We start from the raw sequence: 57,671 nt of genomic DNA, 5'->3' as shown, positions 1-57,671 counted from the left end.
GTTCAATGGATCATATTCACTGTTCAAATCAAATATTGGTGTAGGAAACAAAACTTTTGTAGATATCTCAGTGATTGATTGAGAGGTAGGATTTTCAGCTCTAAATGCAGATTGTGGTACTGGTCCCGTTGGACCAGTACATAGGACCTGTTATTCTTGTGGCTCCGGTTGGACCACTTGGTAACGTGAATGGTGGGATAGGTGGCAGTGTAGGGCCTATCGAATTCGAGTCTAATGCAGCACTATTTAGAATTCCATGTGAGTCAAATTCATTTTCCTCTGACATGTGTCACCTCCAAAAAGTACTTATCATACTAAATAAATGCGTTTCGGAAGCATTTATGACATTAATTTGGAAAGCTTATTTGGATTAAAGATCCTGAAGGTCGACTGGTCGAGCTTTGGGAGAAATAGCGGGTTGTAATCTTTTGTTAATAAGCCAACGGGTACTTTAGTTCAATAATGGTTTCAAAAATAATCAAATTTTTTTATAAATAATTTAATCTGCAATATCAAATAAGAGCATGTTTTGATCAATCTTTTTTCAAAACACGCTCTTTTGATATCGTTAATTTAATCAAACTTTATTACAAATCTACAATTGTGCCCCAGATACATGAGCCCTTGGTGCTAGCCCTTAGCTATAGCGTTATGAATGTTTCTAAAACCGAAAAAACATTACAAAGACTGTGCAAGCTTCGTCGATGGATTCTTAAAGGTATCAGCCATTATGTATTGAGATTCTTTAATAGGAAGTGGCGTAGCGCTATGTTAGAAATGGAAGTAGTTTTGGAAATGAGTACATTCATCAATGGGTGTACTCTGAATTTTAAGTTGAATTATGAATACAAATAAGATGGAAACCACTTTGATTAATCTTTTTATTAAATGGTTTCATCTTAATTTATCAATAATTCGCTACACCATCTAAGGTTTCAGGACTAACCGTTTTGGATATAGCCCTACATGTGGTACTTTTGTTGCATGGAAGTTTCACTTTATTATGGACAAGGTGACATAGTAGTTACTTCTCCGAAAAAAGGAACCCCATTTACTGTACCTGCAGCTATAAGAGTTATGTTTCCAGGTCCAAAAGCAGTAACATTAGTGTGGAAGAATCCACCCGCTTCTGTAAATACTGTAGTTGGTGAAACAGTTGCTGCACCTTCTATTGTGAACGTAACTGGTATTCCTGCAAATCCTGCTCCATTTACTAACAAACTACCGGATGCTACAACAGGAACATTACAATCTGCACTTGTAAATCCTAGTCCAATCCCCACTTCTGTACCAGTGACCGGCAATCTCCTAACACAGACTTTAATGATTTCTTTTTCTTTGAATTTAAAAGCAACTCGTAATCCGTCTATAAATCCAAAATTTTGTTCTTGGGCAGAAACTTGTCCAAGAATTGCTGCACCTGTGACCTCGAAAAGGTCTCCTTCATTGGCATCTTCACGGTCAATTACACATTGAAAAGGGATATCATCAAAAACTTGAAAGCCCGGTACTAGGGTGCCATTTTCTAAAACAGCAGTGTAAGTTATCGTTTTATGAACTACCCCGCAAATTACAACTTTTTCTGGGACTACGTTTTCAATATCCGCTTCAACAGTTTGTGTAAAGGTAACGGTACCTGCAAGTGCTGGGGGGACAAGCTGCGTTGTTCGCTCAACAACAACTTGGCAACAAGTTGTTGGATTAATAATTGGGCAAACCATTTAGTATTCCTCCTTAGTTCTATAAATATATTCTCTTAGTACATTTCGAAGTCAAATAGAACGCTACTATTGCTTCTACTATAGATTATGAAGTAGATAGAGAGCTTGTATAGGAGGATATCTTGGACAAGTTTTCTAATTTTCAACAAATAATTAAGTTGTTTCATGTTAGAAAGATCTGTAACTACAAATCTAGTCTCTAAAATAATCCAATTTAATATTTATGATAAACAGATATAGATTTACTTAGTAATCATTTTTATAGAAATTTTTATTACATCTTTCTCTATAAAATTGAAAGCAAGGGGTTGTCTATACGATCGAAAATCATTTGAACTTCCAAAGTTAGCTTCACGTGCAAAAACTTCACCGAGTATCTTTTTCTCGACGATGCTAAATTGATGATTTTCTTTAATGTCCGTTGATTCTATAAGACACTGGAAGGGAACATCATCTTGAATGCTATGATTTGGAATCTCTCTGTTATGGGTTACTGCTGTATAAGTAACAGTTTTTCGGATATATCCAATAATGACGACTACTTCTGAACACACATTTTCAATCGTAGTGAATATCTGTTTATCAACCTTGACAGTTCCTTTTTTTGCGGGAGGAGCTAACTGGATTTTATGATCAACAATTTGTCTGCAACACATCGTTTGAGATTTTGGAGCTTGTAATGATTTTTTTGTTTTTTGAGCTTTCGAAAATACCGATAAATCGATATGTGGGAGATAAGGTGAGCTTATATTAATGAAATCTTTCTTATGATGTGAATTCATATACGTTCCTCACTTTTTGATAACATATAGTGTAGAATATGTTTTCTACACTATATATGCTTGTTTTTGACAAGGAATTAAAAAAATGAGCTGTTGTCATATATTTCACGTTTAAATTACATAGCGAATTCGTATGGATCTTGAGCGAATAAATGGATATCCGTAATGTCCATAAAAAATTCGTCAGTGCTGTATTGGTGAAAATCCTCAATAGGAGCGTATTGTAAAGTTAATTTTTATAAGTCGCATATATACAATTTTCTTCTAGTGTAAATACCATTAGGGAGGAACTGTGGTAGTAAAATATATGTTACCTATATCTGTAATATAGTATTTCGAATTGGTTATGTTACTATCGTATATTCCGACAAAAGAAAGCAAAGACCGAACGAGTTTCGTCGATGGATTCCCAAAGGTATTTCGCTTGCTATATGGAATTATCCTTATAGGAGGTGGCGTAGCGCTATGGCAGAAATGGAAGTCGTATATACCAGCAATGAGGTTTATAGTCGATTGGGAGTAAGTGGTAGTACACTTAGAAAGTATTCGGATGTTTTTGAACGTGAAGGCTATGATGTGAAAAAGAATAGTCGAGGGAGAAGGGAATATACAGAGTTTGATGTTTTACTTATTGAAAAGTTAGTAGAGTTGAGTAAGCAAGATGGTATGACCTTAGAAAAAGCTGCGAAAATGATTGCAAAGCAGTTTGGAATCGATAATAAGAAAGAGGAATCCCATGGATCAGATCCAGTTCCTTATCAAATGCAATATCAATTCCAACAGCAATATAGCGCTATGATAGAAGAAATTAATAAGGTGCAGCAAGCAAACCTATTAGAAATGGAAAAGAGACTCGGTGATCGTATAGATCAAAGAAACAAATTGATCGAGGAAGATATTAAAGAAAGAAATAAATTAATAAAGGAAGATATGAAAGATCGGAAGGAACGTGAAGAAAGGATAGCAAAAAGGTTAGAGCTAAGAGATGATAACCTTATGAAGATGGTCAGAGAGATTCAAGATGCTAAACGTACTATTGTATCAGCCCAGGAAGAAATAGCGGCAGCAAAAAGGAAATCCTGGTGGAAGTTTTGGAAATGAGTACATTCATTGCTGGGTGTACTCATTTTTTTTGGGACTGGACTAACAGTTTTTAGTGTTATAGGTATATTTGGAAAGAGGGAAATGTATTAAACTACATATATAATTTCATGTACCGTATTTTGAATTTAAAATAACGCATACAACAAAGGGGCTATAAAGATGGATCTATTATCACTTATGAAAAAGGCGATCATGGAGGTGGGTGGAAAAGAGACTGCATTGTGCGATGGATTTCAGTTCACAATAGAGCAATGGAATGAATGTAAAAAAAGGAAAAACTACTAAGAACGGTGTTATTTATGGATTTGCTATTAAGTTAAATGAAAGTAAAAAGTTAGAGCTCTTAAGTGAAGCGGGTAGATTAAAAACAATTAATAAAAAATCGTTAAAGATTGAAGAGACTTTTGATAATTATTACTTGTTGTATTGGGGAAAAAGTATTGATGCTAATGGAAGGGGGCAAGCACATGTAAAAGGTCATAAAAATGGTAATTTGCATTTAGAAAGGTATGAGTGTTAAAAAAAATATCCGATTGAATACGCGTTTGTCTATGTGGAGAATTTAACTATAAGTGGGCAGAGGTCAAAAGAGAAGTGGGTAGATTTGAAATATGATGAAGAAAAGGAATAGGTAAAAAAAGGAGTCGATATCCGACTCCCTTTAGTTATAAATAATGTGGAGTTAGAGTATAATTTTATATGGGTATATTGTATTAGATGAACTCTTTATCCTTTAATGGTGATTAATGATGGATTGTAAGAGGAGAGGCTTACAGTCCTTTTTTATGGTGTTTTATAAGCTTTCTTATATAATTAAATGCAGTTTGTATCAAGCAGATTGTTAAATATTGATCTAAGTAATTATAAATTTGAAGCAAAACTCAAAGTACTTTATCATTCTAATCAATGAACAGAATGTAGATTAGTAAACGGGCTGTCTCTGTTTTTAAGCATAGAATATGATGAATTCTATTATTATTTTAAATTAACTAAAATGTACATTAATAAAAGATATTGCTCTAGTTCCTATTGGTTTGCTATGAATAAGTACCGGGATATTGTTCTTGAAATGATAGCTGAACTACGAGCTATAGAACCAATTCGAGAACCACAACGTGAACTACTTACAGCCCGACCTATTGAGATTCGTTTAGGTACTACGTTTTAGGTGGAAAATCTAAATTTAAATAAAATAAAGATATCTATAACAGAGGTGCTCAGATGATTACAATTAGTTTATGTATGATTGTAAAAAATGAAGTAGAAACACTTAATAGATGTTTAGAATCAGTTAAAGACATCCCTGATGAGATTATTATTGTAGATACAGGCTCAACAGATCAAACAAAACAAATAGCTAGTAAATGGACGAAACAAATTTTAGATTTTAAATGGATAGATGATTTCTCAGCAGCTCGAAATTATTCTTTCCATCAAGCTTCAATGGACTACATTTTATGGTTAGACGCTGATGATATACTTTTACCAGAAGAACGTAAAAAGCTACTTGATTTAAAACAATCACTCACTCAAAAAATTGATGCGGTTTCCATGATTTATCATGCGGAAATTGATAAATTTAATAATGTTTTAACCAGCATTCGCCGCAATAGATTAGTTAAAAGAAGTAAAAACTTTCAATGGCACGGCGTTGTTCATGAAGATCTAAGTATTCATGATCAGTATAATTCTCTCGAAAGTGACATCATAGTCACCCATAAAAAAAATTATGCCGATAATGAATCAGATCGAAATCTCAAACTATATGAACAATTTTTGAAAAAAAATAAAGGCAAAATGACAGTTCACGATATATTTCATTATGCCAGAGAATTACATAAACATAAAAAATATAAACAAGCCATTGAATTTTATAACAAGTTCTTAGACTACGAAGATATCCGATTAGAACACAGGATTTTTGTTATGCATAAATTAGCTAGTTGTTATCATCTAATCGGAAATTTTAAAAAAGAAATAGAAATCACATTTCAGTCTTTAGAATACGATGTTCCTCAACCGGAATTTAGCTGTCGCCTAGGTGAATTCTTTCTTAAGAACAATCAGTTTTCTCAAGCTGTCTATTGGTATAATCAAGCTATAGAAGCACCTTCAGCTAACTCTACTCATTTCATTGAACGACAACCCTTTAAAACTTGGTTACCGCATAAACAATTAGCGTTTTGCTACTTTCAGCTAAAAGACTATAAACAGACTAATTATCATAATAAAATGGTTCTTCGTTTCTTACCAGCTGATGAGGAGACCCTTAATAATATTAAAGTAATTGAAGAGTTAATGATGACTGATTACCACTCATTCGAGTAGTAGTTGATACACAGTGGGGAGTTGTTAATCCTACTATTACGACTTTTTTTATTTTCTTTCAAATGTTCTTCAAGTCCAGTTCCTATAAATGCACTGTTTACTTTTTTCTTAAAAATCTTTTCATCTTTGATTGGAACTACAATATCTTTAAAATCTGAACTTTTTTTACTAGGATGGAAAATAGATTGATCGTTATCAGATAAGTGCTGAATATGTATAATTGGATATTCTTTTTCTCTCCACATATTCAAAAGAATTTGAATATTCCCTTCAGCATTAGGGTTATTTCTAGTACCCCATTTCTCTTCTTCAAAAGCTTTTTGAACATCAATTATAATTAATACTGTATTGCTGAAATCTTCTCTTATATGTATTTCTCCTTAAATCTTTTTTGTATATTTTAACATTTTTGTTAGGTGGGTGTATTAAAAGTAGGAATTTTATTTAAACTTCCTAGAAAACATTTTATTTCGCCAATCCTTATGATAAGGCTGATTTTTACGTTTTTAACTTAGGTAGACATCGTAATCAAAATAAGAAATTCATTGTTTCCTAAAACAAAAAAAGATTGGACCCTTATGAATAACTAATTATAGAAATTACACATTAAACTAGTGAACATTCTAATAAGACCAACATATGATAAAACCGTGGGACAAGTTATCATATGAGGTGAGACTTGGAGCTCCATACTCATTTGTTGAAGGGTACCTAATGACGGGTGCTCTTTTTATATAAGGACAAGCATATATTGGAGTATGGGGTAGCCCCCTTCATATATTTGAGGGTTCTGGTGCGAAAACTTTGAAGTATATGAAAATGGTCTATCAAACTTGGAAATACTGATAGTACTACTCTATAAAAGGTGTGTGATCAGTATGGAAAAGGAGAATTTATTTAAGTGGAAACATTATCAACCAGACATCATCTTGTTAACTGTACGTTGGTACCTACGGTACAACTTAAGCTTTCGTGATTTGGTGGAAATGATGAAGGAACGAGGGTTATTCCTGGCTCATACAACTATTATGCGATGGGTACATCAATATGGGCCGGAGTTTGATAAACGAATTCGACGTCATCTCAAACAAACGAATAACTCATGGAGAGTGGACGAAACATATATCAAAGTAAAAGGACAATGGATGTATTTATATCGTGCCGTTGATTCTGAAGGAAACACGATTGACTTTTATTTGAGTGAATCTAGAAATCATAAGGCTGCAAAGCGATTCTTCAAGAAAGCCTTGCGGTCTTTTCATGTCTCAAAACCTCGTACACGGTTGATAAGAACCCTGCTTATCCAATCGCTATCGAACTGTTGAAGAAAGAAAAAAGGATACCAATAGGCACCAAAATCCGAAGGATAAAATATTTAAATAACATAGTAGAACAAGATCATCGTTTTATTAAAAATCGTATACGCTCTATGTTAGGATTTAAATCATACAAAACAGCAGCCTCTATATTGAGTGATGTTGAGGCCATGCATATGGTCAAAAAAGAACAAATTGATTTGCAGGACCAGTCTGTCCAAAATCAGAATGTTTTTATCAACCAGCTGTTTGGATTAACTGCTTAACAGGTGATTCCGTTAGGAATCCTTGATTCTTTTTTATTTATCATCTTTTTGCACCAGAACCGTATTACTTTTATATTTGTAATTAAATCCCAGAGTGATCCCTCATTCCCCGAATCGTTTCCATACCCTTAATTGAGGGGCAAAAATCATCTCCGAATTGGGGAGCTGTAGCGCTAGATATTTACAATAAAAACGGTAAAAAAACAAATGGACATTCGGAAATTTACAAAAGATCCTTCAGAATATGAAGAGGAAAAGCCAGATAAAGATACGTCTATCAAACTGGCATACACCATTTTTACCGACCAAAGAAAAACAAAAGAAAATGATGAATTATTGGCAAAAGATAAGCAATCGCATGAGAAAGATTTTATTGAAAGGGATAAAAAAGATTGGAAAGAAAAGATCACAAATTACGGAAAAGCAATCAAGTTAGAAGAAGAAAATGCGAAACAAGTAGATCAAAAAATGAAAGAACTACAAGAAGAACTGAAGTATCAAACGAAAGCTGAAAAAATGGAAACACAATCTAAAATTTCAGCTTTAGGATCGAAAATAAAAGAGTCTGGGAAGAACATAAAACTGTTTAAAACGAAACAAAAAAATGCACAAGATAAGATTAAAAAATTGGAGAAAAAGGAACAAGAAATTCATAAAAACTGAAAAAAGTCTTAGGGACATGATGGAGACATTGAGGAAAAACAAGGGGACACGATAGGGACATTTAGAAAAAATGACGGGACGTGATGGTGACATCAATAAGAAATAAGGGGACATTAACGGGACATTCAACGAGTTTTCTTGCCCCCATCGTTTTGCTAGGCTCCGCCTAGCTTCACACCCTCGGTGGGAACAAAAACCCCTTATGCTCTTCTCACTATTTTTCGTTCTCTAACCAGATTTGCAAAAATGAGCTGGAATTGTGCATCTGAAAATAAGAGATATAGATCCAGTTGCAATCAAAAAGTTTGATGAAACGGCGGTAGGATCATTTTATATTGACATAAGGGACAATTTATCAGGTATGTATATATGGTCAAAGATCAGCTATTCCAGTCGGTAATTAAATGAAGTAGAGTAAGTAGTTATTTTAAATTTGAACTTGCCATCCTTTTGGGTGGTTTTTTTTGCATAAATATAGCCTCGTTTGTTACGAAGTTACATCCAAAAATCATTTTCATTTATGTTTTTACCTAATTTTTTCAAGCCCCTTATTATTTGAGATATGGTTGAAAATTTAGGTGTGTATTCTTTATCATTACATACTTTAGAAATAGTACCTCTACTCAACTTAGCTGCTTTCTCTAATTCCCCTTGTGTTATCCCTTGCTTATCTAACCATCTACCGAATTTACTCCGTTTTTTACCTAATCCGAACACCTTTACCACCTCATGAATAGCTTGCCCTTTCCGTCATTTTTTTAAACACGAGAAAAAAAATGACATAAAGACCAAACAGTACACAATACCTTTTACCATACCAAACTGATTACGATATACCGTTCCAAATGGATAGCCTTTTAAAACTTCGTTTCACTTATTCGAAATAGAATTCGCTCACAGAATAAAACTCCAGACATCGAAAGATTACTATGTTCAACGATTCATAACTGATTTTATCTCTTCTAATCTTCAGGGACTATTCTTGCAGAATACGAAAAGAAGGGTGGTGTTCGGCTTTGATATTTGAGTTAGTTAGTTCAGCTGCAGTCGGTGGCGCTATGTTTCTAGTTAAAATGCATCAAAAAGGAGCGACAAACGATGCCTCTAAGATTCAAAGGATTTGTGCTAATTGCGGTTTGAAAGTGAAAGAAGGGAAAGAGACCAGAACTATACAGCTACTCCGTAAGACAAGAAATGAATGGGGAGTAGAGTATGCTTACAGAATCCCTCTTGGTCTTAGCTTCTCCGATTTTGAGCAAAAGATACAGCATTTAGAGGACGGATTAAATCACAAGAGCAAAGTTTATAATTTTAAGCTACAGGACTTTAAATCTCTTCGTCTGCGGAAAGATATTTTAAAACAAATACAAAACATAAACAAGAAAAAACTCGTTAGAAAGGAAATCGAGCTGTCTTATGACGGGTTACTAAAAATAAGAGTTTACGAGAAGGGGATTCCTGATTTTGTGAAATTTGAAGAAGATATGATGAAGCAATGTAGAGGATGGGAAGTACCTATTGGTTATACAAGAGACGGATTGGTAAAACACGACTTTGACCAGTTATCACATATGATATCGGCCGGCATGACGGATATGGGTAAATCGAATGTACTAAAGCTCATAATCACATCCCTTGTACGCAATCAGTCGGAGAATACAAAGTTATTTCTTATCGATTTGAAGGGTGGTCTATCTTTTAACCGATACCGATTCCTAAACCAAGTCGAATCAATTGCGAAGAACCCAGAAGAAGCCCTAGAGACTCTAAGGGAGCTGCAAACCAAACTGAATGATAGAAACGAATACTTACTAGAAAAAGGATACGAAGATATAAAAGAAGCCGGGGATCTCACGAGGTACTTTGTAATTGTAGATGAAGCAGCCGACATGACGCCATATCAGGAGTGCAAAGACATCATTGTTGATATAGGCCGTCGCGGCAGGGCAGCTGGATTCCGCTTAGTATATGCGACTCAATACCCCACTAATGAAGCGTTACCATCGCAGTTAAGACAAAATATAGGCGCCCGTGTTTGTTTCAGGTTACAAACAGAAGCAGGGAGCCGCGCTGTGCTAGACGAAGGCGGCGCGGAGAGTCTTCCTAACATAAAGGGAAGGGCTATATATCAAACGAATGAGAAGAAGGTTCTACAGACTGTTTATATCGATAATAAGCAGATTGATAACATCATAAAGCCACATATCAACATAAGAGCGAGGAAGGAGCATGAAGATGCAAAAACTAGCCATAAAGGAAGCGAGAACCGAATCCATACTCTTGAGCTTGAAGAAGTTGGGATTTTTAAGTAGAAAGCAAATTCAGGTACTTCATGATCTTGGTGGCGACAGGAATGCTTCTCGTGTAATGAAGGGGATTGAAGAATATGTGTCCAGCTTTAGAGATGGAGAAAAGGTTTATTATCTCAACAAGGAAGGGCGAGAACGCATCGGGAGCAAGAAAATACTCAAGCGCTCGAATCAATTTCGCCACTACATTATGAGAAATGACATTTACATTGCTTATGAATGCCCGAAATCGTGGAAACAAGAAGTGAAGATGAATGTAAAAGGAGTTGTATCCATAATTGCGGATGCCCTTTTCACGGATAATGGCCGATATCACATTGTAGAAGTGGATCACGAGCAGAAGATGAGCGCGAACCGTATCAAGATGCAGAAATATCGCAAATTGATGGAATGTAATGTATTTGAAAAGACACCTAAGTTCATTTGGTACACCACGACGGAATACCGCAGAAAACAACTCCAGAAGCTTTGCGAGGGATTAGATTGCAATATATTTACGGTTACTGATTTCCATTAAAAACAGGGAGATGGTCCATATGGCAACTGAGACAATGAGCATCAAAGATTTTATGGATGGTAACTATGGAACGAAGAAAAAGTGGAGCTTGTTCAAAAAGAAAGCAAAAAAATACGCACCTGTCGCAGTGCGCGTTTCATTAGTAATCGGTAGTGCTATTATATTCAACAACATTATTGATATTCCTTATGTATTTGCTGATGGAAATAATCCAGATGTGAATGAAGTGTTTAAAGATGTGCAGGCCAATGATGGGGCCATTAAAAACTATATAGATGGCCAATTATATAACCGTATTGTAAACGCGTTTGAACCTGTTATCTTTTTGATTAAAGCAGTGTCATATCCAATTGCTAGTGTAGTTGCTTTGTGTGGTGGTTTGTTCATCATGGTCGGTAGCCAAGAACGAGGATTCTCATTAATTTCAAGAGCTGGCATCGGCTATATTGTAGTGCAAATGATACCGCTGTTTATGCGCCTTCTTGTTGAAATTGCTAAAGCGATATAATAGCAACTCTTCCCTAACTAAACAACACACCCAATTGTACGGTAGAAGCTGGGAAGAGTTACAGGGGTAACAGACAATATCTATGTTATGCCTAAGAATCGTAATATAGAATACTAAGCCCTAACCGGGGCTTTTTTATTTGCAGGAATTTCTCGCTTATCATGGAATACTGTCACTAGGAGGTGTCGTGACGTTATGACGGACGAAATTGTTTATTCTGCTAGTGAAGTATACAAGCGACTAGGAATATCCGATAGCACCCTTAGAAAGTACATGGAAGTATTACAACGAGAGAAATTCGTCGTAAAGAAAGATAATCGCGGTAGACGCCAATACACGGAGCATGACGTTATGTTGATTGAGAAGTTAATTGAACTCAGCAAGCATGACGGTATGACGCTAGAGAGGGCAGCGATTAGAAATCGCCAATCCAAATGCGGAGACAGAGGAATCCCAAGAAACTGATTTAATCCCATTCCACATTAAACAGCAACTCCAACAACAGTACAGCGTTATGGTGAAGGAGATGAACCAAAGTATGTTAGAGATGGAAAAAAGATTAAGCGAACAAGCAGAGAAAAGAAGTGAACGGATCGAAAAAATGTTAGAAAGACGGGATGATAATCTCATGAAAACCATACGTGAGATGCAGGAAACGAAGAGATTAATGCAGGAGTATCGGGATGATGTTGCTGCTGCGAAAGAGAAGAAGCCTTGGTGGAAGTTCTGGTGAGAACAAGGAGGTTCCCTTGTGAGAGTAGGGTTCCTCTTTGTCCTTGCTACCAATAATGATGCGCTTTGTTAAACCCACTTTAAATAAAACATTAGGAGGAATGTACTTATGTCTAATGAAGTTTTTCCTTTTACAGTAAGACTAGCTGCTCCAGAAGATTTTTGGGATATATCAAATATAAACAAGCAAGTTCAACAGTTACATATAGAGGGAAGACCAGATATTTATTCTGATACTTCAGTTTCTTTGGATCACAATGCATACGAAGCATGGCTTATTGATACAACCATAGAGATATTTGTAGTAGAAGACAATAATAAAGAGATTCTTGCTTACATAATCTTAGATATTAAAGAACCATCCGAAAATCCAAAGTTAATTGAGCGAAAGGTACTCTTTATCCGCAATATTGGTGTAAGTGAAACATGTCAAGGAACAGGAATAGGAAAAATATTAGTACAAAAAGCATTTGAGTATGCTAAAGAAATACAAGCAATAAGTGTAGAATTAAATGTTTTAGAATTTAACAAGAAGGCTATACGATTCTACGAAAAACTTGGATTTAAAACACAGAGTCGGCAAATGGAATTTGTATTACCTGATGCTTAAAAATACTTCCTATATCGATAATCGTGTAAATGAGCTAGTGGTGGTGGTGAATATAGTAATTTGAAAATAAGCCCTACATATGTAGGGCTTATTTTCGTATAGACATTATGTCATTTAGGTTATTTTGTTCATTTGAATTTAACTTATTAGCGATATAGTAATTTAACATTTCATCAATAAGTTCATAATTTTTTATGTCTTTCATTGTGCAAATGGCTTTTACTTTATTAAGTGTTTCAGGCGATACTTTTATATTTTTTCTGTCTGCTGCTGACAATGAATTCTTTTTCTGTGGTTTAGAATCTTCTTGAATAGGTGTCACAGTCACCAAGTATTTTTTATCCAAATGGACCACTCCTATTTAGTTTTTTTAAAAACTGTTGAAGCTATTTTGTGTGTTATATAGAGGTAAAGGTGGAAATATAGAAATATCCCTATTTCTAAATAGGGATATTTCTATATTTTTTTTACAGCTCTGTTAAGAGCTTGAATTTCCTTTTTTGCTCAGGTGTTAGTTCGTTTTCTACATAACGATCTATAAGTAAATCGATGATTTCATAATTGAATTTTGTGTTTGTAAGTTTCATTAATACTTCAAGTTCTTCTTTTGACTGATTAGAAATTTTAATGCTACCTTGCTGATTCTTAAATTTCTTTGTTGGTTCAGTTTTTTCGTTTCTTTTCTCTTTTCGACTCACTTGTTTTTCTTCTGTCTTAGGTTGAGAAGGAACAGCTGCTACCTCGTTATTTTCAACTGTAGCTTGTCCTTGTTCTGGTACATAAGGTTCAGTAGGTTCAAAGTTACTTTTCTTTCTACCTAACAAACCAGGAGTTTTCGCCATATTACACACCAACCTTCATTTTTTCAAACATATCAATACGAGATAACAATTCATCACTAATTGTTTCGTATAATTCAATTACATTCATATCATGTCGATCTTTTTCAGTAATACCATTCACATCAAATCTTTTAATACGTTCCATTTGAGGGACGATGTTTTTAAATAGGTTTTCTTCCCCGAAAATTTCACGAGCATTTTCCATGATATATTCGTCAACCTTACCGTTGTTTTTGAGTAGGACAGGAAGAACGCCAACTACTTCAATATCAAGATCATATAGTTCCTTTAACTTGATAAGTTCATTAATATAATTCTCTGCACCAGTAAGAGAACGTTCTTGTGTTTGTAGAGCAATGAGAACATAATCGGAAGCTACAACTGCGTTCTTCGTAACTTCTAGTGACATTGGAGGAACGTCGATAAATATGTAGTCATATTTATGTTTTATTTTTTCTAACAATCCTTTAAAGTAATGATCTTCTTCAGCTTCCGAAGAACAATTTTTATAAAGGAATTTTGCGAAGTCCTGAAAATCAACATAAGAAGGAAGTAAATGTAAATTATCCATAATTTCCACTTCTAAGCCGTCCAGGTTCCCCTCTTGTATTCCTTTCATTAATGTTTTTTCAACAGTAACAATCTCATCAGGATTAAGGATTGATTTTGTTAACATTAAAGACTTTGTTGCGTTACTTTGTGGATCAAGGTCAACAAGTAATGTACGCTTCCCTTTTTTAGCAAATTCATAAGAGTTCAATACAGCATTTGTGGTTTTACCGACTCCACCTTTGTAATTACCTACCGTAATTGTAATAGCCATTTTTAACACTCCAGTTATAGTTTTTTAAATTTCCCTATATCCCTTTATAGAAATAGGGAAAAATAGAAATAGGGAAATAGGGATATTTCTAACTATAGAAATAGGGATATTTCTATATCTTTAAAGAAATTATAACAATGATATTTTGGTTATGCAATAGAATCATAGAGTTAGTAATTAATAACATAAACGTTGATTTAAAAAGGTTTTGTTTGTTTGCAAGTTAGGGAGATTGGAGAAAGATACAGGAAATTTAGTAGAACAGAAATGAGGTAGGAAAACAACAAAATAGGGAAATAGGGAAATTTAGAAAAAGGGAAATATCCCTATATCTATAAGTGGAAATAGGGAAATAGGGAAATAGGGATATTATTAAAGGAGTGCATAAAATCGCTGTTTACAAAGGGTAAGGCTTGTTGTAACGTAGTACACAACAAGCATCATTCTACAAAACAAAACATAATTTGATATTTTACATAAACGAAGACCATGAAGATCGAACGAGATAAATTAAAAACAATTGAATATGAACATAAAACAAAAAGCCACTCCCATATGCTATTGGCGCCAACCGATAGCGGGAATGACTTTTCTAGCTAGTGTACCACCACTTGGCTAGAAATTAACTGTATTCAACCACAGTGTTAACGTTTAAGTAGTGCACCAACACTATCCTTAAACAACTATGCCTTTTCACGAGGCTTCTTTGATATACCCATTTTATCTATTGTTTGGATAAATATCAACTAGTAAATACTAGTTTTGATTATTTTGTAGTCCAAAAGATATATACCGGGCATCTCTAAACCTAGAAGTCTTGTGAATGTACAGGTCATTTAGGAATTGGAGATGCCTTTTTTTGTTTTTTGTTCGCGTGGAATTGCCTGATACCACGTTAATAAAAACTGATAAGCCGTGATTCCGTGCTGCTATATAGAGGGAACGTGTTACGGCGTGGCTTGCTGTTAGTCGTGCAGGGGGTACAGAGTATACGCCTACAAAAACAGCACCCCTCACTGGAATCCTGTTCTTTTGGTGAGGGAGGGCGAGAACTTGCCCAGGGACGATTCTCTAAAAGGTTCGGGTGGTTATCGTTAGCATTACGGTGCTAGGGAGTACATTCAGTTTGTCGTGTAGGGACGATATTACAAGGACAAGCCATAGAGAAAGGATGTATGCGGTGAAGATCGCTGAGTGAACAGGGTCTATACATACGGATACCTTATAAGTGACCGCATGGCGAAAACAAAGACGCTTATCCATCTATTTTGACTGATTACTTTTTTTGTAGTCTTTCAAAGTAGGGGATAAATCTGCCTTCCAGCCGTATTCCATAATCGTTCCCACATGATAAAAACCCTCAAGACCTTCAGTCAAGATTAAATTCGAAGAAAAGATGAAAAATATGAGATTGTATAAGACCAGGAGGAACTACTCACTAAGATAGATGAATAAATAAGGGAATTATACTTTACTTGGCTAGAGGGTAAGGGGATGTATGGTTAGAATAGGCCTTATTGCGGAATTAGGTTCTATCAATCAGATATAGTACGTGAAATTATTACAGTAGTAATAGTTTTAATAGCTAATATCATTATGTAACGGTTTCTTGTTATACTTGAATTAAAGGGGATGAATTATATGCACATGTTTTTTGATAGTATTTTAATGTATCTAGAGCATTATGAAATACCATGTACGTTTGTATTCAGTAATGGCAAGTCTTTGAAGGGGAAGGTAGTTGGTAGAGATCAGTATATGATTTATGTAGAAACAGAAGAAAAGCAACATTTCTTGTTTAAATCAAATGTCATGGATGTTATTCCGAATGAGAAAATAGATTTAAAGAAAGCTAAAGAATCTGTGAAAAATCATTTATCTAAAAAGCGAGAAGCAGTATCTAAGTAATATATAATTTAATAATGCACAAGTGCAAAATCACATATAACCCACCTACGGAAATAGGTGGGTTTTTTATTAGGTATTACTATCTCAGTGCACAAAAGGGAATTTGTATTTAAATAATAGCATATTCTTAAAGTTCTTATATTGAGAAATAAAGAAAAGACACCCTAAGGTTACTTCCTCCGACTTGAACCACTTTAATTTTAATAATATGGGGTACCGCAAGTATAAAAAAATGTTTCTGTTCCCTTATATTAATCTATTTTTCCTAGATATTCTTTTAACTCTTTTATCAATTGTTTCACTTTCTTGGGATGTACTTTAATCTGTCCATTTGCCAATGAAATATTACGTCTGGATATTTTTCCAGTTATGGCACAAGATTCTCTATACCGTTGTAGAACGAGCATTTCGTCTACTAGGGGTCACCATACATGCCCATCAACTTAAGGATGGATACAAAATTAACTTTTGTTCAATTGAACTAAAATCTCCCAAAATGGGGACAAGTTATTAAAAATAAGCACACGAAATAAACCCTAACGGGTTTCATTTTTTTCTTATGCAGCTTTCTTTTGCTTGCTACATCCACTATACTCATAGATAACACCCATGATATCAAAGACAGTTTTCTTCTCATATCGATGAGATTTCCGCCCGTTTTTCTCTAGAAGGTGGAACAGGCGGATCAGAAGCTTTGTTATCTTTTGGGTGCTTTTCCCTATGGCTTGATAGAGGAGAAACAGATGATCTTGGATCATTCCAATCGCTTTATATTCACTTAATTCTTTTTGCTTCTTTTGTAACACAAGTTGGCGCATTTTAAACATCGTAGAAGAACATAAAAAAATAGCGATGAGTTTCCCGTATAAATGGCACTCTATTCTTTCTTGTTTGACGGTACGACAATGATTAATATCAAACAATGATTTCCACGTTTTAAAAACAATTTCTATCTGCCAACGCAATGTATATAATTCATGTACTTGTTCCATCGGAACCCATTCCCAAGGTGCATTTGTCACATATACATTTAATCCCGCTGCTAATTTACTTTTATCTGAATAGGTTTTGTGTTTTGACTTTTCTTTTTCTGCAATTTTCTCTAGACGTTTTTTTAATTGTGCCTCTGTTAAACGATGAAAAATGAGACGTGAAAATAGCTGCTGTTTATCCCCAATATAAGCTTGCTGATATTCTATCGTTTCGCCTGGTTGGAGTTGATTCAAAATCTGTATGACATTGATTTGTATGTATTCTGATTGTTTTTTAATGGAACCATTTTTAAAATATTCCGGATTTGGATTTTTTACATATACGTTCGTATTTAACTTTAACCTCGAAATATAATACGTACCACGTTGATCCATTTGATCTAAATCCTCTAATGAAAAATACCCTAAATCACGAATACATAAATCGCCTGGCCGTAACGTATCTAAACATTCTGTTCCGAATGTTTTATCATTATTTTTTCCAGGTCCCACTTGAAAATTAAGAAATTGCCCACTATGTAAATCATATTCTAATTGAATTTTGATCCCAGCTGTTTGAGCGCAGCCACCTGAACCAGGATATATATGTTCCAAAGTATGGGGTACTTGAAACATAGTGGCATCCATGATGCGAATGCGTTTAAAATGAGCAAAAAGTTGGTTAGAAATGTGAGTCTGCTCACAGATTTTTTGTTGTAACAATAACGAAAAGACATGCTTTAAAAATAACACTGATTTTGCAGTAAATCGTTTATTTAAGCCCTCTGGGCTGAGTAAAGTACCTGTAGCTGCATGAAGTCTACTACATAATCGGACTAAAGGATCACTGGCCACCCGTTGGCTAATCCAAATACAAATGGTAGCTAAATCTGATCCTGAAAACTTGCGTTTTCGCTTTATAAACTTAATCTCTCTTGCTAGTTCTTCCAAAAATCCAGGTGTGATATAGCGCTGTAATTCTTCTGCAAATGGTTGTAACTCCTCTTGAATCGAGAGATTCATAAAAAACGTCACCCTTTCTCATAGATTATTAAGAAAGAATAACGTTTTTTTGTACTTGGGGGTAGTAAAAAGTCTTAAGTTGATGGGCATGGGGTCACCATATCAAAAAAAGAAAATTGTACGTTTAGACATATTTTGGACACAAATTAACCGGTACCTTGTACGTTAAGGAACCGGTTAATAATGCTGCAAATCTATTACTGATTTTTTCATAATGAACAGAATTTATTTACATCGGCATCCCAGGTAAAAATTTCGCTATTAATACCAAAATTGCCGCTAAGAATACCGCTTTAATTATGAATAGAACAATAATTGGAATTGATGCTTTCACCTTACTTAATCCAGCTGTAATGTGTAATCCGAGCCAAATTAAAACTAAATTCCATACATAGAATATTTCAATTGTATTACCAATTCCGTATGCGAATGTACCTTCCTTAAATAATAACCCTAAACTAGTATACTGAGTCGTTCCACTACCAAAGATTAGACTTAAAATTGTATTAATAAGTCCACCAATAATAAGGACAATGTTTGTATAAATTACAATGTTCAATAACGTTTTGTAAGGCGTATCATTACCAAAGAACATCATAAATATTTTATAAATAGCTGCTATGAAGAGTGTTCCAATCATTGCACCAGCAAAGCTTGATCCAATTCCAGAAATAACTTCTGATGTAAGTGAACTTTGTCCAGCCAGTTCACCTAATTCTTTTTTCATTTTAAGCATCTCGGGTGAGGTATGTATAACATACGCACTTAAACCACCTAGTAGTCCTTGTAACAGTGCTACAAAGAGGAACATACCCCAAACTTTCTTGTTTGTTTTCATTCTTTCAAATTGTACTCCAGGAGATGTAATCATTCCAAATAATGATGGCTTTTTCACACTTACATCTTGTGTATTCATATTCGCTTCCATTATAGCGCCTCCTTCTATTTATATAATCCTCTTAAAGGATGTTACAAACAATTCACTCGAACAATATGTATGTGTAGTAGAGATATTTATCTCTACTACACTAGTAAACTATTCGTAGCGAAGTGCTTCAATTGGATCTAATTTTGCAGCTTTATTCGCTGGAATTAATCCGAAAATAATACCAAGTGTCATTGAGAACAGTAAGCCCCCTACAACAACTTCCCATGAAACAAGCGGTGGCCATTTCGCAAATGTGGAAACGATATATGCCCCGCCATATCCAAGACCAATACCAATTAAACCGCCAAGAAGCGTTAACATAACTGCTTCAATTAAGAATTGTAATAAAATTTTACTACGGGTTGCGCCAAGTGCTTTACGTACACCAATTTCACGTGTACGCTCTGTTACAGATACAAGCATGATGTTCATAACACCAATACCACCAACAATTAACGAAATACCAGCGATACCACTGATAATCATTGTCATAATATTTGTCATTGTCGAAATACCTTCTTGAATCTCTTTTAAATTCATTACTTCGTATTTACCAGTTGCATCACTCGGTTTACGACTGTTTAAAACATCTGCGGCTTTTTTACCTGCCTTCTCTAAATTATCTACATTTTTTGCTTGAACAGAAATATTTTGAATTTCATCTTTTCCATACAGTGTCGGCCATAATGAGATTGGAATGAGTGCTTCTGAGGATCCCATTCCCATAAACTCATTATCTGATTGATAGACACCAATAATTTGCATCGGTTGACCTTTCATTTCAATGATTTTACCGACTGGATTCACATCTTTAAACACCTTATCTTCCATTTGTTTACTAATCATGACAACATTATTACCTTGATCCACATCTGATTCTTGCAGCGAACGTCCTTTGAGTACTTTCACTTTATTCACCGTGAAATACTCATTGTCTAATCCTGTAATATTCACCATCTCTTTTTTATCTTCAATATCAAGAGATTCCATACTTGAATTTGTTGTTACGATATGTGAAATCTCTGGAATCTTCTTGAGTTCAAAAATATCTTCTTCTGTTATTTTTGGTGCTTCAGGCATATCCATACCAAAAGAATCATTTATATCAGGACTATAATGAATGGGAACTGTTTGATTCCCTGATCCAACAAATTGTGATTTTAAGGCGGCTTCTCCGCCTTGGCCAATCGCTACTACAGTAATAATTGAACCTACACCGATAATAATACCGAGCATCGTAAGAGCTGAACGCAGTTTATGAGCTAATATAGAAGATAGAGCAATTTTCATACTATCTAGTAAACTCATACTGCACACCTTCTATCTTCTGTAATTTTCCCATCTCGCAAAACAATCCGACGAGACGAATAAGCTGCTACTTCCTCTTCATGCGTAACCATAACAATTGTCGTACCTTCTGCATTAAGCTTCGTGAAAATATCCATAACTTGCTCACCAGACTTTGTATCAAGTGCACCAGTTGGCTCATCGGCCATAATGAACGTTGGGTTATTCGCAATCGCCCTAGCAATCGCTACACGCTGCTTCTGTCCACCTGATAATTCATTCGGTAAATGATGCACACGATCAGCTAATCCGACCTTACCTAACGCCTCTAAAGCACGCTTGCGACGCTCTGCCTTCTTCACACCACCATATACGAGCGGAAGTTCAACGTTTTCCACTGCCGAAAGACGCGGTAATAAATTAAAGTGCTGGAATACGAAACCGATATATTCATTACGAATTAAAGCTAGTTTTGACTCGTCTGCTGTTAAGATATTCACATCATCCAACATATATTCACCTTCTGTTGGACGATCCAAACAACCGATAATATTCATAAGCGTTGATTTACCAGAACCAGACGGTCCCATAATAGAAACAAATTCACCGCTTTGAATCGTTAAACTAATACCATGTAAAATCGGCACTGCCAATTTCCCTTGATAATATGTTTTAGCAATATTATTTAGCGTAATCATCTCTCTTTCACTTCCATTCCGTCATACACGTTATCGGAAGGATTTTTAACCACCTTTTGCCCCACTGTTACGCCTTCAACAATCTCTGTCCAGTCTCCATCAGTAGAACTTTTTTTCACATTTTGCTTACGAAGCTTTCCTTTCTCTTCGATATAAACAAATGTGTCATCATCTTTTTCTACAATGCTCTTAGTCGGAACAGTAATCATCTTCTTATTCTCTAAATTTACTTGCAATGAAACGTGATAACCTGGAGATAAACCATCTTGACTATCAAGACTTGCTTTATATGTATATTGAGACATATTTTGTGTTCCTTCAGCCATACCACCCGCTTGAGCCATTTCTGCACTCGTTGGGAACTCACTTACTTCTGTAATCTTACCTGTCCACTTCTTCTTATTGTTTGCTTTCGCAGTTACAGTGAATGTTTGATCCTTTTGAATTTGTGACTTCTGAAGCTCAGTTAACGTCCCTTGTATTTGGAACGGATCTTTAGAAGCAACTTGTAAAAACGCCTTTCCTTGACCACCTAGCGCTTGAGATGAACTTTGCGCCGCATCTTTATCTAACTTTTGAACAACACCAGCAAAATTACTATAAATCGTAAGCTCTTTCTGCTTTTTACTTAACTCTTCTTTTTGTAACTTCCCTTTTTCTTTCTCAAGGTCAGTTGTCTTTTGCGCCATTTCTAACTCACTGACTTGCTCTTCCATCGGATCTGTTACTTCTTTCCCAGCTCCGCTATCTTTTGCTTTCTTAATTTCTTTCTTCAATGAATCAATCTTCTTTTTCCCTTGATCATAACGCATATCAGCCATCTTCTGATCAAGCTCAACTTGCTTCATCTGTAAATTAATTTCTTCATTATTATAAGAGAATAATTTCGCTCCTTTTTCTACCTCTTGTCCTTCTTTCACTTCAATATCCTTCACTTTTCCTTTTGCTTGATCTGCGTAGAAGCTTTCGATATTTCCTGGTTTTACTTGTCCCGAAATTAACTTCGTATTATTTAATTTGCGTTCTGTTACTTCCTCAAACCTAACAACATCTGATTTCTCATCACCCTTTTCCTTACCTTTCATCAAAGAAATATTGATGGCCGCCACGATGATGAGTAGTGCAATAACTCCAATACTAATCCACTTCTTTTTGTTTCTTTTACTATGAATCTCTTTCACTAACATAAATGTCCTCTTTTCTAAAATTCACTAAAAATACTGGTTATTTTTTATGACTAATTGAATAAAAAGGGGCAACCTTAAAAAATAAGTCACCCCTTTTTCCTATTAAATTGCCTAGTACCATTGTAAACTGCTTATATTAAGAATGAGAAAATACTATACTTACCAGTAATGTGAAAATTATATTTGTACATACAATTATAACTACTGCTTTCTTTCTTTTATTGTAATTACTTTCTTTTACAGCTAAAAATACTCCTAAGGCATAAATAAACAAGCTCCAAACCCCACAAATACTAAAGCTATTCGCTATCATAGAAAATAATGAATTATGGTTCGACGATAAGATTGCAATAGAGGTTGGTGAATAGGGAAATATTTTACCTATATTTATTGAAACAATTAATTTTAGCAATGAGTCCACTAATACAGGCATATATGCATAAAAACCAATAATCATTAATTTCCTAAATTCAACATAGGAATCAACAATTGTTAACAAAATATAATTAATAAGGGAGTTTATAACTACACCTAGTAATGGTGAAATTACCCCTAAAAATACTGCGAAAATTAACATTATCGTTTTTAAATATTGTAACTCACCCTCAGTATTAATATTAGGTAATGTTAATACTGATAAAACCGCTAGAATTGCTGAACATAATCCTATTACAATAACAGGTAATATCAAATCATATTTTTTTATATTCTCTTCCAATACCTTTTTGGGAGAGAAGAAAATATGAATAAAACTATAAATTTTCATAAATATATTCTCCTTTAAGCATATCTAATAGTTGGAATGAAAGCGGATAAAGTTAATTTCATTTTCCACAAAATCCAAAAAAAACCTTATAAATACACGATTAACTTACCAAATTAATAATTATTGGGGAAACATATGCTTCTAAGACAGCTGCAATTATAAATAAGCTAATAGACATAACAGCCATAAAAACACAATTTCTTAAGTGTACCCTAATATTTATTTTTTTGTTTCTTAATAAATAATAGATAATACATACAGGATATAAGCCTATACCACCTACTAGAATAATAGCTGGGAGTTCAAAGATACCATGTACTAAAATGCTTGCAATCGCTACACCATATGAGTGAAAATCACCGACTGCAACAAGTGTTGCGCCAAGGAAAAATCCATTTAAAAACAAATAATATATTGTACTTAATGATACAGTGATTAATCCACTAGCCACAAAAACGGCACTTTTCAAATTATGAGTTATATAATCAATTGCACTACTTTGTGCACCTACAGTTTTCCCTGCTTCGACTCCAATATATTTTGATAATATTAGCCCTAAAATAAATGCGGACACATAAATACATGCTGAAGAAAAAAATAATTTCCAAAAATGCTGTTTAGAGATCCACTTTTTACTACATTTAATATCAACATTGCTTTTTTTATTATTTCTCTTCATTTATCTCTTCACCTTGAACTATACCTATTAAAGCATCTTCAAAAGAACGGTCATTCTTTAAAGTCGATACTAGTCCTTCAAAAATTACATTCCCTTGATTAATTACATAAACACGATCACAAATATCTTCTACAATGTCTAATCGGTGAGAGGATAACAAAACACCTGCTGAATTTCGTTTAGAAAAATTCACCAAAAAATCCTTTGTAGTTTTAGTGGACAAGGCATCGTAACCATTCATTGGCTCATCTAGTAACAAATATTTAGGGGAATCAAGTATACCTAATATAAGAGCTACTTTTTGTTTCATACCATAAGATAAATTTTTTATATATTCATTTTGTTTGTTCTCCAATGAAAATAATTTTAACAAGGGCTCCACTTTTTCAACTATTTCTTTAGTACTCATCGAATAAAGTCGTCCCATAAAGATTAATGTTTCCTGAATGGTTAACATATTATATAAGTACAAATCATTAGGTATGTAACTTACATTTTTATATTTGTTATTATCTGTATTATCAATATTTATGTCTCCACTTGTAACTTGTCGAATACCACTTAAACACTCTAATAAAGTGGTTTTCCCTGCGCCATTATGTCCTAATAACCCAATAATTTCTCCCTCCTTTAGAGATAATGAAATAGATTTCAACGTATCTGTCTCTGTATTTTCATATTTGCATATTAAGTCTTTCACAACTATCATTTGATTTTCCATCCTTTCCATAAAGGGGCTTTTAAAATAATTAGAATAATAAAGCTCCAAATTAATGTAGTAACTAAAATGACTTGTATATAACTGAATAGAAAATCTTGCAGCGATATCTTTTCAGCATATAAAAATGCTGCTTTTGTTCCTATAAAAGCAACATTTATTACTTCATATGAACGTATAAATAAATTTTCTATTAAATGTCCGAGAACCGAAGTATTAACTTTATCTTTACTTTCCCAACTAAAATTAGGAAAACAAGCACTTCCTAAAATAAAACTTAGAGTTAATGTTATACAAATACATAAAGCACTTAACAAGAAGCATAATATTAAGAAGAATGATACTTTTATAAAGAATAATAAAATACAAGTAGAAAAAAGAATGATCGGGAATATCGTTAGAAAATGCAAATAAAATTTAGCCACATAAATAAAATATGGATTTTTTAGCCGAGACTGATACAGAATGATCCAACTTTTTTCTAGATCAATACTAGATAATTTTCCAACCTTTGCTGATAATAAACCAGATAAAACTATCTGATGAAATAAAACTATTATTATAAAAATACCTTGATGATGATCTTGTGAAAAATTCATAGAGAAGGCAATTATCACCCCTAAAGAACAAGCTGAGGCAATAAGTCCTCCCTTGATAAAGCCTAAAGATAAATTTTCCCCTCTAATTAATAAAAGTAAGTCTTTAAAAAAGACATTAAAAATTTTGGAATGAATTTTTTCAGACATAAATATATTAATAAGTATTGAACCTTTTTCTTTATTCTCAATTTGTGCATCTTTTATTTTATATATATTAAAACGATTTTGATATTTACGTAATATAAATATATTTAAAAGAAATAGGATTATAGTTAATAAAGGTAACCATAGATACCAGTAATCAAAAACATTCATAAAATAATCCGAATGATTTAATACATTAATCCAAACATTGAGTAGATGTTTATCAAAGAAATACCTTACTACTATAAAAGTTATAAACCCAGCAATTAATAACTTAAAGACAAAAATTAAACTATGAGTAACTAATGAAGAATTAGAATTTCCTTTTCCAAAAATGTATGTCACTAATAATAGTGTCATTCTACAAAGAAGTGCAAAAATTAATACGCCAAAAATAGTACAAAAACTATAAAAAGGTATTTTTAAGCCTGAAACCTTTATCATTGAGTAAAAAATACCAATCTGTAAAGGTAGTACAAACATTATTATATTTAAAAAATAGGTATCTACTAGCTTAGCAAATTGGATATTAAAAGTATTCAGATTTCTTAGTCTTAAGAGTTGAATATCATGAGAAAAAAATGCACGAAGATACACATCATTAAAAGAACCTCTTACTAAAGAAATAAATAACAAAATATAAAAAATAGCATACATCTTTTTAATTAAACTTAGTGATAGTGTAATGCCACTCATTTGAATAAAATGAAAGACGGATAAAAATGTAAAATAAAAAACAAGAGATAGCGAGATTGAAAGTGTAATGATGACTTGAAGAACCATCCTTTTATTTAAAATTAAATACGGATTATAACGAGATACAAGCCAACGAAAATGTAAAATATGTTGCATAAATATAAGTGTAAATATATTACTTATTTTCCCCATTTAAGAACTCCTTTTAAAAATATAATATAGAAAAAGGCAATTCTACCACAATTGCCCAAATTATGAATTTCAACAAAAAATAAGACCATCTCAAGAAAGGAGACAGTCTTATTTTTTAAAAGTTAATTACCAAGCAATAGCAACTGAAGCAGCAGTTTTCTTCATTTGATTCTTAATTAACATATAAACTGCACCTACTCCAATTGAGAAAGGCCCTGTTGCAGCAATGATGATAGAAGCTACTGCCCATGCATCTGCTCCATTATTTACTGCATTGTACACCTTAGTTGCTGTACTTTCAGGAAGATTAAAATTTTTCGCAATCTCAAATAAAACATCAAATTCCATTTTCGTTACCTCTTTCCATTTATGTTTTTACAATCCAATTTATAATTGCATTTGAATTGTACGATTTATATAAATGAAAAACAATACATTATGCATATTTGCATATATTTTTATATCGGGATTTTTTGGAATTATTCCCCTTTATTACTATATAAAGAATACAAAGTGTATAAACTGTATACTATGGCAAATGCAACTACAACGATCCATATATAATCATACATTCCTGTTTTTCCATTTATAACATCACCTATGCCACTTATAAATAAATATAAAAGGAGAAATATTATAATAATTGTGCTATTCTTTTTCATTAGATCCAACCTTTCGAGTGATTTTTAAATGTTTTAATATACCTTCCTGTAGATAATTTTAATACTCCTAGTCTTAGATAAACAATATTTAAAATGATGTTTATTTTATATTTGAAAAATATTTATATGTAAATAGGAATTTTAACAGTATAATATTTTGATTTACAATTAGAAAACTTCGCGACGGAACATTCAATAATCAATATACCTTAGTATTTTTAGATGAAGGAGTGGAACTCAATCGTGAGTTTGTAGTTTTATTTAAGCGAAGCAAACCAGGATCAGGTACTATTATTATTGGAACGGATAAAGGTAGTGTAACAATATCAGTTGTCCCAAATACTACAGAAAGTGAAAATTAATAGAAGCATATCTACTAAAGGCTTATATTGCAACGGCAGTATATATGATAAAAACGATCGCACTTTCAGAATAGATGCTAGAAAATGGAAACTAGCAGACACAACTATGGACATTAAGCTGATGAACTTTGTGTGCCTTATATTGATATTGCCAACCTTTTTTAAGGACATGAGGTAAAAAAATATACTAAGGCTTACATTCGATTTTATCATTATCTGAAAATAATTTTTAGACAATACTACAAGGGGAGCCCTTACGCATCCATCAATTTAAGATTTCATAAAAGGGGCACCATATCAAAAAAGAAAATTGTACGTTTAGACATATTTCAGCCGATTTCCTGTAAGTTAGAGGATTCGTTTTTATATTGAAAGGGTTCTAGGAGCTTAACTACCTATTGGAATAAAAAATAACCAGCTTATAGCTGGTCTTGATTTAGTGTACTTTCATATTCCTTGATTATTTTGTAAAAAGTATTTTTCTTTAGTTCTAATATTGACATAAATTGAACTCCAGTTATTTCTCTATTTTTCCATTTAGGATACGTTTCTTCTATTATAAGTATTTGCTTTTGATTTAATGTTGAAAGGTTACATTGAGGACGACCTAAATGTTTTCCTTGAGATTTGGCTACCGCAATCCCTTCCGCTTGTCGCTGATGAATTTTTTTACGCTCTTGATCTGCAACATAGGAAAGCAAAGATAAAAATTGATCTTCCATCAACCGACCCATGTCACCCATTTCACGGAACTTACGGCTATCGAATAAAGTTTCATTTTCTAAAACAATAATATCAGCTTGTAATTCTCTTGTTATGTATTTCCACTCTGAAATTACTTCATCATAATTACGCCCCATACGATCTAAAGCATCTATGTAAAGAATTTCATTAGTACTCAATATTTTTCGTAATAATTGATACTGAGGACGATCAAAATGTCTTCCACTTGCTTTATCGACAAAAATACGTCGAGCTTCTACTCCTCGTTCCATCATCTTATGTAATTGACGTTGTTCATTTTGATCTTTTGTACTTACACGTATATATCCATAAATATTTGCCACGTTTGAGACACTCCTTACATTTGTTACCATAATTATACCATTTTGTTTATAAAGATGTTCATTAAAAACAAACGTTTATAAAATTCTTTATATCACCTTTATAAACTTGATGTTTCAATGTTTCATAGATCTGGACCTAATGTTTAAAAAGGTATACCTTTTTAAACGGGTTTGTATTTTTGTAGTAATTGCTAAATTTGATTATTATTATAGGAGTAATTTTAATTTTAAAAATATTTAAATCACTTCTATAATAAATACTATAACTATACGAAGGGAAATGGGACGTTGAAAACGAGGGAGCTTCTTACTACAGAACAAAGAGAATACTTTTATGGAATTCCTGAGCATATGGATGAGAGAGAAATTCTGCGCTACTACACAATATCTGATGAAGAATTGCAAGTCATAAATAAACAACGCGGTGCTGCCAATCGATTAGGTTTTGCCATACAAATTGCTTACTTACGCTTTCCTGGGAGACCATTATCTGCAAATGAAAAAGTTCCATATTTTATTGTACATACGATTGCTAAACAATTACAAATTTTACCTTCAGCTATACAGAACTATGCACGTGGGCGTGATGCAACTCGACGAGCACATTTGAGTAAAATCAGAAATACATTAGGATTTCGGACATTTACTTTAAAAGAATATCGAGAGTTAGCACGTTGGCTTCTCCCTATGGCCATGAAAACAGATCAAGGACATCTTTTAGTAGAAGCTCTTATTATAGAAATGAGGAAAAGAAAAATTATTCTACCAGCCATATATGCAGTTGAACATGTAGCATGGGCTGTACGTGAACGAGCACATAGAAAGATTTTCAAACAATTAACAAGAAACCTTACTCCTTCTCAATGTAAGCAACTAGACAAGTTATTAAGTGTAGGAAAAGGATACAAGTTTTCGTATTTATCATGGCTTCGACAACCTTCAGGTGTTGTTTCCGTTAAAAATTTTCACAAGATTATGGATCGAATAGAGTTTATCCAACAATTAAATTTACCTTTAGATAACGGCAGAGAAGTGCATCAGAATCGATTGCTACAGATGGCACGTGAAGGATCACGTTATTCCAATCAACATTTATCTAGGTTTCATGAGCTCAAACGACATGCAACTCTTATGGCCTTTCTCATTCATATATATGCTTTTTTAACAGATCAGGGAATAGAGATGCTTGAGAAACTAATGGGTAGAATGTTTAATCGGGGAGAAAAGAAACATAAGGAACATTTTCAAAAGGATGGAAAATCCATTAATGAAAAGGTCCGTTTATACGCAAAAGTTGGAAAGGCTTTAATTGAAGCAAAAGAATTAGAACAAGACCCCTTTGAATCCTTACAATCTATTATTTCATGGGAACAATTTGTACAATCAGTGGAACAAGCTGAAGAACTATCCAGACCAGCAGAATTTGACTATTTAGATCTATTAGACAATCATTATGGCCATTTTCGGAAGTTTGCACCTAGATTATTAAGCACGTATGTATTTAAAGCCTCTAAAGCGAGCCATACTTTATTTGAGGCCCTAGAGATGTTGAAAGAAATAAATCAAACAGGAAAAAGAAAAATCCCTGAAACAGCTCCGATGGATTTTCTCAAATCGAAATGGTTCAAGCATGTAATTAAAGAAAATGGTATTGATCGTCATTACTATGAGTTCGGTATCTTTTCAGAATTATGTAATCATCTTCGTTCTGGGGACATGTGGGTTGTAGGAAGTAGACAATATAAGGATTTTGAAGAATATCTTTTACCTCAAGAAAAATGGAAAGAATTAAAGGAGAAACATCAAGTTCCACTAACAATTCCAACCAACATAGATCAGTATTTGCAGGAACGATTTGAGTTCATGGAAGAGCAACTTTCTAAGGTAAATCATTTAATTCAAAATCAGTTATTGCCAGATGTTGAAATCTATGCAGATAAAATACAAATTGCATCTTTAAAGAAAATGATTCCAGATGAGGTTGAAAATCTAACTAGACTTATTTATAGTGTATTACCACGTATTAAATTAACAGATCTATTGGTAGAAGTCGATAGCTGGACACATTTCAGCAAACATTTTGTTCATCTTCATACCCAAACTGAGCCAAAGGACAAATCTGTATTATTCGCAGCTATTTTGGCTGATGGAATTAATCTCGGTCTTTCAAAAATGGCAGATGCATGTCCGAATATATCTTATACACAATTAGCTTGGATATCAGATTGGTATATAAGGGATGAAAATTACTCCAAAGCTCTTGGAGCAATCACTGATTTTCAGCATAAATATCCGTTCTCTTCTCATTGGGGAGATGGTTCGACTTCATCTTCTGATGGACAATTCTTTAGAGCTGGTGGTCAGTCTAGTCCGTTAGCACAAGTAAATGCTAAACATGGTAGGGATCCAGGATTAAGTTTTTATACCCATATCTCAGATCAATACGCTCCATTTTATGTACAAGTTATTAGTTCTTCAGAAGAAGCGCCACATATTATTGATGGCCTATTGTATCATGAAACAGATTTGGAAATCGAAGAACATTATACGGATGCAGCAGGATTTGTAGATCATGTCTTTGCCATGTGTCATATATTAGGGTTTCGATTTGCTCCTAGAATTAAAACGTTTAGCAAAAATAAAATTTATACGTTTGAAAAGCCCTTAAATCAACCGCATCTAGAATTTATGATTGGTGGAACAATTCATACAAAGAAAATAAGGGGAAATTGGGATGATTTATTACGACTAACTAGTTCTGTTCGTAATGGAACAGTCACAGCGTCTCTAATTCTTAAAAAACTTGCGGCCTACCCAAGGCAGAATAGCTTATCCGTAACATTGCGTGAGATAGGTAGGATTGAAAGAGCTTTATATACATTAGAATGGTTGCAGAGTCCGGAGCTTAGAAGACGTGTTCAGGTTGGTTTAAATAAAGGTGAAGCAAAACACGCACTTGCTCGAGCTGTATTTTTCAATCGATTAGGAGAAATTCGTGATCGTTCTTATGAAGACCAATTACATAGAGCAAGCGGCTTGCAACTGCTTATTTCAGCGATTGTATTATGGAATACGGTATATATATCACGTGCAGTAGATGCTTTACGTGCAAAAGGCGTGGACATTCCAGAAGAATATTTAAAACATATATCTCCACTTGGATGGGAACATATTACGTTGACAGGTGATTATGTTTGGAACTTGAATGAAAAAACAAATTTTAATAATCTAAGACTATTACGCGAAAAAAATTATATCAAAAAATAGCAAACTAAGTAGCCGGTTCCTTAACGTACAGGGAACCGGTTAATTTGTGTCCAAATTGTGTCTAAACGTACAATTTTCTTTTTTTGATATGGTGACCCCATGCCCATCAACTTAAGACTTTTTACTACCCCCAAGTACAAAAAAACGTTATTCTTTCTTAATAATCTATGAGAAAGGGTGACGTTTTTTATGAATCTCTCGATTCAAGAGGAGTTACAACCATTTGCAGAAGAATTACAGCGCTATATCACACCTGGATTTTTGGAAGAACTAGCAAGAGAGATTAAGTTTATAAAGCGAAAACGCAAGTTTTCAGGATCAGATTTAGCTACCATTTGTATTTGGATTAGCCAACGGGTGGCCAGTGATCCTTTAGTCCGATTATGTAGTAGACTTCATGCAGCTACAGGTACTTTACTCAGCCCAGAGGGCTTAAATAAACGATTTACTGCAAAATCAGTGTTATTTTTAAAGCATGTCTTTTCGTTATTGTTACAACAAAAAATCTGTGAGCAGACTCGCATTTCTAACCAACTTTTTGCTCATTTTAAACGCATTCGCATCATGGATGCCACTATGTTTCAAGTACCCCATACTTTGGAACATATATATCCTGGTTCAGGTGGCTGCGCTCAAACAGCTGGGATCAAAATTCAATTAGAATATGATTTACATAGTGGGCAATTTCTTAATTTTCAAGTGGGACCTGGAAAAAATAATGATAAAACATTCGGAACAGAATGTTTAGATACGTTACGGCCAGGCGATTTATGTATTCGTGATTTAGGGTATTTTTCATTAGAGGATTTAGATCAAATGGATCAACGTGGTACGTATTATATTTCGAGGTTAAAGTTAAATACGAACGTATATGTAAAAAATCCAAATCCGGAATATTTTAAAAATGGTTCCATTAAAAAACAATCAGAATACATACAAATCAATGTCATACAGATTTTGAATCAACTCCAACCAGGCGAAACGATAGAATATCAGCAAGCTTATATTGGGGATAAACAGCAGCTATTTTCACGTCTCATTTTTCATCGTTTAACAGAGGCACAATTAAAAAAACGTCTAGAGAAAATTGCAGAAAAAGAAAAGTCAAAACACAAAACCTATTCAGATAAAAGTAAATTAGCAGCGGGATTAAATGTATATGTGACAAATGCACCTTGGGAATGGGTTCCGATGGAACAAGTACATGAATTATATACATTGCGTTGGCAGATAGAAATTGTTTTTAAAACGTGGAAATCATTGTTTGATATTAATCATTGTCGTACCGTCAAACAAGAAAGAATAGAGTGCCATTTATACGGGAAACTCATCGCTATTTTTTTATGTTCTTCTACGATGTTTAAAATGCGCCAACTTGTGTTACAAAAGAAGCAAAAAGAATTAAGTGAATATAAAGCGATTGGAATGATCCAAGATCATCTGTTTCTCCTCTATCAAGCCATAGGGAAAAGCACCCAAGAGATAACAAAGCTTCTGATCCGCCTGTTCCACCTTCTAGAGAAAAACGGGCGGAAATCTCATCGATATGAGAAGAAAACTGTCTTTGATATCATGGGTGTTATCTATGAGTATAGTGGATGTAGCAAGCAAAAGAAAGCTGCATAAGAAAAAAATGAAACCCGTTAGGGTTTATTTCGTGTGCTTATTTTTAATAACTTGTCCCCATTTTGGGAGATTTTAGTTCAATTGAACAAAAGTTAATTTTGTATCCATCCTTAAGTTGATGGGCATGTATGGTGACCCCTACTACAAAAAATTCTAAAGGCACTGCGTCTTCTTGCATGCCTATAATGTTTCTTAGTTCCGTAGGGATACCTATACGCCCTTTCTCGTCTACATGTCGAATAATGCCCGTGAATTTCATAGATTCCTCCTGTTTTATTATGTTGTTCAATACATTCATCCGAATGACAATCATAGTATCACCTAAAAGTAAGTAGTCCTTCTTACCTTTATTTATAATGAATTTTAATATAAAGAATAAACGATTATATATCAAACTATCTTCAAAAAAATCGTTTACTCGTATGATAACTAATTTCAAAGAATATCCCTTTTACACATTAATGTTATGTTCGCGCCCATTTATTGTCACATTAATTCAAAATATAGTAAATTGATAATGTTTAGTTCAACTATTACCAATGTTTAGTTAAGATGCTTTACACTATCTATATAGAACAAACCACTGGGTGCTTCTATATAAAATACGGCTTTGATTTTTGACAGGGTACCGCCAGCATTTCGGAAAAAAACACGCTAAGCAAAAAATAAAATAAGCCGTCCATATGAACAGCTCATTTACATAATTCTCGTTATTGGAAGTTGTATGGACTGTTATTCATTTACAGGCTTTGATACTGTTTGTTAAAACAGGTAATTTTAATTTTTCAGTTTTGTGGATGGGCGTACTTGAATCTGTACCCCTTTCATTTCTGCCGTAATAATGTCAATTTTCCCCGCCCAAGTAGGATCATCATCCTCTTCAGAAGGATACAGTTTGAATCGCCAACTAATTTCGTCTGGAATGAAGGCAAAACCTTCATATGTATCGTAATTACCTAAAGTGCTTGGGTCAGGTAGATGTACACCCAGAATGCTTATGTTTGTTCGTGGAAAACTCAGTGTTAACTTCACCTTATAGACCAAAGCAACCCCTTTGGTCTTCTTGTCTGATTTGTTGAGTGGATTTATTATAACACTACATGGTAGGGATGCTGATGCACTTGCCTGTGCTTGATATGGACTTACAACAATGGTCATACACATTACTAATGTCACGATAAATTGTCTCATAAATTCCTCCAAAGGCTTTTTAGGTTAGTTTGTCTTTACAGGATTTTAATTATGAAACAGCACAGCAAACGTGACGAGTAGGCTGTATAGAATATTCAGGATAGGTTAACATAACGTCCTATTATTGGTAATAAACAAAAAACTCATTCTTTTTCACAAAGAATGAGTTTTTTATAAAATTTCTTATTAAAAACTAAAAATCCTGAACTTTTCACCAATGGTTGCGACGACAACAAATAACACATTTACAACAACGGTTATGATGTTTATGTTCGCAACAACGGTTATGATGTTTGTGTTCACAACAACGGTTATGATGTTTATGTTCACAACAATGGTTATGATGTTTATGTTCACAACAATCGTTATGGTGTCTATGCTTACAACAATCATTATTCCAACTCATCTTTTATACCTCCTTTCAAACAAGAGTTATATTATTCTATGTTTTAATAGGAAGTATGCTTGTTTGCTAACCTATATTGAATTTATAAAAAAAATTCTATGAATAGATATTCATAGAATTTAACATAACGCAACATTATCGGCAGCAAGGACAAGACAGCTTGCTTGTGAGAGTGGAGATCCGCCTTTTCCTTTTTCTATGACTCTATTCATTTTTTTTACATTCCTATCCTGGTGCGTGTTTTAAGGTTTTTGTTTGTTACTGGATTAGCCGAAAAACTGTATAAAATTTTGCAGGCTCTTAGCGTGGTTTTTTTCCGAAATGCTGGCGGTACCTCAGGTAGAACTTTTTTCTATTCCCTCTCTTTTCTGCATTTATTTCATCGCAAGCCTGGTTACATCCATTAACTTTTTTTCATCTAGAGTCTTTGTCTTTGAATCATAAATGCCTTGTTCCTCTAGCCAAGGATTATGAAAAGAAATGACATCTTGCCACATGATACTTCCATTTTCATGGGCGGTTTTAAACATTTCCTTTAAGGATTTTTTCTCACTTTCTGATAAACGATTTGCGTGTTCCGTAAACAATGCCGATGTCTTTTCTGGATTCCCCATATAGTCTTGATACGTTTCAAACATTTTCGGATTCAGCTTCACTTCACTTTTTGCTTCTTCCCGATCTACATACTCAATATAGTTCTGAAATGCATCGGAACCCGGTAACACAAATTTTGTTTTTAAAACAACACCTGGTGTGACTGAAGATTGAATAGGAACGGTATTACTCATTTTCAACATCCTGCATCATCATTTGAATAAAATCATTCATTTTTTTCATTTCGCTATAACAATCACTCATCGTATGGATGTTCTTTTGAATTAGATTTTCTAATTCCATTTCTCCTTTATTTTGTTGCTGAAAAAATGCCAGCATTTCAATTTGGTCTTTCAAAAATTTCTGCCTGGATAATTCTTTCCTCTTTGCAATTTCATCTATTTTTTTTACTGCAATTGGATCTACTTCTCTAATTCTGATTTCCACTTTTCCCTCTCCTTTCTGCAAATCTGGGTAGAGATCAAAAAATAGTGAGAAGAGCATAAGGGGTTTTTGCCCCCACCGAGGGTGTGGGGCTAGGCGGAGCCTAGCAAAACGATGGGGGCAAGGAAAGAGGTTGAATGTCCCCATTACGTCCCCATATTTTTCGTTTATGTCTCCATCACGTCCCTATATTTTTCCTCAATGTCCCTTCCGTGTCCCCTTGTTTCCCCTCAATGTCCCCATCATGTCCCTATGTCTTTTTTCAATTTTTATTAATTTCTAGTGCCTTTTGCTCTAATTTTTTGATCTTATCTCGTGCAATTTTTTGTTCCCCTTTAAACAATTCAACGTTCTTTTCTGATGATTTTATTTTGGATTCTAAAGATGCTATTTTCGATTGAGTTTCCGTTTTTTCTGCTTCGGTTTGGTACTTCATTTCATCTTTCAGTTCTTTCACTTTCTCAAAAACTGTCTTCCCATTTTCTTCTTCAAGCTTGATTGCTTTCCCAAAATTTTCGATCTTTGTTTCAATATCTTTTTTGTCTCTTTCTATAAAATCTAACTCATATATTTTTTTATCTTCAGCTAACAATTCATCATTTGCTTTTGTTTTTCTTTGATCGGTAAAAATCGTCTGAACAAGTTTATTTGGACTCTTTTTACTTGTATTTTCTTCTTCGTATTCGTTAACATCTTGTGTAAACTTCCGAATATCCATTTGTTCTTTTTCACTGTTTTTATTGTAAATATCTAAAGCTAACGCTCCCCAATTTGGAGATAATTCTTGGACTTCTATCACGTAATTTCCGTTCTCTTCATACAACACTTTGACAGGTAATTGAACACCTGTTTTTCCTTTTTCTTGTGCCTTAAACGTAAAGCCAGTTTCCTCATATCTTTCTATCCGAAATCGAATTTCTATGAAGTTTTTATGTGGATTATATTCGTCAAGAAAAGAAAGGAATCGCTCATAAAATAGGTAAGTTTAAACATTCTACACTTTTGAATTTCAATGAAGAATTAGGGCTAGTGAAAGAACAGGAAAACTCAAAAGAAAATGATCAAGAAAAAAACCAAGAAAAACCGACGATACAAAATAAAGAAGAAATTCAGGGGGGACTTGAGATGCAAGATAAGGAAGCAGTCCAGGAGAAAAAAGAAACCAACGATCAAAAAGAAGTACAAGGGAAACCAGGTCAGCAAGAACAAGACGAAGTTCGAGATAAACAGAGGGAACAAGCTAGAAGACTAGCGTATATGCGTCAAATGGGGCGTGAGCGATAAAAAAGAATGATATAGCGCTATGTCATTCTCTTTGTTTTATAAGAGAAGGGAAAGGAATCGGTATTATGGAAAGGAAGCTAATGGAATAAATGAAATAGTGTGCTTTAAAAGGGCGACATAGCGATATGTTGCTTTAGAGATTTGATATGTAAATGTGTAAATGTGAACTTGTGTAAATGTTTTCGGGAGTAGCATAATCCATGCTGCTCCTTTTTGTATACAAAATTTTAAAGTGAGAGGAAGTTAAAAACATGTCCGTATTAATCCTAGCAGAGAAGCCAAATCAAGCGAAAGCGTATGCTGAAGCATTCCCGAAAGTTGAAAAGAAAGATGGTCATTTTTATGTTCCACCATGTTCTTTATTACCAAGTGGAGGAAATATCACTTGGGCTTATGGTCATCTAGTAGAATTGAAATCCCCTCAAGATTATAAAAAGGAATGGGAAAAATGGGATTTATCACAACTACCAATTTTACCATCACGCTATGAATATAAAGTATCGGCTGATAAGAAAAAACAATTCAATAATGTAAAGAAATTAATGAAAGAAGCTGAAATAATACAAATTTAGACAAATATCGACAGAGAAGGCGAAGCAATTGCAAGGTTGATAATCCAGGAAGCTGGATGTACACATAAAAAGATTAAACGCCTATGGATCAATAGCTTTGAAGTAGATGAAATTAAAAAAGGTTTCCAAAACTTAAAACCTGGAGAAGATTTTGAAAGTATGTTTGAGGAAGCGCAAGCTCGTCAACTTAGTGACTGGATTGTTGGGATGAATGCTAGTAGACTATATACGCTCCTTTTACGTCAGAAAGGCGTTCAAGGGGTCTACAGTGTGGGGAGATGCCAAACGCCCGCATTATGCTTAATAAATAAGCGACAACAGGAAATTAAAAACTTTAAGCCAACGCCTTTCTTTGAATGAGAAGCACAATTTACTTCTCCAAACGGTGTATACATGGGACGTTATAAAGAGAGATTTGCCACTAAAGGAGAATTAATGAACTTGCTGCAGCAACATAGTCTTTCTGAAAATAACAGTCAACAAGGCATGATTAAATCTGTAGAAGTAAAACCAAAACAATAAGAAGCACCAAAATTATTCTCTCTATCTTCTATACAAGCTTTGGCCAACAAAAAATATAAGTATTCACCAGCTGACGTTTTAAAAGGGATTCAGGAATTATATGAAGCGAAATTAGTAACATATCCCCGTACAGACTGCAATTACATTACAGAAGGTGAATTTGAGTATTTAAAGAATAATTTGAGTGGTTATCAATCCATTGCAGGTGTGAATTTCCAACCGCATTCATTAACTGCAAATAAGCGCTATGTTGATAATAAGAAAGTCCAGGAACACTATGCAATTGTATTAACTAAAAATGTTCCATCAAGAGAAACAATCGCAAGATTACCTGATAAACAAAGAAAATTATATATAGAAGTGTTAAAGAGTGTATTAAGCATGTTCCATGCGCCTTATATGTATGAAGAAACAGTAATAACAAGTGATTTGAACGGTCTGTTGTTCACCACAAGAGGAAAGGTAGAAAAATCCTTAGGATGGAAAGAGTTGTATGTGACGGATAAAATTGAGGAAGAGGACGATCAAGAGAAAGTATCTCTTTTACCCGTAGTTAAACAAGGCGAATTTGTCCAGGGCTTAGTAAAATCAAAAGAAGGTGTGACTACGCCACCTAAACCATATACAGAGGGTCAATTAATTACCATGATGAAAACGTGTGGTTCTTCAGTAGAAGATGAGGAAAGTAAAATTATTCTTAAAGAAGTAGAGGGACTGGGTACAGAAGCAACTCGTGCCGGTATTATAGAAACGCTGAAAAAACAAGGGTATATAGAAGTGAAGCGGAATAAAGTGAGTGTTACACCAAAAGGAGAAATCCTTTGTGAATCAGTTCATGGAACGATGTTAGCGAAACCTGAACTGACTGCGAAATGGGAAGGTTATTTGCGAAAAATCGGTAAAAAACAAGGTTCTAAGGATATATTTGTTAGTCAAACTAGCGAATTTATTAAGAATCTAATTGAAGGGGCTACAGAATCTATTGGTGAGTTGAAAATAGATAATAAAATTCAAGATATGAAAGCGAAAGATACAATTGGTAAATGCCCGAAATGTGGGAAAGATGTTGTGAATCGTAAAACATTCTATGGATGCAGTGGTTATAAGGAAGGATGTAAATTCTCAATGTCAGGGGAATATTTAACAAAGAAATTATTAGAAGGTAAGAAAACAGGGTTAATAAAGAAGATGAAAGGTAAATCAGGAAAAGAGTTTGACGGTTACTTGAAATTATCGCAATCGGGTAGGTTAGAACTTGAATTTGCAGCAAAAAAATAACCAGGAATCATAGAATGTAAAGGGAGAAGATAAAGTGAATATGAAAGCTGTTTTGCAAAAAGGTAAATGGGTGTTAATAGCAACTGGACTAGCAATTTTGTCCAGTTTGCTTTTTACTTACATAAAGGCGAATCTATCAATTGGTACTGGAAATGTAGCGAATGTAAATCAAAAGATAGAAATTAATCTCTTATATGTATTGATACCCGTATTGGTTGCTCCTGTAATAGAAGAATTTTTATTTAGAAAGATTTTGCCACTTGGATTAGAGAAATTGTTGGAGCGGATCAATCGAGCAACAGCAATTATTATTGCTAATGGTATCTTTGCAGCAGTTCATTTTGACTGGTTTTTCTTCCCTTACTTTGTAAATGGTTGTTTATATGCATGGAGTTACGAAAAGACAAAAGATTTGAAAGTACCAATGTCGGCTCATATCTCATATAATGCATTTGTATTTTTGGCAACTAGCTTTTTAGTTAATTAACATGGCGACATACCGATATATAGTTGTTACTAGAACAAAAGACTTTGTTTTAATATGAATTCTTTTTTATTCGTCTAACATTTTGTGTAAATGTGTAAATGTCCACTTTTACACATTTACACATTATAGAGGAGGTAATAACATGGAAAAATATGAAGTTGGATATGAAGAACGATATTCATGTAAATCTTGTGGAGAAGGATTTATGGAAGGTGCATATAACAATTTATATTGTGATAACTGCGCGATAGAACAGGGACTTTTAGATTAAACAATATATATATAAATTGAGTTGTTGTTATAGCTCGAAGCTGGTGAAGACGGGCTATATCATTTAAATCAAAGGGGTGGGGAAATGAGTACGCAGTATCATTTTAATAATATGATTTACACATCAAGAGAAGATTTTAAGAAGGCAGTAGAGAACGATTGGTATAAAAGATATAGCAAATATATAATTCGAGAGTTTTTTTACATAGGAAGGAAATTTGATTTTGAGGGAATTACACATGTGGTCTTGAATAACAATGCTCAAGAGTCACAGGTAGAGGGGCGGCACTAAATTAGACCAATCATCCACCAATCACAAGTTGCAGTAGCTCCCTGAGGGGTTCCCCGAAAACCAGGATTAGTGATACTACATTGATAGGTAGAGTTAGGGCTATAGCGAGCAAGATGAACATGAGGTTGTGGTGTATCTGATGAATTGTCCACGAAGCCAATCAAATCCCCTGAACGAACTGAAGAACACAATTGTAATTGAGGATTCGCTTTAACGTGAACGTACTCAGTGAAGTACCCATCAAGACCTCTGATTGCTACACTATTAGCAACTTGACATGGGTTACCCTGAGGATCACGAGCTGGTGTTGTTGCTGAAGTGGGTGAGGTTATTTGACTAAAACAATTGGAACCTGTGTAGATATACACTACTTGCCCATCCTCTACTGCATAAACTGGTGCTCCCCATTGAATGCCAGGATAATCTAAGTCTCTGGCACCCCATGGATGACAATCTTGAAGCAATCTAACTTGTGGCATTTTAAAGGGATTATACTCATATGTTCTTTGTGGCGCGACATATACAGGAGGAGTAGGATTATAATGTAGGTAGGTGAAAGGAGAAATTTGTCTTACATTCTCACCTCTGTCATCCCATACTGGACCACACCAAGGGAAACAATTATTTCGATTTTTTCTTCTTCTCAACTGCTATACACTCCTTTTCAATAGAATAAATCACAAGAATTATTATATGAGAAAATACCGATATATTGCATGTCCATTTAACCAATTAAAGAAAGCGTTGTTTCAAGATTTCACTTTAAATGTAAGCGTCAAGCATTCCCCACCTACAATTTGGACAGAAAATTATAAAGAAAAAGCTCTCCCTGCATATAAGGGATAAGCTTATTTTACAAAGAAAACAGCTTTTGCACCTCTTCAATAAATAATTGGACTGCAAAAATCATTTTTTTTACAAAAATCTTATAGAAATGAGCCTTTAAAACTGCCCATTCTTTTCCCAAGATTCGACGATGTAATGTGCCAGTTGTTGGTCGTAGCCTTTTCCAATTAAGAACATGATTGCAGCTAATTCAGTCATAGCGTGGGGAATGGGATTGTGTTGAGTTTCTTGAATTCCATACTGTACCCAAGGTTTAACAATTTGTAGAACTGGATCTTTTAAATAAAGATAGTTAGTACCAACAGCATGTTGAACTTGCTGTGGAGTGGGTTCTTGAGGGATATATTGCTGCTGGCGTAAATTAGGATGCTGAGCTTGTTGAGTGTGTTGTGTATCATTCGGATATTGCTGATTATAACGAGGATCATTCGGCATTTGAGAATTAGTATTCATGAATTTCCTCCTTTTATTTGCTATATATACATTATATTAATGTACATAAAAAGTTATGTTGAGAAATAGATAATTCCCCTCCAGGATGCTCACTTTCCATGGGGAAATGCGATGATTCCTTTAATGAAGGGACAGCTAGACCTATTTCTCTCCAAACGTGTGGTTCTAGCTCTCGAGTTCGAACATTCGGGGGTAGATTAGATAAGGATAACTCAGCTAAGATGGCCAACCCTAGCCCTTCTTGTATCATATTTAGTGATGTCGTTACAGTAGAAACTGCATATTCAATGCGGAGCGGTACTCCGTCTTGTTTAAACATATCGATAATCGGAGGTTCATATCCCCCTTTAAAAATAATGATTGGTTCATTATTCAAATCCTGTATTGTAATAGCTGATTTCTTATATAGGGTGTGATCATCTCGTATTACCACAACCATTTCCCCCTTGTCAATGGGATAATTTCCATTTCTTCATTTGGAAGGATAACTATCCCGATATCGATGACGCGAGACAATAACCAATCTTTTACTTCCTTAAGTGTTCCTTTTGAGGTGATAATTTTTTCAACCAATAGTAAAGCCCAGGAGCCAGTAGGTTCTGTTTTTGACACCAAGCAACTTTTGATAATCCACTGTTTTTATAGTCTTGAATATAGGCTTCCCATTCTTTTTTTAATAGGTGTTTTTCCATAAAAAAAACTTACACATGTAGTATGTAAGGAGATTATCTCATGGGTTATTTATAAATGGCAGGTGGGGAATATTTGACGCTTACCTTTAAATTTAGGATTCTTTTTATCTTTAGATGTATGAAAATAAAAAAAACAAAAGTATAACCTTTTGGAACTGCGAAACATCTAAGGGTTTTCTGAAAGGATTCTTTTAGATTACTAAATATATTGGATACCGATAATGATTGATTATCTAAATTAGATTTGTATATGGGATATATTTTTGAAAACAAAATAAGAATTAAGCAGTCTTATAATTTAATCATAACTCAGTTGATTGTACTTATCATATTGCGTTGGTTTGGAAAACTTTTTTAGTTTAAATTATAAGGAGTAAGGTGAAGATGGTTATAAGGAAAGGAAGGGAGAGTCAAAATGCTATTTAATATTCTAATTGCATTTGTGTTACCTTGGTCTGTTGGAATTTGTCATCTTTACAAAAAAGAGAGAAGGATTATACCTCTGATTGGCTCATTTTTTTGTGTTGTTGCTTTTGTTGTAAATGAATTCGGCTTTTATTGTGGTTTTTGGAGAATTGCTCCTTTCCTTAATCAAAAAACTTTGTCTGGCTTACCTTTCAATATAGGACTTTATCCGATTTTGGCAAGTTACTTGATATTCTTTATAAAGAAAACCAAAAGAACTTACTTGATGGTCTTTTTCATATCGCTATTTACTACTCTTCTTGAAATGACATTAGTTTTAAGTGGGAAAGTCGTATATGGTAACGGCTGGAATATTGTTTGGACATTTTTCTCCTATATCATCCCTTATATGTGGGTGTACTGGTATTACCTCTATTTAAGAAAGCTACAAGTCATTAGCTAAATCCTGAAGGCAATATAATAGAATTCGAGTGTTTTTGATTGCCGATAACGATAATTATGTAAATGAGCTGTTCATATGGGCAGCTTATTGTATTTTTTGCTTAGCGTGGTTTTTTTCCAAAATGCTGGCGATACCCCATATAGAAAAGACACCATAAGGTGCATTCCTCCGACTTAACCTATCTTAATAATATTGAGGTAGCGTCATTAAGCTAAGATTTTGAAGTACCCCCTAAACGAAAATTTAGTATCTTTTATAGAAATGAAGTTAGTTTTTATCGTTTTGGATACTACTGATAAGTGGTGTTATGTTAATTAGAATATGTCAGATTGTTGAAGAGTATATTTGAAAAATAGATTTAAGTTGATGATTTTATAAAATAAAAGAAGGCGTTCCATATTTGGAATGCCTTTTCTTGATATTTTGTTGCTAATGTGGGTTGTTAAGTTATTTTAATTTGATTACGTGCTGCTTATCTTGTAACAACAAGAACTCGGTGAGGTATCATTTGAGGTGTTTGACCTTCTGTAGGTATTATATGTCCCGAATACATCTAATATGGCATACCAGAATAAGGCATCATATGTCCCGAATGCATTTGAGATGGCATACCAGAATAAGGCATCATATGTCCCGAATGCATTTGAGATGGCATACCAGAATAAGGCATCATATGTCCTGAATACATTTGAGATGGCATACCGGAATAAGGCATCATATGTCCTGAATACATTTGAGATGGCATACCGGAATAAGGCATCATATGTCCTGAATACATTTGAGATGGCATACCAGAATAGGGCATCATTTGTCCCGAATACATTTGAGATGGCATACTAGAATAAGGCATCATTTGTTGCACCTCCCTTTATAAAAGAGTAATCATCTAACCAATATATATTGTATGAAACGAGTAAGTATGTTGTAACTACCTATAATTTCGTTTATCGGATACGATAACGATTACTTCTGTTTAGAAGCCATAGATAAAAATTGAGACTTATTTTGCTATTGATAATGATAGGTTATGTTAATTTGATGGGCATGTATGGTAACCCTCAATAGCAATTATCGTACATGCTGCCGTGATCTGGGTGACGTCTTGTTTGTTGTTAATGAAAATAGGTAAAGAAGATAGACTAGTAAACAAGCTGTTTTCTACTTTTAAACATAGAATATAATGAATTCGATTTTAATATGAGGGGGGGAACTTATATTTATGAGAGATTGTGATAGATTTTGGGATGATTTAGTATTCTGTAGACGCAGACATAGAGATTTTGATGATCGTCGTTGTAGACGTGATCGTGACTTCGATCGTGACTTCGATCGTGACTTCGATCGTGACTTCGATCGTGGCTTCAATCGTGACTTCGATCGTGATTTGAGATTCTTTATATAATAAAGAAATTATTAGCGAATACCGTCGCAGACGTAACCGTGATCTTGACTTCGATCGCGATGACCGTCGGGATTGGTAAATCCCTTTGGAAGAGTGCTTTGAGAAAAAGCACTTTTTTTTGTTCAAGAATTTTCTGGTCTTATTTGTTAAGGGAAGATAAGAATAAATAAAAAAAGAGAGCCGAAGCTCTCTTTTGGAATCGGAATCGGTTAATTAAAAACAAATTGGAATTCCTAATACTGTTAAAGTCAATGCTACTTCAAGAGAAATCTTAAGTCTAGCAACTTCGATTCCAGCTACTGAGAGAACTAAAAAAGGTTGGCCATTTACGAATAAAATACAGCTTGTCATGTATAGGCCTCCTTTCTAGTAATCTACTACAGTATGGGTGTTTTTGACCATCCCCCTAAAGGGGGAATAAGACAAACGGCATTAAAATGAATTTACTTTCTATTCTTCTTCAGACGAATCTACTCGTGCTAACTTGGTTAGAATATTATTTAATCCGAAATGTCAATCTTTAATTATCAATCCCATTAGGGTTGCAAACTGAACAGCTTGATATGATGATACTTTACATCCGTTTAAACCGTCTATTGAAACAGTAAGTGATTCAAAAGTAGATGAACTAAGATCTATTCCCTTCAGTGATGTTTGATAAAAATTCGCTTCATTAAGGGTACATAATTGGAATTCAATTTTTTTTAGTTTACAGTCATAAAAATCTGCACTATTTAATGAAGCTTCTTTAAATATAACTTTTTCTAGCTTAGAACTTCCGAAGCCCGCCAAGTTTAATATCGAATTCTCAAATTTAACATTTCCTAAGCTAGATCCTGCAAAATTAACACCGATTAATTTACTGTTTTTAAATTCGACTCTATGAACAGAAGAATTCATTAAATTAACATTTGATAAATCGCAATTTTCAAAGCAAACATCTGTAATATCAATATTACTAAAGTCTGTATTAGTGAACTTACAATTCTTTATCACTGCATTATATAATCGTACTCTATCTACTGCTTCATTTTCAAAAGTGGAGTCGATGATTGTACACATTTCGAGTGTTGCGTCTTCCTCATAAAAAATATCGTGAAAATTTCTTGAAGATAACTCTGGCGAAATTTTTGGCATATCAATTTTCATATTATATCCTTCTCTCATTTAATTAGTTAGCTAACTAGCGAATATAGTGTATCATACATATAGTTGGTTAACTATTGATATTTAAGAAGTTCTTTTTGAATTTTAGTAAGTGACGCTATAAGCTCATTGCATTCATCAGGAGATAGCGGTTTAATAATGTCAGCTTCAGTTTCATCTCTTGCTTCAAATAACTTTTCCTTTTTATTAGTTCCTTCAGGTGTCAAAAAAATTTTTTTTGTACGTGCATCCTCTGTAGTAGTTCTTCTTACGACTAAGCCCTTTTTTTCAAGAGTATCAATTAATCTCGTGAGTGATGAAGATTTAATTGATAAATACTTCTGTATTTGTGATTGAATTGTTCCTTCTGACTCATATAGGTAATATAAAACTCTTGCTTGAGAAGCTGTTAATCCTTCACTTTCTAAATCCTTATTTACTTTTAAAAATGACAAATGATTAATTTGTAGGATTAACTCGTATATATATACTTTGTTACTATTCATCATTTCACCTCAGAATTAATTGTATACTCACTTCTGGGTATATACAAATATTTTCTTAAGTTTAATTGTGGAGCTTTAGTTCAATAAGAAATGATCAAACTTGATTATAAATAATTGATATATAATCAAACAGACAACCGTCATTTTGATCAATTTCTTTTCAAAATAACGTTTTATATTGCTGTTTTATATGGAGAGAATGGAGTTTTTTATTACTCTTTATTTTCAAGCTACATTTCCCCCTTTTCGAGGGGATGGGCAAAAACACCCAGTATATGAATTTGCTTTTGATGCATAACAGTTAAATATACAGATTTAATATAATTGATAAATTAAACCTGTGCTAACAAAACAAATGAACACAATGAATGAAAATAAGCGTCAGTCTATAAGTTCAATAAAATTAACGATTCGAATATATACTTTTGTTGTTGTTTTCTTCGAAATACGGAAAAACCTCGAAAACTCAATGTTCAAAGGGATATGAAGGGATATGAATGTAAACTAATATTTAAAAGTTTACTTTCGAGAAGAGTAAAAAAGAGTCCTATTGAATTAGGACTCTTTTTCGTTTTAAGTATGAAGATGTCTTGTATATTACATTGTTTATAAAAAATGATATGTATAAACCCTCTTTCTCTAACAAAATAATTTCACATCTCCTGTCTCTTTTCATACAATATAAAAATTTACCTCCATTGTTTATATTATTTTTCTTATACTGAAAGACAGATTATATCAACTAATATTTCTCCAATACTAAGATATTTCCAATAAGTATTTAGTTAAAGCCAAGCAATTGTCTCATAGTTGCTTGGCCTTATAATTTTATTTTTTTTCATACCATGGATTTAAGTGAATGAGCACTTCATCTACTTCTGGATCGTGTTTCATAATCATTGTTTTTATCTCTCTACAAATATCATGTCCTTGTTGAATGCTTAAATAGGCTGGAACACTAATCCTAACATCAACCAAAATATAGTGGCCGTGTTCACGAGCGCGCATTCTATCAATCCTTTTTACCAATGGATGTGCCTGAATTATTTTCTCATATTCACTACTTTTCTCAGTGGGTAGACCGCCTTCCATTAATATATATGTAGCTTCTTTCCCCATACTAATTGCAAGTTTTAAAACAAAAAAGGAAACAATGATACCGGCTAACGGATCACCATAAGCTGCATATGGAATCGGATAAATATTATTTAACAAAGCAATTCCAATTCCAATTACTGCAGCAATTGAAGCATATACATCAGCAAGATGATCATAAGCAGTTGCTATAAGCCCTTTACTATTTGCTTTTCGTCCAATTTGTATTGTATATACATATAAAATTTGTTTCCAAATTAAAGAAACAACAGCTGCTATAAAAGCAATCATATGAGGCTCAGTCGCTGGGTGAAATAATGCCTTTATTGATTCGTAGGCCATAAATAATGCAGCTAGAGCTAAAATAATAGCTACAACTCCAGAGGAAATAACTTCGGCTTTTCCATGGCCATAGGGATGGTCTTCATCAGCAGGTTGATTTGAAATTTTCATTGCTCCTAATGATGCTACCGACGCTACAACATCAGCAGCGTTATGAATACCATCAGCTAATAACACCTGACTTTTGGAAAAGATTCCAACTGTTATTTTAATGAGAGTTAAAAGCACATTACTTATAACACTAATCCAGGCTGCAAATAAAGAAGATTTACGACTTTCATTCATATTCCTCTTCTCCTTGTTTTTTAATTCTAAAATGAAACTAGTTTATTCGATTGGATATTCTTGTTAAATTATCTATCTCTTTTGTCCAGGATATTCTTTAGAAAAACAAACTACATTTTAGAGGATTTAAAATCCTTTCATACCTTACCAAATTATAAGTGGGTGGGTCTATACAAACATTTTTTCCTAGAAATAGATATTTAGGATGAGACTTACTTTGTTTCTTTTATGCTCGTTTTTTTGCTTAATGCAAAAAGTAGTATCGAATTGCTATGTTTCGTTCTTATGTAATTTAATGAGTAATTTTATTTTGTTATATATCATTTTCTTGTGAAGTCCAAGGAGATGTTATAGAGACAGAGTTGTATCAGCGCGATTTAAGATATGTAATGGAAGGCGATTGAAGGTAATGGGGAACTTGTTTTGTTTTGCGCGGAATTAAATCGTCCTCGGATTCCTTATTTATCAAAGAGTGCACGCTTTGTATCGGTGATTCTTATTTCTGTCTTCGTATCACTGCTACGGAAGCTACCATATCAAGGTTTACTCCAGCTTCTTTTCTAGATTGGATCAAATCTCTAAGTGTTAACTCATCTATATCAGTAAAAATCCTTGTATTGTTTTTATTTTTCCGAAAAACATACCCTGCTTTTTCAAGGGATTGGCGTACTTCCTAACTGTACTTTCAGCACTTCCAAATGTTTTAGCAATATCATGACTTTTTAATTTCCTAGGGATTCTCTCTAATAATTCAATGTGAAATATCCGACGCTTATGTAGGAATGACTGATAAAGTACTAACTCGTGAAAATTCTTAATGAGAAAGTCAAAAAAATCTACAAAAAATTTAAAACCTATTATACAAGCTTATACATCAATACAAAAAATGAATATATTTACATAGAAAAGTTTTAAAAATATAAAGTAATTTCAAAAAGGAGATTAGATAATATGAGCGAACAATGTCCAATCAATGTACCTTGTCAAACAGCAGGACAAACTCAAACACCATTAAGTGATGAGGCTGCAACACCAATTCTTACGCCAGGAGCACCGATTGTAAAAATCCCAGTTGTATTAGCTGAAAGAACAATTCAAATTGTTGTAGAAACCGATATTACATTAGCACCTGCAGCAACTGAAATTAAACGTGTCCTAAAAAACGTATTTTTAACACAATGTAAGTTAGTTCCTGTAGCGTTTACTCCAGTAGCAGGTACAGTTTACCGCCGAGTTACAAGAGCAAAATTATTTGTACAAGGATTTATTCGTAAAAACATTGAATATGCAGGTGATGGATGTAATTCAGTGCTATTTGATCGCATTGCAAATGTTCCATTCTCTGGTTTTGCAGATTTAACAGAGGGTGATTTTCTAACACTACCTCTAATAGCAGCTTCCTCAGACACAACATCTCACTTCATTAATCCACAAAACGGTGATTTACCACGTTTAGACAAATACTTCTTCGAAAATGCAGTTGTTTATAACGAACAACCATATTGCGAATTAGTCAGCGCTAACTTCTTTGAATTAGATTTTTCCCCTTGTCCAACAGAATTAAACGAAACATTTGATACACTTCGTGAAAAAATTGTACTAGATCTTACTTTGAAAGTTTTACAAGTACAGCAAGTACAAATATAAAACAAAGAAGCACTCATTTTGAGTGCTTCTTTGTTTTATAAATTTGTAACTAATAAAGCTTCTTATTTTTCAAACCCAACATACTTAAAAGAACACCAATGCCCGTTGGTGTTCTTAAAAGGAAACTATAAATATAAATGGAGAGTGATACCCATTTATATTATATGTTTGGCCAACATTTATTGTGCTAAAAATTAAATAGCATCATATGCTTAGCTTCAACACCACTTAATATAGAGGGTGCTGTTTTAAATGATTTGAATTCCAACATAGAACGCACACGTTTCTTAATAAAACGATGATCTTGTTCTACAATGTAACTATAAGTAAGGGGTTCAAGAAGTGTATACCAATTAATTAAGTTTTATATATAAGTATTTTTGCCCATCTCCCGAAAAGAGGAAATAAGAAAAAGGAATGTTTTTTGTACTTAGCGGTAGTGAAAATTCTTATGTTGATGGGCATGGTATTGAAGCCATTAAAAATGCTTTTTCAGTAGATAATAAGTTATGTTAGAAAGAACAGTAATTGCAGAGTTAGTCATTTGTAATGAGCTAAATTCATATTCAAGATAAGAGAATATGAATTACTCTACGTACTCATTTTTATAGAAACTTTTACAGCATCTTTCTCTATAAAATTGAAAGCAAAGGGAGATTTGTATACTTGAAATTTCTTTGGATTTTCAAATTTAGCTTCACGTGTAAAAACATTGCCGAGTATTTTTTCTTCGATGATGCTAAATTGATGTTCCTCTTTAATGTCTTTTGATTCTATAAGACCTTGAAAGGGAATGTCACCTTGGATCCTATAGTTTGGAATTACCTTGTTATAAGCTAATGCTGTATAAGTAATGGTCTTACGGATAAATCCTGAAATAGTGACTACTTCTGAACGCACCTTTTCAATCGTAGTAAATAGCTGTCTATCAACTTTGATGGTTCCTTTTTTTGCAGGAGGAACTAACTGGATTTTATGCTTTACAAATTGTTTAAAGTACAATGTTTTTAATTTGGGGGATTTTGGTATTTTTTTTGTTTTTGGAGTTTCAGGAAAGTATGAAGATATTCTTGTTACTTCAGGAAGACCTGATAAATTAATATGTGGGAAATAAGGCGTGCTTATTATGATTAAATTTTTCTTGTAATGTAAATTCATATACGTTTCCTCACCTTTCCGATGGAATATAATGTAAGGTATGTCTTCTTCATCATAAATGATTCTTTTTGACGAGGAATTTTTCAAAATGAGCTCATGTCATATATTGATGTGATTTTTCAGTAATAAAAATATTTTTGTGTGTCTGTGGGCTATATTTATCATTTTAGCCAAGAAGACTCCTTCCTCAAGGAACGCTTAGTGAGTAGGTGGGAGATGAATTGGCTTCGGACAAGGGATGGCAGGAAGCCATCTTAATTGTTCGACATACATAAACTGTTACTTCACTACCTATCGAATGTATGTTTGTTGTATAATAGAAACATACCGAAATGGAGGTGCAATGAATGATGATTAATAAAGCATATAAATTTCGTATCTATCCAAATAAAGCACAAGCAACCCTAATCAATAAAACGATTGGCTGTTCTCGTTTTGTATTCAATCATTTCCTATCTCTATGGGATAGTGCATACAAAGAAACAGGGAAAGGTTTGACATATGGTACATGCTCTGCCAAACTCCCTGCCATGAAGAAAGAGTTTGTTTGGCTAAAAGAAGTGGATAGTATCGCGATTCAGTCGTCTGTTCGCAACCTTGCGGATGCTTATACACGCCTTTTCAAAAAACAAAACAATGCCCCGCGTTTCAAATCTAAGAAGAACAACGTACAATCTTATACCACAAAACAAACAAATGAAAACATTGCCGTTGTAGGAAACAAAATAAAATTGCCAAAACTAGGTCTTGTTCGATTTGCCAAAAGTCGTGAAGTAACAGGACGTATTTTAAATGCTACAGTTAGACGGAACCCTTCTGGCAGATACTTTGTGTCATTGTTAGTTGAAACAGAAGTGCAAGAACTTCCGAAAACAAATTCTTACATTGGAATGGATGTGGGACTAAAAGATTTCGCCATTTTGTCAGATGGAACAACCTATGAAAATCCGAAGTTTTTTCGATCATTAGAAGAGAAGTTGGCAAAAGCACAGCGTGTTCTTTCTAGAAGAATGAAAGGATCTTCTCGCTGGAATAAACAACGAGTAAAAGTAGCTAGAATTCATGAATACATGACGAATGCTAGAAAAGATTACTTGGACAAAATCTCGACTGAAATCATCAAAAACCACGATGTTATCGGTATAGAGGATTTGCAAGTATCAAATATGTTAAAGAATCATAAGTTAGCAAAAGCAATTAGTGAGGTATCATGGTCTCAGTTTCGAACTATGTTGGAATACAAAGCAAAATGGTACGGCAAACAAGTCATTGTGGTATCGAAAACATTTGCTTCAAGCCAATTATGTTCTTGTTGTGGATATCAAAACAAAGACGTTAAAAATCTAAACCTACGTAAATGGGACTGCCCTTCTTGTCGTACACACCATGATAGGGATATTAACGCAAGTATCAATCTAAAGAATGAAGCGATAAGGCTTCTAACCGCAGGGACTGTGGTGATAGCCTAATAAATTAGAGTTCGATAGAACTCTTTACTTAGGAATCCCCCTCTTCTAAACGAAGTGAAAGTGGGGGGAGTTCAAAAAAGTACGTCATCAAATGAGAATTCTGTTAATAAATTGTGTGCAAATTCAATGTTCAATTAATCCTTGATTTTTATTTTTTTGAAAGCTGTCCTAGTAAAACTTTTAGTCTTTAGGATACAATTTCCTCAGAATCATATAATAATCCCATTGATATCAAGTTAATTGAAAAAATGCCTCCCTAAAATAAAAAATACGCTATTCTTCCTGTAGAACAAGAGGAAAGGATGGCGTTTTGTATCTCTATTTCTGTATGTGATGAATTCCAATTACTTGCTCAAGAAATTCAAAACTGCTTGTTTTCAAATTTCTTACGAGATTTTGCTAGAGTTGTTGGTTTTGTACACTAGATTCAACTGCATTTCAATTCCCCGATGTATTTTCACCTGTTTATCCGGGTGTAGGTGGATGTAGCTATACAGCGGAGAAAATTCAGTTTGGGTATGATTCTATTAAGTGGACAGTTCCTACATATTTATAGGGATTCAGGTAAACAACATGATCCAACTTTATTTTAAATCTAGTATCTTTTCTTTCTTCTATTCTTTTTAATGTATTCATAAATTTTATCCATGACAAATATTTCGTGTTCTATCCAAATGGCTTCAGCTTCTTCTAATGTAACTACTCTCACTAGTTTCTCAATTGCTGTATCTTTAACTAAAAATGTAGCTACAGCACCTGTAGATTTTGAATATTTACTGATAACTAAATCTATAATGTTTTCAATCTCTAATACTCTATTATTAGGAGACTTATTCTCAATTTGACTACTTTGGGTTGATATTTCTTTATTAGCCAGTTCTTTTAATCGGGAATTTAGAGTGAATTCTACATAACCTATTGGAGAATCAATATTTGAACGAAATCGTATATCCTCAATTATTTCTAATACAATTTCTTTATGAGCTTCCCATTTTTTTAACACTTTAGGCAACACTTTTTCTTTACAGCGTTCTTCAAAATTTTTAATTTTTTGTTCAAATGTATTGGGCTGTTGAAATTTATCTAAATTTTTTTCAAAATGAACTAAATTGTTATCTTTCTTTTTTTGGCCACGGATAATAAATTTAATTTTTTGTACTTTCCTGCCTAATTTAATTTCTTCAAATTCAAAAGAAATATCTGTTTTTTGGTCCAATTCTTTTTGAGAAGGTTTTAATACACGTTGCTTAAAATTTGCATAGTTAGGGTATATATCCATTGCATCTAAGTAATACCTTAAATTTTCTAGACTAATTGTACGTTCCTTTAAATCTTCATATTGTTTAAGTAGTTCATAAATACGTATAGCGTATGTACTTTTCAATTTAATAACATTAGCTAATCTATAGCTTGTAAACTTGCTACTTAATTCTAATAGAAATGGCTTTAATAACGGATCAAAACGCATATCAATTGTTCCTTTATTTCTGTTGTAAATTGCTGAAGAAAGCCAAGATACCTGTATCAGCTCTTCCCCCGTCCGAATTTCAATTACTTTTGATAATAATTCCTTTGTAATTTTACTTAACTCCGAATATTTAGTAGATCCATTTAGATCAAGTAGATCATGAAAATGTTTGATGGGGAATGTGTAAGTTTTAAAATCCCGATCATTGGGTTCAATATTACTAGCCAAACAAAGTAATATTTTTTGTTCTACTAAATTCAAACGTGAATTTGCTTCAATTAAAGTATTTGATTTTGAAACAATATTATTTTCTTTAATCTGCAAATCTTGATTTTTAGACATACCTACATACGTCCCTTCTTTCTTACCTCTACTGTTCTATTAACTATAACAAATATCTTCCCTTTGTTATAATTAATTTTTTATTAATTCAGAAATTTCATTCTCACTATTATTGTTGAGAAGTCCTTTGTTTTATATAAAATTATTCTGAAAATCATTTAAATAGTGAAAATTGTTGGGAATATTTAGAGTGGTAAAGTATATAAACAAATTTGTTATCTTGAGAACCATTGTTGTTATGGTTAAAACTAAATTTGTTATCTTGAGAACCATTGTTGTTATGGTTAAAACTAAATTTGTTATCTTGAGAACCACTGTTGTTATGGTTAAAACTAAATTTGTTATCTTGAGAACCACTGTTGTTATGGTTAAAACTAAATTTGTTACCTTTAGAACCATTGTTGTTATGGTTAAAACTAAAATTATTATTTTTAGAACTATTTTTGCTAGAGTTAAGCAACCAAATTTGTTACCTTTAGAATTATTTTTGCTAGAGTTAAGCAATCAAATTTGTTATCTTTAGAATTATTTTTGCTAGAGTTAAGCAACCAAATTTGTTATCTTTAAAACCATTTTTGTTATGATTAAAACCAAGTTTGTTATGATTAAACCAAGTTTGTTACCTTTAAAACCATCTTTGTTAGAGTTAAGCAACCAAATTTGTTATCTTTAAAACCATTTTTGTTGTAGTTAAAACCATTTTTGTTATCTTTAGAACCACTTTTGTTATAATCAAGAGTTATAATCCCTTATATATCAAGACATTTCATGCTCTTAAAACATATAAACATATAAAACATATAAACAATTAACATATAAAACAAGCAAAACATAAAGTGTTGGATGCATATATTTATTATCATTTTTCAAATGAAATTCCCACGTCATAAAACCAAATTTGTTATATTTAGTTTAAATAGACATCTAAACATCAATTAATTACAAAAACCTTTGGAAATATTTAAGTATAAATTAAGGTATATACCCGATTAAAAAATCATACAATAAAAAAAGCCCTATAAAAGGGCCTAATGAGTTTCGTTAGAAAGGAATGTTTTCTATATAATATATGCTTGTTGCAATAGAATGTGAGATAATACATAAAAGTTTCATTTGATAGAGAAGTGAAGTAGCTTAATCGGGATGGGGGATAGTTGAAGGTATCCGTTGTGTGAAGATGCTGTTTTATGAAGATAAAGACTCAGCATTACGAATTTTTTCAGGAAAGTACTCAAAAGCTAAAAAATATCGGGAATAATCTGAATTAATACTCCCATGACTAAAGTTGCGAGCTCTAATTCTAACGGATCAATGAACCGGATTCTTGAATGACTGAGGGTTCGCAATCCATTTTTTGTCGTAAGGAGATACATATAATGATGTTTTCTATCGATTATGGGTATGAATGTATATTTGGTTGGCGGTAATGTCGGTAAGATCCCGTTTCTTAATAAAACAATGATCTGTTCCGTAATGTTATTTAGATATTTCACTTGTCTGATTGAGATGCCTACGGGTATCTTTTTTCTTTTTGCAATTACAATCGGTTAGGTTGAATTTTGTTCTCCTGCGATAACATGAGGATTTGAAACATGAAAAGACCGCAAGGCTTTTTGAAAAAGCACTTTGCAGCCGTATGATTTCTTTTCTTGTTTAAATGAAAATCGATTGTATTCTCTTCTGATTCAAAGGTACGATATAAATATATTTAATTACCCTTAACTTATATATATGTTTCATCAAATCTTCAGGAATCGCTTGTTGACTTCAAGTGTATGTTGGTTGAATCCTTTTCCATAAATTAATTTTTACCTGTTTTATTTTGTCCATATATTAGATTAAGAAGCTGCATATATTCATCTTCTTGTCCGATATCAAATCGTTTCCCATCAATCATTTTTCCATATACTTTTTTAGTCCTAATTAAAGAATGAATCGCATCTGTTAATTGATATTCCCCCCCAACACCAGGTTGAATGTTTTTTAATAAAGGAAAAATATCAGGCGTGAAAACATATCTGCCAATTACTGCAAGATTAGATGGAGGATTTACTTTTGGCTTTTCTATAATATTTGTAATGTTCATGTAATTACCCTTTACAATATTTCCTTCAATAATACCATACTTCTCTATGCACTCATCTGGTACCGTATGAATGCCTATTACACTATTTTTCGTCTCTTTATAAATACTAATTAATTGATTTAAAGCAGTTTCTTTATCCGAAACTACAATATCATCTGGCAAGAGTACAGCAAAAGGTTCATTACCAATAAATGTTTCACCTAATTTTATCGCCTCACCAAGTCCTCTCGCATATGGCTGTCTTATATAATGGATTTGAACATTAGGAATAGCAAGCCCTTTTAACAGATGGGCTTTTTTTTCTTTTTCTAAAAAAGCCTCCAATTCTAATGAATAATCAAAGTAATCAACTATTAAATCCTTTCTGCTAGAAAGTACAATTAATATTTGTTCAATACCTGACTTTACAGCCTCTTCCACAATATAATGAATCGCAGGTTTATTACCTATTGGAAACATTTCTTTTGGAATTACCTTTGTAATTGGAAGGCTCCTTGTGCCGTAACCAGCGGCTGGAATGATTGCTTTTTTAATCACTAATCTCTCGCTCCCTCGAGTGTTTACAATATTAATATTCAGTAACCTCCTTACCCGCGCATGACTATTCCAAAAGAGGCTTTTACCTTGTGATTGCTTTCATTGCTTATATGAATAGGCCCTTTCATTTGTCACCAATCCATCTTGTCCATCAATATACTGTAACAACTAGTACAATAGTACTAAGTTCAGAGAGGTGATTATCATATGGATATATGTATTATAGGCTCTGGTTATGTGGGAATCACATCAGCAGCAGTATTAGCAGATTTAGGTCATGATGTTATATGTGTAGATAAGGATCAAGAAAAAATTCATTCTCTCCAAAAGGGGGAATGTCCCATTTATGAACCGGATTTAAAGGAGCTTATTCATAAAAATATAAACCGATTACAATTCAGTTGTGATATCGATAATGCTATTCGACAATCACCCGTTATTTTTATTGCTGTAGGAACCCCTTCTACATCAAGTGGAAAGACGGATTTAAAATATATCTATTCCGTCATTGATCTACTAGTTCCAGCTATTACATCGTATAAAACTATTATTACGAAAAGCACAGTTCCACCAGGTACAAATCAACAATTATATGAAACACTTATTAAACGTGGGGTTTCATCGGCCTTATTCAATATTGTTTCCAATCCTGAATTTCTTCGCGAAGGCTCTGCTGTTCACGATATGC

At 33.5% G+C, this 57,671-nt stretch carries 52 protein-coding genes and 13 pseudogenes (2 of these 65 cut by a window edge); 25 read left to right on the top strand and 40 right to left on the bottom strand.

What is annotated here, in order from left to right; all coding sequences use genetic code 11:
* The 4 genes from ACP6L7_RS35950 to ACP6L7_RS35935 form a co-directional block, all read right to left on the bottom strand.
* Positions 1–51 carry the 5' portion of a hypothetical protein gene (locus tag ACP6L7_RS35950; RefSeq protein WP_176539498.1) on the bottom strand. It extends 315 nt beyond the left edge of the window, so the window shows 51 of its 366 coding nt (coding positions 1–51); the start codon lies at positions 49–51; its stop codon lies off the left edge, out of view.
* A 49-nt stretch (positions 52–100) separates the two neighbouring features.
* Complete coding sequence (locus tag ACP6L7_RS35945) at positions 101–286, bottom strand: exosporium leader peptide-containing protein (RefSeq protein WP_176539499.1); 186 nt, start codon at positions 284–286, stop codon at positions 101–103.
* Positions 287–1,001: 715 nt separating this feature from the next.
* Entirely contained in the window at positions 1,002–1,721 is a 720-nt protein-coding gene (locus ACP6L7_RS35940; RefSeq protein ID WP_097833051.1) for a DUF3794 domain-containing protein, read from the bottom strand.
* Between the two features lie 242 nt (positions 1,722–1,963).
* Positions 1,964–2,503 (bottom strand): hypothetical protein, encoded by a 540-nt coding sequence (locus ACP6L7_RS35935; RefSeq protein WP_430529894.1) that lies wholly within the window; start codon positions 2,501–2,503, stop codon positions 1,964–1,966.
* Positions 2,504–2,968: 465 nt separating this feature from the next.
* On the opposite strand from ACP6L7_RS35935, the gene ACP6L7_RS35925 reads away from it, so the two are divergent.
* From ACP6L7_RS35925 to ACP6L7_RS35915, 3 genes are all read left to right on the top strand, one after another.
* The gene (locus ACP6L7_RS35925; RefSeq protein ID WP_141536814.1) at positions 2,969–3,604 is read left to right on the top strand and encodes a DUF3967 domain-containing protein; all 636 of its coding nucleotides are present in this window, start codon (positions 2,969–2,971) and stop codon (positions 3,602–3,604) included.
* Between the two features lie 259 nt (positions 3,605–3,863).
* Positions 3,864–4,127, top strand: coding sequence for a hypothetical protein (locus tag ACP6L7_RS35920; RefSeq protein WP_430529893.1), 264 nt, complete (start codon positions 3,864–3,866; stop codon positions 4,125–4,127).
* A gap of 701 nt (positions 4,128–4,828) precedes the next feature.
* Complete coding sequence (locus ACP6L7_RS35915; protein WP_098361904.1) at positions 4,829–5,935, top strand: tetratricopeptide repeat-containing glycosyltransferase family 2 protein; 1,107 nt, start codon at positions 4,829–4,831, stop codon at positions 5,933–5,935.
* Here ACP6L7_RS35915 and ACP6L7_RS35910 read toward each other — a convergent pair.
* Positions 5,916–6,303: pseudogene (locus ACP6L7_RS35910) on the bottom strand (isochorismatase family protein); the annotation flags it as partial. The gene ACP6L7_RS35915 and the pseudogene ACP6L7_RS35910 sit on opposite strands and share 20 nt — an antisense overlap.
* A 510-nt stretch (positions 6,304–6,813) precedes the next feature.
* Between ACP6L7_RS35910 and ACP6L7_RS35905 the strand changes: the two are divergent.
* Together ACP6L7_RS35905 and ACP6L7_RS35900 are read left to right on the top strand one after the other, a co-directional pair.
* Positions 6,814–7,517, top strand: a pseudogene (locus ACP6L7_RS35905) (IS6 family transposase).
* A 143-nt stretch (positions 7,518–7,660) separates the two neighbouring features.
* Positions 7,661–8,180, top strand: a pseudogene (locus ACP6L7_RS35900) (hypothetical protein); the annotation flags it as partial.
* 495 nt (positions 8,181–8,675) lie between these two features.
* Here the strand turns inward: ACP6L7_RS35900 and ACP6L7_RS35895 are convergent.
* Entirely contained in the window at positions 8,676–8,897 is a 222-nt protein-coding gene (locus tag ACP6L7_RS35895; protein WP_097833045.1) for a helix-turn-helix domain-containing protein, read from the bottom strand.
* Between the two features lie 299 nt (positions 8,898–9,196).
* Here ACP6L7_RS35895 and ACP6L7_RS35890 point away from each other — a divergent pair, with 299 nt between their 5' ends.
* The 5 genes and pseudogenes from ACP6L7_RS35890 to ACP6L7_RS35870 all read left to right on the top strand — a co-directional run bounded on the left by ACP6L7_RS35890 (position 9,197) and on the right by ACP6L7_RS35870 (position 12,856).
* Positions 9,197–10,492 (top strand): FtsK/SpoIIIE domain-containing protein, encoded by a 1,296-nt coding sequence (locus tag ACP6L7_RS35890; RefSeq protein ID WP_430529892.1) that lies wholly within the window; start codon positions 9,197–9,199, stop codon positions 10,490–10,492.
* The gene (locus ACP6L7_RS35885) at positions 10,461–11,006 is read left to right on the top strand and encodes a replication-relaxation family protein (RefSeq protein ID WP_257206382.1); all 546 of its coding nucleotides are present in this window, start codon (positions 10,461–10,463) and stop codon (positions 11,004–11,006) included. Before ACP6L7_RS35890 ends, ACP6L7_RS35885 begins: the two co-directional genes overlap by 32 nt.
* Positions 11,007–11,025: 19 nt before the next feature.
* Positions 11,026–11,514, top strand: coding sequence for a hypothetical protein (locus tag ACP6L7_RS35880; protein WP_097833042.1), 489 nt, complete (start codon positions 11,026–11,028; stop codon positions 11,512–11,514).
* 195 nt (positions 11,515–11,709) lie between these two features.
* Positions 11,710–12,247 (top strand): annotated as a pseudogene (locus tag ACP6L7_RS35875) (DUF3967 domain-containing protein).
* A gap of 108 nt (positions 12,248–12,355) precedes the next feature.
* Positions 12,356–12,856: a GNAT family N-acetyltransferase gene (locus ACP6L7_RS35870; protein WP_097833041.1), complete on the top strand. Its 501-nt coding sequence runs from the start codon at positions 12,356–12,358 to the stop codon at positions 12,854–12,856.
* Positions 12,857–12,944: 88 nt separating this feature from the next.
* Here the strand turns inward: ACP6L7_RS35870 and ACP6L7_RS35865 are convergent, their stop codons facing one another.
* The 3 genes from ACP6L7_RS35865 to ACP6L7_RS35855 all read right to left on the bottom strand — a co-directional run bounded on the left by ACP6L7_RS35865 (position 12,945) and on the right by ACP6L7_RS35855 (position 14,521).
* On the bottom strand, positions 12,945–13,202 hold the full coding sequence (locus ACP6L7_RS35865) for a hypothetical protein (protein WP_430529891.1): 258 nt from the start codon (positions 13,200–13,202) through the stop codon (positions 12,945–12,947).
* 121 nt (positions 13,203–13,323) lie between these two features.
* Positions 13,324–13,698 carry a DUF5388 domain-containing protein gene (locus tag ACP6L7_RS35860; RefSeq protein WP_097833039.1) on the bottom strand — a complete coding sequence of 125 codons (375 nt, stop codon included), beginning with the start codon at positions 13,696–13,698 and terminating at the stop codon, positions 13,324–13,326.
* A 1-nt stretch (position 13,699) separates the two neighbouring features.
* Complete coding sequence (locus ACP6L7_RS35855) at positions 13,700–14,521, bottom strand: ParA family protein (protein WP_002130604.1); 822 nt, start codon at positions 14,519–14,521, stop codon at positions 13,700–13,702.
* Between the two features lie 1,641 nt (positions 14,522–16,162).
* Between ACP6L7_RS35855 and ACP6L7_RS35850 the strand changes: the two genes are divergently transcribed.
* On the top strand, positions 16,163–16,429 hold the full coding sequence (locus ACP6L7_RS35850) for an RNA chaperone Hfq (protein ID WP_097833038.1): 267 nt from the start codon (positions 16,163–16,165) through the stop codon (positions 16,427–16,429).
* A 251-nt stretch (positions 16,430–16,680) separates the two neighbouring features.
* On the opposite strand, the gene ACP6L7_RS35845 is transcribed toward ACP6L7_RS35850, so the two are convergent.
* The 11 genes from ACP6L7_RS35845 to ACP6L7_RS35795 form a co-directional block, all read right to left on the bottom strand.
* Complete coding sequence (locus ACP6L7_RS35845) at positions 16,681–16,836, bottom strand: hypothetical protein (protein ID WP_430529890.1); 156 nt, start codon at positions 16,834–16,836, stop codon at positions 16,681–16,683.
* Positions 16,837–16,986: 150 nt separating this feature from the next.
* Complete coding sequence (locus tag ACP6L7_RS35840; protein WP_430529889.1) at positions 16,987–18,423, bottom strand: IS4 family transposase; 1,437 nt, start codon at positions 18,421–18,423, stop codon at positions 16,987–16,989.
* 229 nt (positions 18,424–18,652) lie between these two features.
* Positions 18,653–19,351: a YknW family membrane protein gene (yknW, locus tag ACP6L7_RS35835; RefSeq protein ID WP_430529888.1), complete on the bottom strand. Its 699-nt coding sequence runs from the start codon at positions 19,349–19,351 to the stop codon at positions 18,653–18,655.
* A gap of 108 nt (positions 19,352–19,459) precedes the next feature.
* Entirely contained in the window at positions 19,460–20,659 is a 1,200-nt protein-coding gene (locus tag ACP6L7_RS35830) for an ABC transporter permease (RefSeq protein WP_430529887.1), read from the bottom strand.
* A complete protein-coding gene (locus tag ACP6L7_RS35825) occupies positions 20,656–21,336 on the bottom strand; it encodes an ABC transporter ATP-binding protein (RefSeq protein ID WP_061686037.1) in 681 nt (226 codons plus the stop codon). The genes ACP6L7_RS35830 and ACP6L7_RS35825 overlap by 4 nt, the downstream gene beginning before the upstream one ends.
* Entirely contained in the window at positions 21,333–22,523 is a 1,191-nt protein-coding gene (locus tag ACP6L7_RS35820) for an efflux RND transporter periplasmic adaptor subunit (protein ID WP_430529886.1), read from the bottom strand. Before ACP6L7_RS35820 ends, ACP6L7_RS35825 begins: the two co-directional genes overlap by 4 nt.
* A 136-nt stretch (positions 22,524–22,659) precedes the next feature.
* The gene (locus ACP6L7_RS35815; RefSeq protein WP_043937693.1) at positions 22,660–23,289 is read right to left on the bottom strand and encodes a YIP1 family protein; all 630 of its coding nucleotides are present in this window, start codon (positions 23,287–23,289) and stop codon (positions 22,660–22,662) included.
* 100 nt (positions 23,290–23,389) lie between these two features.
* On the bottom strand, positions 23,390–23,968 hold the full coding sequence (locus tag ACP6L7_RS35810; protein ID WP_430529885.1) for a stage II sporulation protein M: 579 nt from the start codon (positions 23,966–23,968) through the stop codon (positions 23,390–23,392).
* Positions 23,955–24,677, bottom strand: coding sequence for an ABC transporter ATP-binding protein (locus ACP6L7_RS35805; RefSeq protein WP_430529884.1), 723 nt, complete (start codon positions 24,675–24,677; stop codon positions 23,955–23,957). The genes ACP6L7_RS35810 and ACP6L7_RS35805 overlap by 14 nt, the downstream gene beginning before the upstream one ends.
* Entirely contained in the window at positions 24,674–26,317 is a 1,644-nt protein-coding gene (locus ACP6L7_RS35800) for a hypothetical protein (RefSeq protein WP_430529883.1), read from the bottom strand. Before ACP6L7_RS35800 ends, ACP6L7_RS35805 begins: the two co-directional genes overlap by 4 nt.
* A 126-nt stretch (positions 26,318–26,443) precedes the next feature.
* Positions 26,444–26,665 carry an uberolysin/carnocyclin family circular bacteriocin gene (locus ACP6L7_RS35795; protein WP_061687932.1) on the bottom strand — a complete coding sequence of 74 codons (222 nt, stop codon included), beginning with the start codon at positions 26,663–26,665 and terminating at the stop codon, positions 26,444–26,446.
* A 544-nt stretch (positions 26,666–27,209) separates the two neighbouring features.
* On the opposite strand from ACP6L7_RS35795, the gene ACP6L7_RS35790 reads away from it, so the two are divergent.
* Entirely contained in the window at positions 27,210–27,341 is a 132-nt protein-coding gene (locus tag ACP6L7_RS35790) for a hypothetical protein (RefSeq protein WP_269429677.1), read from the top strand.
* Positions 27,342–27,760: 419 nt separating this feature from the next.
* On the opposite strand, the gene ACP6L7_RS35785 is transcribed toward ACP6L7_RS35790, so the two are convergent.
* The gene (locus ACP6L7_RS35785) at positions 27,761–28,438 is read right to left on the bottom strand and encodes a recombinase family protein (protein ID WP_430529882.1); all 678 of its coding nucleotides are present in this window, start codon (positions 28,436–28,438) and stop codon (positions 27,761–27,763) included.
* 258 nt (positions 28,439–28,696) lie between these two features.
* Here ACP6L7_RS35785 and ACP6L7_RS35780 point away from each other — a divergent pair, with 258 nt between their 5' ends.
* Positions 28,697–31,675 carry a Tn3 family transposase gene (locus ACP6L7_RS35780; protein WP_430529881.1) on the top strand — a complete coding sequence of 993 codons (2,979 nt, stop codon included), beginning with the start codon at positions 28,697–28,699 and terminating at the stop codon, positions 31,673–31,675.
* 189 nt (positions 31,676–31,864) lie between these two features.
* A complete protein-coding gene (locus ACP6L7_RS35775) occupies positions 31,865–33,301 on the top strand; it encodes an IS4 family transposase (RefSeq protein ID WP_430529880.1) in 1,437 nt (478 codons plus the stop codon).
* 43 nt (positions 33,302–33,344) lie between these two features.
* On the opposite strand, the gene ACP6L7_RS35770 is transcribed toward ACP6L7_RS35775, so the two are convergent.
* Positions 33,345–33,740: a hypothetical protein gene (locus ACP6L7_RS35770; RefSeq protein ID WP_430529879.1), complete on the bottom strand. Its 396-nt coding sequence runs from the start codon at positions 33,738–33,740 to the stop codon at positions 33,345–33,347.
* A gap of 297 nt (positions 33,741–34,037) precedes the next feature.
* Positions 34,038–34,492, bottom strand: a pseudogene (locus ACP6L7_RS35765) (YoqH family protein).
* Positions 34,493–34,709: 217 nt separating this feature from the next.
* Here ACP6L7_RS35765 and ACP6L7_RS35760 point away from each other — a divergent pair.
* Positions 34,710–34,968: pseudogene (locus ACP6L7_RS35760) on the top strand (hypothetical protein).
* Positions 34,969–35,275: 307 nt separating this feature from the next.
* Here ACP6L7_RS35760 and mobL read toward each other — a convergent pair.
* The 3 genes and pseudogenes from mobL to ACP6L7_RS35745 form a co-directional block, all read right to left on the bottom strand.
* Positions 35,276–35,686: pseudogene (gene mobL / locus ACP6L7_RS35755) on the bottom strand (relaxase MobL); the annotation flags it as partial.
* Positions 35,679–35,939 carry a hypothetical protein gene (locus tag ACP6L7_RS35750; protein ID WP_264541755.1) on the bottom strand — a complete coding sequence of 87 codons (261 nt, stop codon included), beginning with the start codon at positions 35,937–35,939 and terminating at the stop codon, positions 35,679–35,681. The gene ACP6L7_RS35750 and the pseudogene mobL, both read right to left, overlap by 8 nt.
* A gap of 259 nt (positions 35,940–36,198) precedes the next feature.
* Positions 36,199–36,882, bottom strand: a pseudogene (locus ACP6L7_RS35745) (hypothetical protein); the annotation flags it as partial.
* Between ACP6L7_RS35745 and ACP6L7_RS35740 the strand changes: the two are divergent.
* The 4 genes and pseudogenes from ACP6L7_RS35740 to ACP6L7_RS35725 all read left to right on the top strand — a co-directional run bounded on the left by ACP6L7_RS35740 (position 36,870) and on the right by ACP6L7_RS35725 (position 40,350).
* Positions 36,870–37,220, top strand: a complete 351-nt coding sequence (locus ACP6L7_RS35740) for a hypothetical protein (RefSeq protein ID WP_240523173.1) — start codon at positions 36,870–36,872, stop codon at positions 37,218–37,220. The pseudogene ACP6L7_RS35745 and the gene ACP6L7_RS35740 sit on opposite strands and share 13 nt — an antisense overlap.
* A gap of 251 nt (positions 37,221–37,471) precedes the next feature.
* A pseudogene (locus tag ACP6L7_RS35735) lies at positions 37,472–39,592 on the top strand (type IA DNA topoisomerase).
* A gap of 34 nt (positions 39,593–39,626) precedes the next feature.
* Positions 39,627–40,079 carry a CPBP family intramembrane glutamic endopeptidase gene (locus tag ACP6L7_RS35730; protein ID WP_430529878.1) on the top strand — a complete coding sequence of 151 codons (453 nt, stop codon included), beginning with the start codon at positions 39,627–39,629 and terminating at the stop codon, positions 40,077–40,079.
* A 142-nt stretch (positions 40,080–40,221) separates the two neighbouring features.
* Positions 40,222–40,350 (top strand): hypothetical protein, encoded by a 129-nt coding sequence (locus ACP6L7_RS35725; RefSeq protein ID WP_430529877.1) that lies wholly within the window; start codon positions 40,222–40,224, stop codon positions 40,348–40,350.
* 287 nt (positions 40,351–40,637) lie between these two features.
* Here the strand turns inward: ACP6L7_RS35725 and ACP6L7_RS35720 are convergent, their stop codons facing one another.
* From ACP6L7_RS35720 to tnpA, 4 genes and pseudogenes are all read right to left on the bottom strand, one after another.
* Positions 40,638–41,120 carry a M23 family metallopeptidase gene (locus tag ACP6L7_RS35720; RefSeq protein ID WP_430529876.1) on the bottom strand — a complete coding sequence of 161 codons (483 nt, stop codon included), beginning with the start codon at positions 41,118–41,120 and terminating at the stop codon, positions 40,638–40,640.
* Between the two features lie 463 nt (positions 41,121–41,583).
* The gene (locus tag ACP6L7_RS35715; protein ID WP_430529875.1) at positions 41,584–41,940 is read right to left on the bottom strand and encodes a hypothetical protein; all 357 of its coding nucleotides are present in this window, start codon (positions 41,938–41,940) and stop codon (positions 41,584–41,586) included.
* 31 nt (positions 41,941–41,971) lie between these two features.
* A pseudogene (locus ACP6L7_RS35710) lies at positions 41,972–42,486 on the bottom strand (LysR family transcriptional regulator substrate-binding protein); the annotation flags it as partial.
* On the bottom strand, positions 42,468–42,632 hold the full coding sequence (gene tnpA, locus ACP6L7_RS35705) for an IS66 family insertion sequence element accessory protein TnpA (RefSeq protein WP_240523174.1): 165 nt from the start codon (positions 42,630–42,632) through the stop codon (positions 42,468–42,470). The pseudogene ACP6L7_RS35710 and the gene tnpA, both read right to left, overlap by 19 nt.
* A gap of 415 nt (positions 42,633–43,047) precedes the next feature.
* On the opposite strand from tnpA, the gene ACP6L7_RS35700 reads away from it, so the two are divergent.
* Entirely contained in the window at positions 43,048–43,500 is a 453-nt protein-coding gene (locus ACP6L7_RS35700; protein WP_097832675.1) for a CBO0543 family protein, read from the top strand.
* A 553-nt stretch (positions 43,501–44,053) separates the two neighbouring features.
* Here the strand turns inward: ACP6L7_RS35700 and ACP6L7_RS35695 are convergent.
* Positions 44,054–44,353: a hypothetical protein gene (locus ACP6L7_RS35695; protein WP_430529874.1), complete on the bottom strand. Its 300-nt coding sequence runs from the start codon at positions 44,351–44,353 to the stop codon at positions 44,054–44,056.
* Positions 44,354–44,719: 366 nt separating this feature from the next.
* On the opposite strand from ACP6L7_RS35695, the gene ACP6L7_RS35690 reads away from it, so the two are divergent.
* Positions 44,720–44,902 (top strand): hypothetical protein, encoded by a 183-nt coding sequence (locus ACP6L7_RS35690; protein WP_430529873.1) that lies wholly within the window; start codon positions 44,720–44,722, stop codon positions 44,900–44,902.
* Positions 44,903–45,115: 213 nt separating this feature from the next.
* Here the strand turns inward: ACP6L7_RS35690 and ACP6L7_RS35685 are convergent, their stop codons facing one another.
* The 4 genes from ACP6L7_RS35685 to ACP6L7_RS35670 form a co-directional block, all read right to left on the bottom strand.
* A complete protein-coding gene (locus ACP6L7_RS35685; RefSeq protein WP_097832673.1) occupies positions 45,116–45,253 on the bottom strand; it encodes a DUF3956 family protein in 138 nt (45 codons plus the stop codon).
* Positions 45,254–45,415: 162 nt separating this feature from the next.
* Positions 45,416–46,051 (bottom strand): pentapeptide repeat-containing protein, encoded by a 636-nt coding sequence (locus ACP6L7_RS35680; RefSeq protein ID WP_097832672.1) that lies wholly within the window; start codon positions 46,049–46,051, stop codon positions 45,416–45,418.
* A gap of 71 nt (positions 46,052–46,122) precedes the next feature.
* Positions 46,123–46,554, bottom strand: a complete 432-nt coding sequence (locus ACP6L7_RS35675) for a MarR family winged helix-turn-helix transcriptional regulator (protein ID WP_170960995.1) — start codon at positions 46,552–46,554, stop codon at positions 46,123–46,125.
* Positions 46,555–47,382: 828 nt separating this feature from the next.
* Positions 47,383–48,276: a cation diffusion facilitator family transporter gene (locus ACP6L7_RS35670; protein WP_430529872.1), complete on the bottom strand. Its 894-nt coding sequence runs from the start codon at positions 48,274–48,276 to the stop codon at positions 47,383–47,385.
* Between the two features lie 951 nt (positions 48,277–49,227).
* Here ACP6L7_RS35670 and ACP6L7_RS35665 point away from each other — a divergent pair.
* Positions 49,228–49,923 carry a CsxC family protein gene (locus tag ACP6L7_RS35665; RefSeq protein ID WP_430529871.1) on the top strand — a complete coding sequence of 232 codons (696 nt, stop codon included), beginning with the start codon at positions 49,228–49,230 and terminating at the stop codon, positions 49,921–49,923.
* A gap of 187 nt (positions 49,924–50,110) precedes the next feature.
* Here ACP6L7_RS35665 and ACP6L7_RS35660 read toward each other — a convergent pair.
* Positions 50,111–50,239: pseudogene (locus tag ACP6L7_RS35660) on the bottom strand (IS6 family transposase); the annotation flags it as partial.
* Positions 50,240–50,514: 275 nt separating this feature from the next.
* Positions 50,515–51,081 (bottom strand): hypothetical protein, encoded by a 567-nt coding sequence (locus ACP6L7_RS35655; RefSeq protein ID WP_098519813.1) that lies wholly within the window; start codon positions 51,079–51,081, stop codon positions 50,515–50,517.
* Between the two features lie 347 nt (positions 51,082–51,428).
* Here ACP6L7_RS35655 and tnpB point away from each other — a divergent pair, with 347 nt between their 5' ends.
* Positions 51,429–52,550 (top strand): IS200/IS605 family element RNA-guided endonuclease TnpB, encoded by a 1,122-nt coding sequence (gene tnpB, locus ACP6L7_RS35650; protein WP_430529870.1) that lies wholly within the window; start codon positions 51,429–51,431, stop codon positions 52,548–52,550.
* Positions 52,551–52,971: 421 nt separating this feature from the next.
* Positions 52,972–53,134: pseudogene (locus tag ACP6L7_RS35645) on the top strand (IS4 family transposase); the annotation flags it as partial.
* Positions 53,135–53,145: 11 nt separating this feature from the next.
* Here ACP6L7_RS35645 and ACP6L7_RS35640 read toward each other — a convergent pair.
* From ACP6L7_RS35640 to ACP6L7_RS35630, 3 genes and pseudogenes are all read right to left on the bottom strand, one after another.
* A complete protein-coding gene (locus tag ACP6L7_RS35640) occupies positions 53,146–54,360 on the bottom strand; it encodes a replication initiation protein (RefSeq protein ID WP_430529869.1) in 1,215 nt (404 codons plus the stop codon).
* Positions 54,361–55,800: 1,440 nt separating this feature from the next.
* Positions 55,801–56,068: pseudogene (locus ACP6L7_RS35635) on the bottom strand (DDE-type integrase/transposase/recombinase); the annotation flags it as partial.
* A gap of 93 nt (positions 56,069–56,161) precedes the next feature.
* The gene (locus ACP6L7_RS35630; protein ID WP_264541434.1) at positions 56,162–56,983 is read right to left on the bottom strand and encodes a UTP--glucose-1-phosphate uridylyltransferase; all 822 of its coding nucleotides are present in this window, start codon (positions 56,981–56,983) and stop codon (positions 56,162–56,164) included.
* A gap of 207 nt (positions 56,984–57,190) precedes the next feature.
* Between ACP6L7_RS35630 and ACP6L7_RS35625 the strand changes: the two genes are divergently transcribed.
* Positions 57,191–57,671, top strand: the 5' portion of a protein-coding gene (locus tag ACP6L7_RS35625; RefSeq protein ID WP_430529868.1) for a UDP-glucose dehydrogenase family protein. 809 nt of this gene lie beyond the right edge of the window; 481 of the gene's 1,290 nt are visible here — the first part of the coding sequence; the start codon lies at positions 57,191–57,193; its stop codon lies off the right edge, out of view.

Origin of the sequence: Bacillus silvicola, from assembly GCF_050524305.1 — a bacterium.
GTDB classification, from domain to species: domain Bacteria; phylum Bacillota; class Bacilli; order Bacillales; family Bacillaceae_G; genus Bacillus_A; species Bacillus_A cereus_AT.
Note: the sequence above shows the minus strand (reverse complement) of the source record. Positions and strands in the feature narration are given on the sequence as shown.

Coding starts and splice junctions, on each gene's coding strand:
- ACP6L7_RS35695 (WP_430529874.1), bottom strand. CDS start 44,353: ATGATGCCTTATTCTAGTATGCCATCTCAAATGTATTCGGGACAAATG.
- ACP6L7_RS35925 (WP_141536814.1), top strand. CDS start 2,969: ATGGCAGAAATGGAAGTCGTATATACCAGCAATGAGGTTTATAGTCGA.
- ACP6L7_RS35670 (WP_430529872.1), bottom strand. CDS start 48,276: ATGAATGAAAGTCGTAAATCTTCTTTATTTGCAGCCTGGATTAGTGTT.
- ACP6L7_RS35680 (WP_097832672.1), bottom strand. CDS start 46,051: ATGAAAATTGATATGCCAAAAATTTCGCCAGAGTTATCTTCAAGAAAT.
- ACP6L7_RS35940 (WP_097833051.1), bottom strand. CDS start 1,721: ATGGTTTGCCCAATTATTAATCCAACAACTTGTTGCCAAGTTGTTGTT.
- ACP6L7_RS35700 (WP_097832675.1), top strand. CDS start 43,048: ATGCTATTTAATATTCTAATTGCATTTGTGTTACCTTGGTCTGTTGGA.
- ACP6L7_RS35795 (WP_061687932.1), bottom strand. CDS start 26,665: ATGGAATTTGATGTTTTATTTGAGATTGCGAAAAATTTTAATCTTCCT.
- ACP6L7_RS35855 (WP_002130604.1), bottom strand. CDS start 14,521: ATGGCTATTACAATTACGGTAGGTAATTACAAAGGTGGAGTCGGTAAA.
- ACP6L7_RS35915 (WP_098361904.1), top strand. CDS start 4,829: ATGATTACAATTAGTTTATGTATGATTGTAAAAAATGAAGTAGAAACA.
- ACP6L7_RS35785 (WP_430529882.1), bottom strand. CDS start 28,438: ATGGTAACAAATGTAAGGAGTGTCTCAAACGTGGCAAATATTTATGGA.
- ACP6L7_RS35690 (WP_430529873.1), top strand. CDS start 44,720: ATGAGAGATTGTGATAGATTTTGGGATGATTTAGTATTCTGTAGACGC.
- ACP6L7_RS35725 (WP_430529877.1), top strand. CDS start 40,222: ATGGAAAAATATGAAGTTGGATATGAAGAACGATATTCATGTAAATCT.
- ACP6L7_RS35945 (WP_176539499.1), bottom strand. CDS start 286: ATGTCAGAGGAAAATGAATTTGACTCACATGGAATTCTAAATAGTGCT.
- ACP6L7_RS35920 (WP_430529893.1), top strand. CDS start 3,864: ATGAATGTAAAAAAAGGAAAAACTACTAAGAACGGTGTTATTTATGGA.
- ACP6L7_RS35775 (WP_430529880.1), top strand. CDS start 31,865: ATGAATCTCTCGATTCAAGAGGAGTTACAACCATTTGCAGAAGAATTA.
- ACP6L7_RS35870 (WP_097833041.1), top strand. CDS start 12,356: ATGTCTAATGAAGTTTTTCCTTTTACAGTAAGACTAGCTGCTCCAGAA.
- ACP6L7_RS35825 (WP_061686037.1), bottom strand. CDS start 21,336: ATGATTACGCTAAATAATATTGCTAAAACATATTATCAAGGGAAATTG.
- ACP6L7_RS35810 (WP_430529885.1), bottom strand. CDS start 23,968: ATGAAGAGAAATAATAAAAAAAGCAATGTTGATATTAAATGTAGTAAA.
- ACP6L7_RS35665 (WP_430529871.1), top strand. CDS start 49,228: ATGAGCGAACAATGTCCAATCAATGTACCTTGTCAAACAGCAGGACAA.
- ACP6L7_RS35815 (WP_043937693.1), bottom strand. CDS start 23,289: ATGAAAATTTATAGTTTTATTCATATTTTCTTCTCTCCCAAAAAGGTA.
- ACP6L7_RS35935 (WP_430529894.1), bottom strand. CDS start 2,503: ATGAATTCACATCATAAGAAAGATTTCATTAATATAAGCTCACCTTAT.
- ACP6L7_RS35715 (WP_430529875.1), bottom strand. CDS start 41,940: ATGAATACTAATTCTCAAATGCCGAATGATCCTCGTTATAATCAGCAA.
- ACP6L7_RS35840 (WP_430529889.1), bottom strand. CDS start 18,423: ATGAATCTCTCGATTCAAGAGGAGTTACAACCATTTGCAGAAGAATTA.
- ACP6L7_RS35685 (WP_097832673.1), bottom strand. CDS start 45,253: ATGACAAGCTGTATTTTATTCGTAAATGGCCAACCTTTTTTAGTTCTC.
- ACP6L7_RS35655 (WP_098519813.1), bottom strand. CDS start 51,081: ATGAATTTACATTACAAGAAAAATTTAATCATAATAAGCACGCCTTAT.
- yknW (WP_430529888.1), bottom strand. CDS start 19,351: ATGGAAGCGAATATGAATACACAAGATGTAAGTGTGAAAAAGCCATCA.
- ACP6L7_RS35860 (WP_097833039.1), bottom strand. CDS start 13,698: ATGGCGAAAACTCCTGGTTTGTTAGGTAGAAAGAAAAGTAACTTTGAA.
- ACP6L7_RS35720 (WP_430529876.1), bottom strand. CDS start 41,120: ATGCCACAAGTTAGATTGCTTCAAGATTGTCATCCATGGGGTGCCAGA.
- ACP6L7_RS35820 (WP_430529886.1), bottom strand. CDS start 22,523: ATGTTAGTGAAAGAGATTCATAGTAAAAGAAACAAAAAGAAGTGGATT.
- ACP6L7_RS35830 (WP_430529887.1), bottom strand. CDS start 20,659: ATGAGTTTACTAGATAGTATGAAAATTGCTCTATCTTCTATATTAGCT.
- ACP6L7_RS35805 (WP_430529884.1), bottom strand. CDS start 24,677: ATGATAGTTGTGAAAGACTTAATATGCAAATATGAAAATACAGAGACA.
- ACP6L7_RS35880 (WP_097833042.1), top strand. CDS start 11,026: ATGGCAACTGAGACAATGAGCATCAAAGATTTTATGGATGGTAACTAT.
- ACP6L7_RS35845 (WP_430529890.1), bottom strand. CDS start 16,836: ATGCTCGTTCTACAACGGTATAGAGAATCTTGTGCCATAACTGGAAAA.
- tnpA (WP_240523174.1), bottom strand. CDS start 42,632: ATGGAAAAACACCTATTAAAAAAAGAATGGGAAGCCTATATTCAAGAC.
- tnpB (WP_430529870.1), top strand. CDS start 51,429: ATGATGATTAATAAAGCATATAAATTTCGTATCTATCCAAATAAAGCA.
- ACP6L7_RS35850 (WP_097833038.1), top strand. CDS start 16,163: ATGCACATGTTTTTTGATAGTATTTTAATGTATCTAGAGCATTATGAA.
- ACP6L7_RS35640 (WP_430529869.1), bottom strand. CDS start 54,360: ATGTCTAAAAATCAAGATTTGCAGATTAAAGAAAATAATATTGTTTCA.
- ACP6L7_RS35675 (WP_170960995.1), bottom strand. CDS start 46,554: ATGAATAGTAACAAAGTATATATATACGAGTTAATCCTACAAATTAAT.
- ACP6L7_RS35800 (WP_430529883.1), bottom strand. CDS start 26,317: ATGGGGAAAATAAGTAATATATTTACACTTATATTTATGCAACATATT.